Origin of the sequence: Amycolatopsis sp. cmx-4-54 (assembly GCF_046548895.1) — a bacterium.
In the GTDB taxonomy this organism is placed as follows: domain Bacteria; phylum Actinomycetota; class Actinomycetes; order Mycobacteriales; family Pseudonocardiaceae; genus Amycolatopsis.
The window spans coordinates 56,991-112,561 of record NZ_JAEBEJ010000017.1; the positions used below are offsets into that span (position 1 = coordinate 56,991).

Annotated in this window: 59 protein-coding genes and 1 pseudogene (2 of these 60 cut by a window edge); 41 read left to right on the plus strand and 19 right to left on the minus strand. The window is 68.9% G+C overall.

The genetic code is table 11. From position 1 onward, the window contains the following. The 19 genes from ACLJQ7_RS38290 to ACLJQ7_RS38380 all read left to right on the plus strand — a co-directional run. On the plus strand, nt 1–45 hold the end of the coding sequence (locus ACLJQ7_RS38290) for a Ku protein (RefSeq protein ID WP_410653081.1). Its footprint begins 804 nt before the window's first position; 45 of the gene's 849 nt are visible here — the last part of the coding sequence; its start codon lies beyond the left edge, outside the window; it ends in the stop codon at nt 43–45. A 262-nt stretch (nt 46–307) separates the two neighbouring features. Further along, complete coding sequence (locus ACLJQ7_RS38295; RefSeq protein WP_410653082.1) at nt 308–1,873, plus strand: pentapeptide repeat-containing protein; 1,566 nt, start codon at nt 308–310, stop codon at nt 1,871–1,873. Between the two features lie 78 nt (nt 1,874–1,951). Next, nucleotides 1,952–3,490, plus strand: coding sequence for a signal recognition particle protein (gene ffh, locus ACLJQ7_RS38300; RefSeq protein WP_410653083.1), 1,539 nt, complete (start codon nt 1,952–1,954; stop codon nt 3,488–3,490). Between the two features lie 3 nt (nt 3,491–3,493). Next, nucleotides 3,494–4,567: an amidohydrolase family protein gene (locus ACLJQ7_RS38305; RefSeq protein ID WP_410653084.1), complete on the plus strand. Its 1,074-nt coding sequence runs from the start codon at nt 3,494–3,496 to the stop codon at nt 4,565–4,567. 45 nt (nt 4,568–4,612) lie between these two features. After that, nucleotides 4,613–5,362, plus strand: coding sequence for a CPBP family intramembrane glutamic endopeptidase (locus ACLJQ7_RS38310; RefSeq protein ID WP_410653208.1), 750 nt, complete (start codon nt 4,613–4,615; stop codon nt 5,360–5,362). Between the two features lie 57 nt (nt 5,363–5,419). Beyond that, complete coding sequence (locus ACLJQ7_RS38315) at nt 5,420–6,226, plus strand: CPBP family intramembrane glutamic endopeptidase (RefSeq protein ID WP_410653085.1); 807 nt, start codon at nt 5,420–5,422, stop codon at nt 6,224–6,226. 157 nt (nt 6,227–6,383) lie between these two features. Further along, nucleotides 6,384–6,830 carry a 30S ribosomal protein S16 gene (rpsP, locus tag ACLJQ7_RS38320; protein WP_410653086.1) on the plus strand — a complete coding sequence of 149 codons (447 nt, stop codon included), beginning with the start codon at nt 6,384–6,386 and terminating at the stop codon, nt 6,828–6,830. Continuing rightward, a complete protein-coding gene (locus ACLJQ7_RS38325; RefSeq protein ID WP_003103110.1) occupies nt 6,827–7,066 on the plus strand; it encodes an RNA-binding protein in 240 nt (79 codons plus the stop codon). The genes rpsP and ACLJQ7_RS38325 overlap by 4 nt, the downstream gene beginning before the upstream one ends. A 16-nt stretch (nt 7,067–7,082) precedes the next feature. After that, complete coding sequence (rimM, locus tag ACLJQ7_RS38330; protein ID WP_410653087.1) at nt 7,083–7,595, plus strand: ribosome maturation factor RimM; 513 nt, start codon at nt 7,083–7,085, stop codon at nt 7,593–7,595. Then, on the plus strand, nt 7,595–8,359 hold the full coding sequence (gene trmD, locus ACLJQ7_RS38335; RefSeq protein ID WP_410653088.1) for a tRNA (guanosine(37)-N1)-methyltransferase TrmD: 765 nt from the start codon (nt 7,595–7,597) through the stop codon (nt 8,357–8,359). The genes rimM and trmD overlap by 1 nt, the downstream gene beginning before the upstream one ends. A 160-nt stretch (nt 8,360–8,519) precedes the next feature. Next, nucleotides 8,520–8,888, plus strand: a complete 369-nt coding sequence (gene rplS, locus ACLJQ7_RS38340; RefSeq protein ID WP_005154717.1) for a 50S ribosomal protein L19 — start codon at nt 8,520–8,522, stop codon at nt 8,886–8,888. A 31-nt stretch (nt 8,889–8,919) separates the two neighbouring features. Beyond that, entirely contained in the window at nt 8,920–9,870 is a 951-nt protein-coding gene (lepB, locus tag ACLJQ7_RS38345; protein WP_410653089.1) for a signal peptidase I, read from the plus strand. A 58-nt stretch (nt 9,871–9,928) separates the two neighbouring features. Next, the gene (locus ACLJQ7_RS38350) at nt 9,929–10,708 is read left to right on the plus strand and encodes a ribonuclease HII (protein ID WP_410653209.1); all 780 of its coding nucleotides are present in this window, start codon (nt 9,929–9,931) and stop codon (nt 10,706–10,708) included. Continuing rightward, a complete protein-coding gene (locus ACLJQ7_RS38355) occupies nt 10,705–11,028 on the plus strand; it encodes a DUF2469 domain-containing protein (protein WP_003096226.1) in 324 nt (107 codons plus the stop codon). Before ACLJQ7_RS38350 ends, ACLJQ7_RS38355 begins: the two co-directional genes overlap by 4 nt. A 231-nt stretch (nt 11,029–11,259) precedes the next feature. Beyond that, the gene (locus tag ACLJQ7_RS38360) at nt 11,260–11,646 is read left to right on the plus strand and encodes a YraN family protein (RefSeq protein WP_410653090.1); all 387 of its coding nucleotides are present in this window, start codon (nt 11,260–11,262) and stop codon (nt 11,644–11,646) included. Beyond that, nucleotides 11,647–13,158: a YifB family Mg chelatase-like AAA ATPase gene (locus tag ACLJQ7_RS38365; RefSeq protein WP_410653091.1), complete on the plus strand. Its 1,512-nt coding sequence runs from the start codon at nt 11,647–11,649 to the stop codon at nt 13,156–13,158. Next, nucleotides 13,155–14,294, plus strand: coding sequence for a DNA-processing protein DprA (dprA, locus tag ACLJQ7_RS38370; protein WP_410653092.1), 1,140 nt, complete (start codon nt 13,155–13,157; stop codon nt 14,292–14,294). The genes ACLJQ7_RS38365 and dprA overlap by 4 nt, the downstream gene beginning before the upstream one ends. A 105-nt stretch (nt 14,295–14,399) precedes the next feature. Continuing rightward, nucleotides 14,400–15,395, plus strand: a complete 996-nt coding sequence (locus ACLJQ7_RS38375; RefSeq protein WP_410653093.1) for a tyrosine recombinase XerC — start codon at nt 14,400–14,402, stop codon at nt 15,393–15,395. Between the two features lie 20 nt (nt 15,396–15,415). After that, nucleotides 15,416–16,351 carry a FliA/WhiG family RNA polymerase sigma factor gene (locus tag ACLJQ7_RS38380; RefSeq protein ID WP_410653094.1) on the plus strand — a complete coding sequence of 312 codons (936 nt, stop codon included), beginning with the start codon at nt 15,416–15,418 and terminating at the stop codon, nt 16,349–16,351. A gap of 471 nt (nt 16,352–16,822) precedes the next feature. Here ACLJQ7_RS38380 and ACLJQ7_RS38385 read toward each other — a convergent pair whose 3' ends face one another. Beyond that, nucleotides 16,823–17,428, minus strand: a complete 606-nt coding sequence (locus ACLJQ7_RS38385; RefSeq protein WP_410653095.1) for a murein hydrolase activator EnvC family protein — start codon at nt 17,426–17,428, stop codon at nt 16,823–16,825. A gap of 381 nt (nt 17,429–17,809) precedes the next feature. Between ACLJQ7_RS38385 and rpsB the strand changes: the two genes are divergently transcribed. The 6 genes from rpsB to ACLJQ7_RS38415 all read left to right on the plus strand — a co-directional run bounded on the left by rpsB (nt 17,810) and on the right by ACLJQ7_RS38415 (nt 23,551). Continuing rightward, complete coding sequence (gene rpsB / locus ACLJQ7_RS38390) at nt 17,810–18,682, plus strand: 30S ribosomal protein S2 (RefSeq protein ID WP_410653096.1); 873 nt, start codon at nt 17,810–17,812, stop codon at nt 18,680–18,682. 91 nt (nt 18,683–18,773) lie between these two features. Beyond that, nucleotides 18,774–19,598 (plus strand): translation elongation factor Ts, encoded by an 825-nt coding sequence (gene tsf, locus ACLJQ7_RS38395; RefSeq protein ID WP_410653097.1) that lies wholly within the window; start codon nt 18,774–18,776, stop codon nt 19,596–19,598. Between the two features lie 92 nt (nt 19,599–19,690). After that, nucleotides 19,691–20,434 carry a UMP kinase gene (gene pyrH / locus ACLJQ7_RS38400; protein WP_005154669.1) on the plus strand — a complete coding sequence of 248 codons (744 nt, stop codon included), beginning with the start codon at nt 19,691–19,693 and terminating at the stop codon, nt 20,432–20,434. A gap of 51 nt (nt 20,435–20,485) precedes the next feature. Further along, on the plus strand, nt 20,486–21,043 hold the full coding sequence (gene frr / locus ACLJQ7_RS38405; protein ID WP_410653098.1) for a ribosome recycling factor: 558 nt from the start codon (nt 20,486–20,488) through the stop codon (nt 21,041–21,043). Further along, entirely contained in the window at nt 21,043–21,957 is a 915-nt protein-coding gene (locus tag ACLJQ7_RS38410; RefSeq protein ID WP_410653099.1) for a phosphatidate cytidylyltransferase, read from the plus strand. Before frr ends, ACLJQ7_RS38410 begins: the two co-directional genes overlap by 1 nt. 82 nt (nt 21,958–22,039) lie before the next feature. After that, complete coding sequence (locus ACLJQ7_RS38415) at nt 22,040–23,551, plus strand: carboxylesterase/lipase family protein (protein ID WP_410653210.1); 1,512 nt, start codon at nt 22,040–22,042, stop codon at nt 23,549–23,551. Between the two features lie 40 nt (nt 23,552–23,591). On the opposite strand, the gene ACLJQ7_RS38420 is transcribed toward ACLJQ7_RS38415, so the two are convergent. Then, nucleotides 23,592–24,437, minus strand: a complete 846-nt coding sequence (locus ACLJQ7_RS38420; protein WP_410653100.1) for a VOC family protein — start codon at nt 24,435–24,437, stop codon at nt 23,592–23,594. Nucleotides 24,438–24,552: 115 nt separating this feature from the next. Between ACLJQ7_RS38420 and ACLJQ7_RS38425 the strand changes: the two genes are divergently transcribed. Continuing rightward, a complete protein-coding gene (locus tag ACLJQ7_RS38425) occupies nt 24,553–25,392 on the plus strand; it encodes a class I SAM-dependent methyltransferase (RefSeq protein ID WP_410653101.1) in 840 nt (279 codons plus the stop codon). On the opposite strand, the gene ACLJQ7_RS38430 is transcribed toward ACLJQ7_RS38425, so the two are convergent. The 5 genes from ACLJQ7_RS38430 to ACLJQ7_RS38450 form a co-directional block, all read right to left on the minus strand. Further along, nucleotides 25,338–25,958, minus strand: a complete 621-nt coding sequence (locus ACLJQ7_RS38430; RefSeq protein WP_410653102.1) for a PadR family transcriptional regulator — start codon at nt 25,956–25,958, stop codon at nt 25,338–25,340. The two genes, ACLJQ7_RS38425 and ACLJQ7_RS38430, sit on opposite strands and share 55 nt — an antisense overlap. An 88-nt stretch (nt 25,959–26,046) precedes the next feature. Continuing rightward, on the minus strand, nt 26,047–26,514 hold the full coding sequence (locus ACLJQ7_RS38435; protein ID WP_410653103.1) for a GNAT family N-acetyltransferase: 468 nt from the start codon (nt 26,512–26,514) through the stop codon (nt 26,047–26,049). Further along, nucleotides 26,504–27,712, minus strand: a complete 1,209-nt coding sequence (locus tag ACLJQ7_RS38440) for an MDR family MFS transporter (protein ID WP_410653104.1) — start codon at nt 27,710–27,712, stop codon at nt 26,504–26,506. The genes ACLJQ7_RS38435 and ACLJQ7_RS38440 overlap by 11 nt, the downstream gene beginning before the upstream one ends. Further along, nucleotides 27,712–29,877 (minus strand): YcaO-like family protein, encoded by a 2,166-nt coding sequence (locus tag ACLJQ7_RS38445; RefSeq protein ID WP_410653105.1) that lies wholly within the window; start codon nt 29,875–29,877, stop codon nt 27,712–27,714. The genes ACLJQ7_RS38440 and ACLJQ7_RS38445 overlap by 1 nt, the downstream gene beginning before the upstream one ends. Before the next feature lie 88 nt (nt 29,878–29,965). Beyond that, the gene (locus ACLJQ7_RS38450) at nt 29,966–30,100 is read right to left on the minus strand and encodes a hypothetical protein (RefSeq protein ID WP_257485210.1); all 135 of its coding nucleotides are present in this window, start codon (nt 30,098–30,100) and stop codon (nt 29,966–29,968) included. 219 nt (nt 30,101–30,319) lie between these two features. On the opposite strand from ACLJQ7_RS38450, the gene rlmN reads away from it, so the two are divergent. The 3 genes from rlmN (at nt 30,320) to ACLJQ7_RS38465 (ending at nt 32,870) form a co-directional block, all read left to right on the plus strand. Next, entirely contained in the window at nt 30,320–31,426 is a 1,107-nt protein-coding gene (rlmN, locus tag ACLJQ7_RS38455) for a 23S rRNA (adenine(2503)-C(2))-methyltransferase RlmN (protein ID WP_125673176.1), read from the plus strand. A gap of 33 nt (nt 31,427–31,459) precedes the next feature. Further along, a complete protein-coding gene (locus tag ACLJQ7_RS38460; protein ID WP_410653106.1) occupies nt 31,460–31,765 on the plus strand; it encodes a hypothetical protein in 306 nt (101 codons plus the stop codon). 289 nt (nt 31,766–32,054) lie between these two features. Continuing rightward, nucleotides 32,055–32,870: a DUF1206 domain-containing protein gene (locus ACLJQ7_RS38465; protein ID WP_410653211.1), complete on the plus strand. Its 816-nt coding sequence runs from the start codon at nt 32,055–32,057 to the stop codon at nt 32,868–32,870. 68 nt (nt 32,871–32,938) lie between these two features. On the opposite strand, the gene ACLJQ7_RS38470 is transcribed toward ACLJQ7_RS38465, so the two are convergent. Continuing rightward, entirely contained in the window at nt 32,939–33,712 is a 774-nt protein-coding gene (locus tag ACLJQ7_RS38470) for an AraC family transcriptional regulator (RefSeq protein WP_410653107.1), read from the minus strand. 91 nt (nt 33,713–33,803) lie between these two features. On the opposite strand from ACLJQ7_RS38470, the gene ACLJQ7_RS38475 reads away from it, so the two are divergent. Next, nucleotides 33,804–34,598 (plus strand): sulfite exporter TauE/SafE family protein, encoded by a 795-nt coding sequence (locus ACLJQ7_RS38475; RefSeq protein ID WP_410653108.1) that lies wholly within the window; start codon nt 33,804–33,806, stop codon nt 34,596–34,598. A 52-nt stretch (nt 34,599–34,650) separates the two neighbouring features. Here the strand turns inward: ACLJQ7_RS38475 and ACLJQ7_RS38480 are convergent, their stop codons facing one another. Next, complete coding sequence (locus tag ACLJQ7_RS38480) at nt 34,651–34,956, minus strand: DUF6355 family natural product biosynthesis protein (RefSeq protein WP_410653109.1); 306 nt, start codon at nt 34,954–34,956, stop codon at nt 34,651–34,653. Nucleotides 34,957–35,455: 499 nt separating this feature from the next. Between ACLJQ7_RS38480 and ACLJQ7_RS38485 the strand changes: the two genes are divergently transcribed. From ACLJQ7_RS38485 to ACLJQ7_RS38500, 4 genes are all read left to right on the plus strand, one after another. Then, a complete protein-coding gene (locus tag ACLJQ7_RS38485; protein ID WP_410653111.1) occupies nt 35,456–37,441 on the plus strand; it encodes a peptidase S8/S53 subtilisin kexin sedolisin in 1,986 nt (661 codons plus the stop codon). Nucleotides 37,442–37,521: 80 nt separating this feature from the next. After that, nucleotides 37,522–38,703: a cysteine desulfurase-like protein gene (locus ACLJQ7_RS38490; RefSeq protein ID WP_410653112.1), complete on the plus strand. Its 1,182-nt coding sequence runs from the start codon at nt 37,522–37,524 to the stop codon at nt 38,701–38,703. A 144-nt stretch (nt 38,704–38,847) separates the two neighbouring features. Further along, nucleotides 38,848–39,747 carry a chlorophyllase/cutinase-like alpha/beta fold protein gene (locus ACLJQ7_RS38495; protein WP_410653113.1) on the plus strand — a complete coding sequence of 300 codons (900 nt, stop codon included), beginning with the start codon at nt 38,848–38,850 and terminating at the stop codon, nt 39,745–39,747. Nucleotides 39,748–39,814: 67 nt separating this feature from the next. After that, a complete protein-coding gene (locus tag ACLJQ7_RS38500) occupies nt 39,815–40,369 on the plus strand; it encodes a cysteine hydrolase family protein (protein WP_410653114.1) in 555 nt (184 codons plus the stop codon). A gap of 7 nt (nt 40,370–40,376) precedes the next feature. Here ACLJQ7_RS38500 and ACLJQ7_RS38505 read toward each other — a convergent pair whose 3' ends face one another. Continuing rightward, nucleotides 40,377–41,804 (minus strand): PP2C family protein-serine/threonine phosphatase, encoded by a 1,428-nt coding sequence (locus ACLJQ7_RS38505; RefSeq protein WP_410653115.1) that lies wholly within the window; start codon nt 41,802–41,804, stop codon nt 40,377–40,379. Nucleotides 41,805–42,157: 353 nt separating this feature from the next. Here ACLJQ7_RS38505 and ACLJQ7_RS38510 point away from each other — a divergent pair, with 353 nt between their 5' ends. Both ACLJQ7_RS38510 and ACLJQ7_RS38515 read left to right on the plus strand, forming a co-directional pair. After that, nucleotides 42,158–42,982 carry a GAF and ANTAR domain-containing protein gene (locus tag ACLJQ7_RS38510; RefSeq protein ID WP_410653117.1) on the plus strand — a complete coding sequence of 275 codons (825 nt, stop codon included), beginning with the start codon at nt 42,158–42,160 and terminating at the stop codon, nt 42,980–42,982. A gap of 30 nt (nt 42,983–43,012) precedes the next feature. Further along, nucleotides 43,013–43,876: an alpha/beta fold hydrolase gene (locus ACLJQ7_RS38515; protein WP_410653119.1), complete on the plus strand. Its 864-nt coding sequence runs from the start codon at nt 43,013–43,015 to the stop codon at nt 43,874–43,876. A 37-nt stretch (nt 43,877–43,913) separates the two neighbouring features. Here ACLJQ7_RS38515 and ACLJQ7_RS38520 read toward each other — a convergent pair whose 3' ends face one another. From ACLJQ7_RS38520 to ACLJQ7_RS38540, 5 genes are all read right to left on the minus strand, one after another. Next, entirely contained in the window at nt 43,914–44,255 is a 342-nt protein-coding gene (locus tag ACLJQ7_RS38520; protein ID WP_410653123.1) for a hypothetical protein, read from the minus strand. 164 nt (nt 44,256–44,419) lie between these two features. Continuing rightward, the gene (locus tag ACLJQ7_RS38525; protein ID WP_410653124.1) at nt 44,420–45,955 is read right to left on the minus strand and encodes an alkaline phosphatase D family protein; all 1,536 of its coding nucleotides are present in this window, start codon (nt 45,953–45,955) and stop codon (nt 44,420–44,422) included. An 84-nt stretch (nt 45,956–46,039) separates the two neighbouring features. Further along, a complete protein-coding gene (locus tag ACLJQ7_RS38530) occupies nt 46,040–47,002 on the minus strand; it encodes an NAD(P)-dependent alcohol dehydrogenase (RefSeq protein WP_410653125.1) in 963 nt (320 codons plus the stop codon). A 7-nt stretch (nt 47,003–47,009) separates the two neighbouring features. After that, complete coding sequence (locus tag ACLJQ7_RS38535; RefSeq protein WP_410653126.1) at nt 47,010–47,231, minus strand: helix-turn-helix transcriptional regulator; 222 nt, start codon at nt 47,229–47,231, stop codon at nt 47,010–47,012. After that, on the minus strand, nt 47,225–47,653 hold the full coding sequence (locus ACLJQ7_RS38540; RefSeq protein WP_410653127.1) for a hypothetical protein: 429 nt from the start codon (nt 47,651–47,653) through the stop codon (nt 47,225–47,227). Before ACLJQ7_RS38540 ends, ACLJQ7_RS38535 begins: the two co-directional genes overlap by 7 nt. A 68-nt stretch (nt 47,654–47,721) precedes the next feature. On the opposite strand from ACLJQ7_RS38540, the pseudogene ACLJQ7_RS38545 reads away from it, so the two are divergent. From ACLJQ7_RS38545 to ACLJQ7_RS38555, 3 genes and pseudogenes are all read left to right on the plus strand, one after another. Beyond that, nucleotides 47,722–48,314 (plus strand): annotated as a pseudogene (locus ACLJQ7_RS38545) (LLM class flavin-dependent oxidoreductase). Beyond that, nucleotides 48,266–48,388 carry a hypothetical protein gene (locus tag ACLJQ7_RS38550; protein WP_410653213.1) on the plus strand — a complete coding sequence of 41 codons (123 nt, stop codon included), beginning with the start codon at nt 48,266–48,268 and terminating at the stop codon, nt 48,386–48,388. The pseudogene ACLJQ7_RS38545 and the gene ACLJQ7_RS38550 overlap by 49 nt, the downstream one beginning before the upstream one ends. Before the next feature lie 11 nt (nt 48,389–48,399). Continuing rightward, nucleotides 48,400–48,606: a hypothetical protein gene (locus ACLJQ7_RS38555; RefSeq protein ID WP_410653128.1), complete on the plus strand. Its 207-nt coding sequence runs from the start codon at nt 48,400–48,402 to the stop codon at nt 48,604–48,606. Nucleotides 48,607–48,769: 163 nt separating this feature from the next. On the opposite strand, the gene ACLJQ7_RS38560 is transcribed toward ACLJQ7_RS38555, so the two are convergent. Further along, nucleotides 48,770–49,156: a MarR family winged helix-turn-helix transcriptional regulator gene (locus tag ACLJQ7_RS38560; RefSeq protein WP_410653129.1), complete on the minus strand. Its 387-nt coding sequence runs from the start codon at nt 49,154–49,156 to the stop codon at nt 48,770–48,772. Between the two features lie 86 nt (nt 49,157–49,242). Here ACLJQ7_RS38560 and ACLJQ7_RS38565 point away from each other — a divergent pair, with 86 nt between their 5' ends. Further along, nucleotides 49,243–50,700 (plus strand): MFS transporter, encoded by a 1,458-nt coding sequence (locus ACLJQ7_RS38565; RefSeq protein ID WP_410653130.1) that lies wholly within the window; start codon nt 49,243–49,245, stop codon nt 50,698–50,700. A gap of 52 nt (nt 50,701–50,752) precedes the next feature. On the opposite strand, the gene ACLJQ7_RS38570 is transcribed toward ACLJQ7_RS38565, so the two are convergent. Continuing rightward, nucleotides 50,753–52,003: a cytochrome P450 gene (locus ACLJQ7_RS38570; RefSeq protein ID WP_410653131.1), complete on the minus strand. Its 1,251-nt coding sequence runs from the start codon at nt 52,001–52,003 to the stop codon at nt 50,753–50,755. A gap of 48 nt (nt 52,004–52,051) precedes the next feature. Between ACLJQ7_RS38570 and ACLJQ7_RS38575 the strand changes: the two genes are divergently transcribed. Continuing rightward, nucleotides 52,052–52,780: an alpha/beta fold hydrolase gene (locus tag ACLJQ7_RS38575; protein ID WP_410653132.1), complete on the plus strand. Its 729-nt coding sequence runs from the start codon at nt 52,052–52,054 to the stop codon at nt 52,778–52,780. Nucleotides 52,781–52,828: 48 nt separating this feature from the next. Here ACLJQ7_RS38575 and ACLJQ7_RS38580 read toward each other — a convergent pair whose 3' ends face one another. Beyond that, nucleotides 52,829–54,265 carry a PLP-dependent aminotransferase family protein gene (locus ACLJQ7_RS38580; protein ID WP_410653133.1) on the minus strand — a complete coding sequence of 479 codons (1,437 nt, stop codon included), beginning with the start codon at nt 54,263–54,265 and terminating at the stop codon, nt 52,829–52,831. A 12-nt stretch (nt 54,266–54,277) separates the two neighbouring features. Next, nucleotides 54,278–55,571: the 3' end of a methionine synthase gene (gene metH / locus ACLJQ7_RS38585; RefSeq protein ID WP_410653134.1), read on the minus strand. The gene runs 2,315 nt beyond the window's last position; only the last 1,294 of its 3,609 coding nucleotides appear in the window; its start codon lies beyond the right edge, outside the window; it ends in the stop codon at nt 54,278–54,280.

Here is a 55,571-nt window from a genome sequence, read left to right on the forward strand (position 1 = left end):
GCGAAGCGGGCTGCGTCGTCGGCGTCGTCGGCCAAAACCAGTTGAGTAGATCTACTCAGGGGGAGTTGGGGGTCTTCACGCTGCCGTGACCCCAGGGTGACCAGGCATGGTTATGTCATCGCGCGGCGAGAAAGCGCGGGCAGCGAATCGCCTGGTACTGGGGGTCCGGCGATACCGAGTCCCGCGAAGCTCGCCAAGTGTGCTTACGGTCGGCTCGCGGGGAGGCGAGCCTTCCGTAGGGGCTCCGGTACCGGTCTGCGAGGGGCGATCGGTCCCGGAGCGCTGTTTTTGCGTTAGAACTGTGGACATGGACAAGCCGTGGCCCACGTGTGTCGTCAAATCGTGCATCGGCATCCGGCTCAACGAGCATGACCGCTGCCTGGTCCATAGCGAGCCCGCGGTCCAGGACAGATATTTCGACGGCATCGCGCCGAATTCGGAGGTGGACCTCCGGGGGACGGAACTTTCCGCATCGCTGATCGATCGGCTGCTGGACGCGGCGCGGAGCGACGGGCAGCGCGCGGTGCTCGGCGACGCGGATTTCGCGGAGGCCACGATGGAGACCGTCAGCTTTCGCCGGGTCGAATTCACCGGCCACGCGATGTTCGATTTCGCGAATTTGAACGACGCCTTGTTCGAAGATGTTCGTTTCGCCGGTGACGCAGCATTCAATCAGGCTGATTTCGCACGGGACTCGATGCTGGTGAACGTCGAGTTCGGTGGGATCGCCACGTTCCAGGAAGCTCTGTTCAGGAACGGCGTGACCTTCGATGAAGGAACCACTTTCATGGGCAAGGCCTGGTTCGAGAAGGCTGGCTTCCATGGATATTCGTATTTCGGAGGAGCGACTTTCCGTGGCACGGCGCAGTTCGCCGGTGCCAAGTTCGCCGACCTAGTGTCTTTTCGTGGAGCGAACTTCGGTGGAGCCGCTCGCTTCCATGGTGCTCGCTTCGGTGGGGTCGTCGAGTTCGGCGGGGTTTCTTCGGCGGGTGAGGTCGACTTCCAAGGGGCGGAATTCGAACGAGTCGACCTGCTCGGGCCGATATCGGCGAGAAAGCTGATTCTGGAGTCCGCAGTCTTCCGGCGAAATCTCATCGTGGAGACGGACGCGGTGGAAGTGGACTGTACGAGAGCGGTCTTCGAAGAAGGGGTGTCACTTCGGGTTTCGCGGGCGAGAGTCAAGTTCGATCAGGTGATCCCGAGGAAAACATCGGCGATCGTATCGGGCGCCACCGCGGCGGTGATTTCTCTGCGGGAAACCGACGTCGTGGACCTCATGCTTACCGACATCTCCCTGTCGGACTGTCGTTTCGCTGGCGCGCATCACCTCGACAAGCTCCGATTGGAGGGAATCTGCACGTTCGGCTCGTACCGCAGACGCCAGGTCCTCGCCGAGGAACTGGCGTGGCGTGCCGACCGGAACGTGCCCGTCGGGCCCCGCCGCGTCGCCGACCTGTACCGCCAGCTGCGCAAGGCACAGGAAGACAGCAAGAACGAGCCCGGTGCCGCCGACTTCTACTACGGCGAGATGGAGATGCGCCGCCACAGCCGGGCCACCCCGTGGTCCGAGCGCGTCATCCTCCATCTCTACTGGCTCGTTTCCGGCTATGGCCTCAGGGCCCTCGCGACCCTGGCGGTCCTCATAGCCGTCGTGAGCACGAGCATGTGGCTGGGCGGCTTCAAGACCACACCCGCCTTCGGTGACACCTTGATCTACGTCGCCCAAAGCACCGTTTCGCTGGAAACGAAATTGGCGTCACTGCCGAAGGACCTGACGCCGCTCGGAGAGGTCCTGCGGCTGGTCACGCGCGTCCTCGGGCCGCTGCTGCTCGGCCTGACCCTGCTGGCCGTGCGCAACCGCGTCAAACGCTGACCTCGAACACCGACTACCCTGGAAAGCCGCCGGTCCGTACCGGCACGCCACAACGACCCAGCTGGAGCGTGCACACCCGTGTTCGACACCCTCTCCGATCGGCTCACGTCCGCCCTGCAGACGCTGTCTCGCAAGGGCAGGCTCTCCGACGCCGACATCGACGCCACCGCGCGCGAGATCCGTATCGCGCTGCTCGAGGCGGATGTCGCGCTGTCCGTGGTCAAGGACTTCATCGCCCGGATCAAGGAGCGCGCCAAGGGCGCCGAGGTGCACGGCGCGCTCAACCCGGCGCAGCAGGTCATCAAGATCGTCAACGAGGAACTCGTCACCATCCTCGGCGGCGAGACCAGGCGGCTCACGTTCGCGAAGAACCCGCCGACGGTCGTCATGCTCGCGGGTCTGCAGGGTGCCGGTAAGACGACGCTCGCGGGCAAGCTCGCGATGTGGCTGAAGAAGCAGGGCCACGCGCCGATGCTGGTCGCGTGTGACCTCCAGCGCCCCAACGCGGTCACGCAGCTGCAGATCGTCGGCGAGCGGGCCGGGGTCGCGGTCTTCGCCCCCGAGCCGGGGAACGGCGTCGGCGACCCGGTCGACGTCGCCCGCCGCGCCATCGACGAGGCCAAGCGCGCCCAGCACGACATCGTCCTGGTCGACACCGCCGGCCGTCTCGGCGTCGACGAAGAGCTGATGAAGCAGGCGGCGGACATCCGCGACGCCGTTTCGCCGGACGAGACGCTGTTCGTCGTCGACGCGATGATCGGTCAGGACGCGGTCACCACGGCCGAGGCGTTCCGCGACGGCGTCGGCTTCACCGGTGTCGTGCTCACCAAGCTCGACGGTGACGCCCGCGGTGGTGCCGCGCTGTCGGTCCGCCAGGTCACCGGCCAGCCGATCCTGTTCGCTTCCAACGGTGAGAAGCTCGAGGACTTCGACCTCTTCCACCCGGACCGGATGGCCAGCCGGATCCTCGGCATGGGCGACGTGCTCAGCCTCATCGAGCAGGCCGAGGAGCACTTCGACCAGGAGAAGGCCGAGCAGACCGCCGCCAAGCTCGGCAGCGGCCAGCTCACCCTCGAAGACTTCCTCGAGCAGATGCTCGCGGTCCGCAAGATGGGCCCGATCGGCAACCTGCTCGGCATGCTGCCCGGCGCCGGGCAGATGAAGGACCAGCTCGCCCAGGTCGACGACAAGCAGCTCGACAAGCTGCAGGCGATCATCCGCGGCATGACCCCCGCCGAGCGGGCCGACCCGAAGATCATCAACGCCTCGCGCCGCATCCGGATCTCGAAGGGTTCCGGTGTCGCCGTCCGCGACGTCAACGACCTGGTCAACCGGTTCTTCGAAGCGCGCAAGATGATGGCGCAGATGGCGGGCCGGTTCGGCTTCGGCGGCGGGGGCGGCAGCAAGAACCGCAAGGGCAAGAAGGGGAAGAAGGGCAAGGGACGCGGCCCGACGCAGCCCAAGGTCCGCGGTGGCTTCCCCGGCGGCATGCCGATGCTGCCCCCGGGCGGGATGCCCGGCGCCGGCGGCGGGATGCCCGACCTCTCGCAGCTCGGCGGCATGAACGACGTACCCGGGTTCGACCCGAAGAAGTTCAAGCTGCCGAAGGACAAGTAGCCCGTGGAGGCGCTGCACCTGGCCGGCGTGGTCCTGCCGGACGGCGAGCACCGCGAGCTGTGGGTCACCGGCGGCCGTATCACCACCGAACCGGTCGCCGGAGCGGAAACCGTGGTCCGGGAAGGCTTTCTCGTTCCCGGTCTGGTCGACGCGCACTGTCACCCCGGCATCGGCGTCGGCGGCGCGACCACGCTGGAAGAGGCCACCGAACAGGCGATCACCGATCGCGACGCCGGCACGCTGCTGATCCGCGACTGCGGGCTGCCGATCGACGTCCGGCCGTTGCAGGAGCGGGCCGATCTGCCGCGGATCATCCGCGCCGGACGGCATCTCGCCCTGCGCAAGCGCTACATCCCCGGCCTCGGCATCGAGCTCGAAGACCCTGCCGAGCTGCCGAAGGCGGTCGCCGAGCAAGCGCGTGACGGCGACGGCTGGGTCAAACTCGTCGGCGACTGGATCGACCGCGGTGCCGGTGATCTCGCGCCGCTCTGGCCCGACGACGTCCTCGCCGAGGCGATCGCCGTCGCGCACGCCGAGGGCGCCAAGGTGACGGCACACGTATTCGGCCAGGCCGCGTTGCCCGGCCTGATCGACGCGGGGATCGACTGCCTCGAACACGGCACAGAACTCCTCCCGGACCAGCTGGACGTCCTCGCCGAACGCGGGATCGCGCTCGTGCCGACCCTGATCAACATCGAGAACTTCCCGGGTATCGCGGACAAGGCGGGCAAATACCCGGTGTACGCCGACCACATGCGGGCGCTGCACGCCGGTGTGGGGGAGATGGTCTCGACGGCGATCGAGGCGGGCGTCGCGGTGTATGCCGGAAGCGACGCGGGCGGCATGGTCGAACACGGCAGGCTCGTCGATGAGGTCGAGGCGCTGCACAAGGCGGGCATGTCCGCGGAGCAGGCGCTGGCTTCGGCTTCGTGGGCGGCCCGCGAATGGCTTGGCGTACCGGGAATCGTCGATGGCGCTTCGGCCGATCTGCTCGTCTACCCGACCGACCCGCGCGAGGATCTCGCGGTGCTGCGGCATCCGAGCCATATCGTCCTGCGTGGCAAGATCTACGCCTGACCCGACTCCACCGGTGACCGGAGCGGCACTTAGCGTGGAGGCGTGGTGGACGACGGGCAGGCTCGCGAGCGTCTGGTGCTCGGAGCGCACTGGGGCTTCGTAGCGTTCTTCGCGGGTATAGCCGGATACCACCTCGTCACGCTCGTCATGAGCTTCCTGATGTCGGGCCGCTTCGGCGGCTACGACCCGCTGGAACTGCGTGACGTCGGCCCGCTGCTGATCCTGGCGTTCCTGCCGACCCTCGTCCTCGGTCTCGGCCCCGCGGTCGGTTCACGCGTGTGGGGGCAGGGGCTCCGCACGGACTTCGGCCTCAAGCCCACCTGGCGCGACGTCCGGATCGGGCTCGCCTGCGGGGCCGCAGCGCTCGCCGCCGGCTACCTCCTCAACCTGCTCCTGCTCGCCGTCTACGGGACCGACAGCGACGACCGGACCTTCTCCGACGTCTCGCCCGGCCCGATCACCGAGCTGTCGGGCACCACCGGCGGCGACACGATCTGGCTGGTGCTGGCCGCGGTCATCGTCGTCCTCGCCGCTCCGGTCACCGAAGAACTGCTCTTCCGCGGCACGCTGTGGAACGCCATGGGCTTCCACCGTCTGCCCTCATGGGTGATCTTGCTGGTCACCGCGCTGGTGTTCGCCCAGTTGCACGGCGAGGCCGCGCGCACGATCGCGCTGTTCGGCCAGGGCATCGCCATCGGTCTCGCCCGATATCTCTCCGGCCGGGTGAGCGCGGCCGTCATCGCGCACGCGGCCAACAACCTCCCACCGGCTGTATTGCTCTTCGCGGCGAGGTGATCGCCGGTCCAGGCGGTTAGAGTCTTTGAGTAACCGAACGATCACCGGAGGATCGGCGTGACCGTATCTCAGCCAAGGGAGCCGATTCCCGAGGCCGCGCCGCCGGACGAACTCACGGCCGGAGGTGAGGTGGCCGCGTCCGACACGCCACCGCCGCATCGCTGGGGATTCGGGGCCTTCCTCCTGGTGGAAGCCGTCCTGCTGGCGTCGGCGGCGTTCATCAGCGTCCTGCTCGGCGACGTCCAGCCCGGTCAGCCCCTGCCGATGCGCATGGTGCTGCTGGGCACCATGGTGCCGACGATGTTCGCCGCCGGGGTCGCGCTGCTGATCACCCGCCTGCGCGGCAACGGCCCGTTCACCGATCTGCGGATTGGCTGGAGCTGGGCCGACGTCAAGGTCGGGCTCAAACTCGGCGTGCTCGGGCTCGGGCTCACCTCGCTCGCCGCCTACGTCTGGACGCAGGTCGTCGGCAACGAGAACGCGACCTCGGCGATCAGCGCGCTCGTGGAGGACCGGCGGATGTCGGTCTCGGCGGCCGTGGTCATGTTCATCTACCTGTGGCTGGTCGGGCCGATCTGCGAGGAGATCATCTACCGAGGCCTCCTGTGGGGCGCGGTGGAGCGGTTGACCTGGCGCACCGAACGCTGGGGGAGGATCGCGGCGTTCCTGGTCTCCACGGCCGTCTTCGCGGCGAGCCACCTCGAACCGCTGCGCACCACGTTGCTGCTGGTGATCGCGATCCCGATCGGGCTGGCCAGGGTGTTCACCGGACGGCTGCTCGGCAGCGTGGTCGCCCATCAGGTGAACAACTTCCTCCCTGCCGTGACCATCCTGCTCGCCTCGCTCGGGATAGCCGCGTTCTGACGGTCGGTCGGCGTCTGGCAGAATGTACGCTTGCCTGCTTTGGCCGGACCCTCTCACCGCGCCCGAGCTCACCCTTCGGGTGTGCGCAGCCGTATCCCCACTCGGCTGGCGTGCGCCTTCCACATGCATCAGAGAGAACTGAGGAGTACCCACACCCGTGGCCGTCAAGATCAAGCTGCAGCGTCTCGGCAAGATCCGTGCGCCGTACTACCGCATCATCGTCGCCGACGCGCGCACCCGCCGTGATGGCAAGGCCATCGAGACGATCGGCAAGTACCACCCCAAGGAAGAGCCGAGCTTCATCGAGGTCGACACCGAGCGGGCCCAGCACTGGCTGTCCGTCGGTGCCCAGCCGACCGAGCCGGTCCAGCGCATCCTCGAGATCACCGGTGACTGGCAGAAGTTCAAGGGCCTGCCCGGCGCCGAGGGCACCCTGAAGGTCGCCGAGCCGAAGCCGTCGAAGCAGGACCTGTTCAACGCCGCGCTCGCCGCCGCCGGTGACTCGTCCTCCGCCGAGGCCACCACGCCGAAGAAGAAGTCCGCCCCGAAGAAGGCCGAAGCCGACAAGGCCGAGGCCGCCGAGGGTGACAAGGCCGAGGCGTGAGCTTCCTCGCTGACTCCCTCGAGCACCTGGTGCGCGGGATCGTCGACAACCCGGACGAGGTCCGGGTCGAGCTGCTGACCACACGCCGTGGCCGCACGCTCGAGGTGCACGTGCACCCCGACGATCTCGGCAAGGTGATCGGCCGGGGCGGTCGTACCGCGACCGCCCTGCGCACCGTCATGGGCGGCATCGGTGGCCGCGGCGTCCGGGTGGACGTCGTCGACACCGATCGCTGACCAGGGACTGAACGGGATGGACGTCGTAGTCGGCCGGATCGCCAAGGCGCACGGAATCCGCGGGGAACTCGCGGTGGACGTGCGCACGGACTCGCCGGAACAGCGGTTCGCGGTCGGTTCGGCCGTCACGACGAAGCTGCGTGACGGCAGCAGCAGAGATCTCACCATCGCAGCCGCCCGCGAACACAGCGGGCGGCTGCTGGTGCGTTTCGAAGAGGTGTTGACCAGGGACGTCGCGGAAACCCTCCGCGGCGCGTTGCTGATCGCCGACACCTCGACGCTGCCGCCGACCGAAGACCCCGACGAGTTCTACGACCACGAACTCGAAGGCCTGCGGGCCGAACTCGCCGACGGCACGCTCGTCGGCAAGGTGCTCGAAATCGTGCACTCGCCCGCCGGTGAGCTGCTGTCGATCGAACACGACGGACGCGAGGTGCTGGTGCCGTTCGTGAAGGCGATCGTCCCGGCGGTCGACGTCCCGGGCGGCCGCGTCGTCCTCGACCCGCCGGAAGGCCTGCTGGACGCCTGATGCGCCTCGACGTGGTCACGATCTTCCCCGAATACCTCGACCCGCTCCGCGCCGCGCTGCTCGGGCGCGCGATCGACCGCGGCCTCATCGAGGTCGGCGTGCACGACCTGCGGGATTGGACGCACGACGTCCACCGCGCCGTCGACGACGCGCCGTACGGCGGCGGGCCCGGCATGGTGATGAAACCGCAGATCTGGGGCCCCGCCCTGGACGACGTCTGCGGCGAGAACACCCGGCTCGTGGTCCCGACCCCCGCCGGGCGGCCGTTCACCCAGGCCATGGCCCACCAGTACGCCGCCGAGGAGCACCTGGTGTTCGCGTGCGGCCGCTACGAGGGCATCGACCAGCGGGTGATCGACGACGCCGCGAGGCGGATGCCCGTCGACGAGGTCTCCATCGGCGACTATGTGCTGGTCGGCGGCGAGGCCGCGGTACTGGTGATGGTCGAGGCCGTCGTCCGGCTGCTGCCCGGAGTCCTCGGGAACGCGCGCTCCGCCGAAGAGGACTCGTTCTCCGACGGGCTCCTCGAAGGCCCCAGCTACACCCGGCCGGAAGTCTGGCGCGACCTGGCCGTACCGGACGTCCTGCGTTCGGGAAACCACGCGCTGATCGACCGCTGGCGCCGCGACCAGGCACTGGAGCGCACCGTGCGGCGCAGACCCGAACTGATCGGGCAGCTGCCGGAAGGTAGTCTCGACAAGCACGATCTCGGCGTCCTCGGGCGGTTGCACGAGGACACCGGCCAGGCCGGGTCAAACGCCTGAGGCCTGGTCTGCAATACTTGACAGGTTGGCGTGAGTGGACGCGCGGCTTCGCAGCCGGCGCCGTACACCGGAACGCCATCAGCCCCCGGGTAGGTCGCAGTGCCCGACACTGCGCGCCCAAGCTGCACGTAAGCCATACGAAGACGAGGACGGACCACCGATGAACACCCTGGACGCGCTGGACGCGCAGTCACTGCGTTCCGACATCCCGGACTTCCGACCGGGCGACACGCTCAAGGTTCACGTCCGCGTCATCGAGGGCAACCGCGAGCGCAACCAGATCTTCCAGGGCGTCGTGCTGCGTCGCCAGGGCGGCGGCATCCGCGAGACCTTCACGGTCCGCAAGGTGTCGTTCGGCATCGGCGTGGAGCGCACCTTCCCGGTGCACTCGCCGAACATCGCCGAGGTCGAGGTCTTCAAGCGCGGCGACGTCCGCCGGGCGAAGCTCTACTACCTCCGCGAGCTGCGCGGCAAGGCCGCCAAGATCAAGGAACGCCGCGAAAACCGCGAGACGACCTCCGCCAAGTAGGTAGCCACACGGTTACCGGTAGCCTGGCGTCGTGGTCGAACCCGTGTCCCAGAACACCTCCGAAGACGAGCCCGATCGCCCCGAAGAGGAGCGCCCCACCAGGGCCTCCCGCCGGGGCCGGTCCGGCGCCAAGAAATTCGGCAAGGTCAACAAGAAGCGGTCGTTCTGGAAGGAACTGCCGATCCTGATCGTCGTGGCACTCGTGCTGACGATCTTGATCCAGCAGTTCCTCGCCAAGGTCTACATGATCCCCTCGGGGTCGATGGAGACCACGTTGCACGGCTGCCCGGGTTGCACGGGCGACCGGATCCTGGTAGATCGGATCACGTACGACTTCACCGATCCCGGCCCGGGTGACGTGGTGGTCTTCAAGGGCCCGCCCGCCTGGGTCGGCGAGATCGACACGCCGGAGTCCAGCAACATCTTCGTCACCGGATTCCGCACGCTGGGTTCCCTGATCGGGTTCGCGCCGCCGGACGAGCGTGACTTCGTCAAGCGGATCATCGCGACCGCCGGGCAGACGGTGCAGTGCTGCGATCCGCAGAACCGGGTGATCGTGGACGGCAAGGCGCTCGACGAGCCGTACATCCACTGGGAACCGGGTTCCAACGTGGACGAGAGCGGCAAGCCCGTCCAGGACACGTTCGCTCCGGTCAAGGTGCCTGCCGGTTACGCCTGGGTGATGGGCGACAACCGCAACAACTCGAGCGACTCACGGCGTCAGGGCGGCGGCGGGGTCAACGGCGCGATCCCGGTCGAGAACATCATCGGGAAGGCGCGGATCATCGTGCTCCCGCCGGGTCGCTGGGGTGGCGTTTCGGACCACAACCCGCAGGCGAACGCCCAGCCGCTGGCGCTCGGTGCGCCCGCCTGGCAGCAGGGGCTTCCCCTCGGCGTCGGTATCGCCGCGGCGTGGCCCGTGCTCTTCCTCGGCAGGCGAATGACGGCCGGAGTGCGCAAGGCGGTCGACCGAAAGCGGTAAGGCCTTGAGAGTTCCTGTACCGCTCACACCGGCCGAACTGCTTCGGCCACCGCGGGCAGTGGTGCGTGGCGACCTCTTCTGGGGGTTGCAGGGTGCGCTGGACCGGCGGGGCCTCGGGCCCGTCGCCGGAGTCGACGAGGCAGGGCGCGGTGCTTGCGCCGGCCCCCTCGTCGTGGCCGCCTGTGTCCTGCGTCCGGGTGACGCCGCCCGCCTGCCCGAGCTCACCGACTCGAAGGTGCTCACGGCCAAGGCTCGCGACCGGGTGTACGACCGGGTCGTCCAGCGTGCCGTCGACTACTCGGTCATCGTCATCCCGGCGCCCGAGATCGACCTGTTCGGCATCCACGTGATGAACCTCGAAGGCATGCGGCGCGCCGTCTCGGCGCTGCGCACCGCGCCTGGCTACGTCCTGACCGACGGATTCCGCGTGTCCGGGCTTCCCGCCCCGAGCCTCCCGGTGCTGAAAGGCGACAAGGCCGTCGCCTGCGTGGCGGCGGCCTCCGTGCTGGCCAAGGTCACCCGGGACCGGATCATGGGCGACCTGCACGACGTCCACCCGCATTACGGTTTCGACGTGCACAAGGGCTACAGCACCACCGACCACAGCGTGGCGTTGAACACTCACGGACCGAGCCCGGTCCATCGCTGGTCGTACACGAACGTGGCCACCGCGGCCGCCGCGCACCGCGTGCCGCCGCCTCACCCGGTAGTGCTGACCGTAGCGGCGCTGGAAAACCCGAGCGTGCCGATACGTGCCCTCGGCCCGTACGTGGGTAACAATGAACGCTCCGCCGCTGGAACAGCAGCAAAATCGCGAGGAGGGGCGCGGATTTCATGAGCGCAGAGGATCTCGAGAAGTACGAGACCGAGATGGAGCTCTCGCTTTACCGCGAGTATCGCGACATAGTCGGCCAATTCTCGTACGTGGTGGAGACCGAGCGGCGGTTCTATCTGGCCAACGCCGTCGACGTGCAGGTGCGCGACGGCGGCGGTGAGGTGTACTTCGAGGTCCGCATGTCCGACGCGTGGGTCTGGGACATGTACCGGCCCGCGCGGTTCGTCAAGCACGTCCGGGTCATCACGTTCAAGGACGTCAACGTCGAAGAACTCGACAAACCGGACCTCCGGCTGCCGGAAGACGGGCCGTTCTCCGGCTGAACTTCGAAAAGTACGCGAAGGCCCCCTTCAGCACGTGGAGGGGGCCTTCGCGTATCTCCGGCGCGCTTAGCACAGCCCACCGACAATTCCGGCCGTCGAGCGTCCGCGACGGCCGAACCATCCACAACACCCCGGTTGTCCACAGGCGCCGAAATCAGGTCTGTCCACCGCCCCCTCACCCTGGCAGCGTTGATCGCACACACACCGTGACGATCGCTGAGGGGGATCGAGATGACCAGCACGGCCGAACAGCCGCCCGCCGGGGCACCACATATCGAACTGGGCAAATGGGGCGAGGAGCTCGCGGTCCGGCATCTGGAAAAGACGGGCTATGTCGTCCTGAGCCGCAATTGGCGTTGCCGTGACGGCGAACTGGACCTCATCGCGACCGACACCAAACGCCTCGTCTTCTGCGAGGTGAAGACGAGGAGCGGGGTGGGTTTCGGCACGCCCGCCGAGGCGGTGACCCCGGACAAGGCGGACCGCATCCGCCGTCTCGCGTACCAATGGCAGCGTCAGTTCATGCTCCGCTGGTGCCCCGTCCGCTACGACATCATCGCGATCGTCGCCCGGCCCGACGCCAAGCCCAAGGTGCGGCATATCAAGGCGGCGTTCTGAATGGCGCTGGCGAGGGCCTGGTCCGTCGCGTTGCTCGGGGTCGAAGGCAGGATGATCGAGATCGAGGCCGACATCGGCGGCGGCTCGCCGAAGGTGACGATGGTCGGACTGCCCGACACGGGGCTGAAAGAGGCCAAGGACAGGGTCCGCTCCGCCGTCCGCAATTCGGGGCGGACCTGGCCGGACGAGCGGGTGATCCTCGGCCTGTCGCCGGCGAATCTGCCGAAGGTGGGATCCGGTTACGACCTGGGGATCGCGGCGGCGGTCATGGCCGCGACCGGATCGGTTCCCGCCACGAAGCTGCTGAACACCGTGCTGCTCGGTGAGCTCGCCTTGGACGGCCGGGTGCGGGCGGTCCGCGGGGTCCTGCCGGGATTGCTGGCGGCGCGCAACGCCGGATACCGGAGGGCCGTCGTCCCCGCCGAGTCGATGTTCGAAGCCGCCCTCGTGGACGGCATGGAGGTCGGCGGGGTAGCTCGGCTGAGCGAGTTCGTGGACTGGCTCAAGGGCGAAGGGGAACTCACCCGTCCCGAGCCGTCCGTCGTCCAGGATCCGCCGCAGGTACCCGACCTCGCCGACGTCATGGGTCAGCCGGAAGCGCGGTGGGCGCTGGAGGTGGCCGCGGCGGGCGGGCATCACCTGCTGATGACCGGACCTCCCGGGGTCGGCAAGACGATGCTCGCCAAACGTCTGCCCGGCCTCCTTCCGCGGCTGACCGCCGAAGAGTCGTTGCAGGTGACAGCGGTTCATTCGATCGACGGTTCGCTTTCGCGGTCCGCACCGCTCGTCACCGTGCCGCCGTTCGTCGCGCCGCATCACTCGATCAGCGTCCCCGCGCTGATCGGCGGGGGAAGCGGCCTTGCCGTGCCCGGGGCGATCAGCCGGGCGCATCGGGGAATCCTGTTCCTCGACGAGGTGTGCGAATTCGGCCCGGAGCGGCTGGAGTCGCTGCGCACGGTGCTCGAAGAGGGCGAAGTGCGGATCGCGAGGGTCAAGGGCGCGGTGCGGTATCCGGCACGATTCCAACTGGTGCTGGCGACGAACCCCTGCCCTTGCGCGCCGGCGAAGGACGCCGACTGCACGTGCTCCGCGACCGTGCGGAGGCGCTATTTGAGCCGCCTGTCCGGGCCGCTACTCGATCGGGTGGATTTGCGGGTTCGGCTGCGCCCGCTTTCCGCTCTCAGCGCGCACTTGAGCGAGCCGCCCGAAGCGTCGGCGGCCGTCCGGGAGCGAGTGCTGGAGGCGAGAGAGCGAGCCGGAAAACGCTGGGCGGAGCAAGGCTGGCTCACGAACGCGGAGGTGCCCGGCCCGGCGCTGCGCCGTGAGTTCGCGCTGCCGTCGCAGGTCACGGCGTTGCTGGACCGCGCTTTGGAACGAGGCGCGATCACCGCGCGCGGCGCCGACCGCTGCCTTCGTATCGCTTGGACGCTCGCCGATCTGAAGAGCGCCGACAAGCCGGAGGCGGATGAGGTCGCGGCTGCCCTGAACTTCCGAGAGAGGTCATCCGGATGAGTGAACTCGATGCCGAACGCGTCGCGCGGTCGTACCTCCTCCGCGTGGCGGAGCCTCCGGCGCCCGCCTTGGCCGATTTCGTCGGCGAACTCGGCCCCGTCGCCGCAGCGGAACGAGTGCGAAACGCCGAGTGCCCGCCGAAGGTGCGCGACGAGACCGCCGCGCGGCGAGCGCACGACTACGCCGAGCGAGATCTGGAGCGGGCCGATTCAGGTGGCGCCCGCCTCGTCATCCCGGAAGACGACGAATGGCCGGCCTGGCCGTTGCTTTCGCTGGCCGTGGCCCAGGGCAGGGGCGTTTCCGGGGTGGCGCCTCCGCTGGCGCTGTGGGTACGCGGCCCCGCGCGGCTCGACGAGGCCGTGGACCAGGCGATCGCGATCGTCGGCGCCCGGGCGGCGACCGGGTACGGCGAGCACAACGCGGCCGAGGTGGGCTACCACCTCGCGAGCCGGGGAATCCCGGTGTTCTCGGGGGCGGCGTACGGCATCGACGGCGCGGCCCACCGGGGCGCGCTGAGCGCGGACGGTACGACGGTCGCCCTGCTCGGCTGCGGTGTCGACGTCGGTTATCCGGCTCAGCACGCGACCTTGTTGCGCTCCATCGGGAAGACCGGCGCGGTGGTCAGCGAGTACCCGCCGGGCACCACACCCGCGAGGCATCGCTTCCTCGTCCGGAACAGGCTCATCGCTGCGCTCACGGAAGGGACCGTCGTGGTCGAGGCGGGCAGGCGCAGCGGCGCGCGGAACACCGCGGCGACGGCCGGAGCGCTCGGCAAGGTCGTGATGGCCATGCCGGGGCCGGTGTCTTCGGGGATGTCCGCCGGTTGTCACGCGCTGATCCGTGAGGGTGAGGCCACGCTGGTGACCTCGGTCGACGAGATCCTCGAGACGGCGGGACGGTTCGGGGCGCAGGGAGCGGATCCATCGAAACCGCGCCGCCCCACCGATCGGCTCGACCCGGAGGCGCTGCGAGTGCACGACGCGCTGTCCGGTCGATCGGCGCGTCCCGTGGAACGGATCGCCGCCGAGTCCGGCATCCCGGTCGAACGTGTCCGTTCGCTGCTTCCGGCACTCGAACTCGACGGTTTCGCGGAACGGGGTGACACAGGGTGGCGAAGACGGGCCGCCAAGACCTGACTGGCCTACACCTGAGACGCCATCCCGGCACGATCCGACCACGGACACCGCAACAGGGTGCGGCGATACTTGACCATCCGCCGTACATCGCGCAGCGTGATCGGCATGCCGTCGACCGAAGGTCCCCACGGCACGGGGAGACGCGCCCGCAGACCCGATCTGCGTGCCGCCCGTGCCGCGCTGCCGGAGCCTGTCCGGAAGCTGATCGACGACTACGAGCGGCACCTTTCCCTCGAACGGGGGCTGTCCGCGCATACGGTGCGTGCCTACCTCGGCGACGTGGTGTCGCTGATGGGGTTCGTGGACGGGAACGGTGGCCGGTTCTCCGATCTCGACATCGGGACGCTGCGTGGCTGGCTGGCCCGGCAACGCGAGGAAGGGGCAAGCCGGACGACGTTGGCGAGGCGAGCGGCGGCGGCCCGCACCTTCACCGCGTGGGCCCACCGAGGCGGAGCACTGGCGGCTGATCCGGGCGGGCGGCTAGTGGCGCCGCGCGCGCACCGCAAGCTTCCCGGGGTCCTCCGCGCGGATCAGGCCAGTGATGTCATGCGCTTCTCAGCCGCCGGTGCCGAACAGCGCGACCCGGTGGCTTTGCGGGACAGTGCCATCGTGGAACTGCTCTACGCGACCGGTGTGCGGGTCTCGGAACTGTGCGGGCTGGACGTGGGTGACGTCGACTTCTCCCGCCGGGTCGTGCTCGTGCTGGGCAAGGGCGGCAAGGAACGTGTCGTGCCGTTCGGCGTCCCCGCCGAAGCGGCCTTGCGGGTGTGGCTGGACGAGGGCAGGGGAAAGCTCGCCGTCGAAACGAAGGGCCCGGGGGAAGCGGCGCTCTTCTTGGGGGCGCGAGGAGGCAGGCTCGATCCGCGGACGGCCCGCCGGGTCGTCCACGACGCCGTCGGTTCGGTGCCGGGCGCGAACGACATGGGGCCGCACGGTCTGAGGCATTCCGCGGCCACTCATCTGCTCGAAGGCGGCGCTGATCTTCGGAGCGTTCAGGAACTGCTTGGTCACGCTACGCTGGCCACAACGCAGCTCTACACTCATGTGACCGTCGATCGGCTGAAGGCGATCCACGACCGCGCACACCCCCGGGCCCGATGATGCCGGGGAGGACTCGGCAGGTGACCCGGCGGCCCGAACCGGCGGCGCACGCGCATCCGCACGAGCACGGAGACCACGCTGAGTCGCATGCTGAGAACGGCGGCCCGATGACCGCCGACCCACATGTCACCGAAGCCGCCGGGAAACACCGCCCCGGCGGGGTCGGTCCTGCCGTCGCGCCCGAAGCGCGGACCGGCTACGAAGTGGACGCCGGGATCCAGGCGCTGTGGCGTGAGTTCACCGAGTCTCCGGACCAGGTCGTGCGCGACCGGCTGGTGCTGCACTACGCCCCGCTCGTCAAATACGTCGCCGGCCGGGTCGGCACCGGGCTGCCGACCCACGTCGACGTCGGCGACCTGATCCAGTCCGGGATCTTCGGCCTGGTCGACGCGATCGAGAAGTTCGAACCCGCCAGGGGTCTGCGGTTCGAGACCTACGCCATGCAGCGCATCCGGGGCGCGATCCTCGACGACCTCCGCTCCCAGGACTGGGTCCCCCGAGCGGTGCGCAGCAAGGCCCGCGAAGCCGAACGCGCCCTGGAACGCCTCGGCGCCCGGCTGAACCGCACCCCGACCGACTCCGAACTCGCGGCCGAGCTGGAAATCAGCGTCGACGACCTGCGCGAGTTCTACGGCCAGATGCAGCTGACCAGCGTCATCGCCCTGGAAGACCTGGTCGCCGCGGGCAAGGACAGTGGCTCGCTGGTCGACACCCTGCCCGACGACGGCGCCGTCGACCCGGTGGCCGTCCTGGTCGACCAGGACAACCGCCGTCAGCTCGCGCAGGCGATCGCCCAGCTCACCGAACGCGACCGGATCGTGGTCGGGCTCTACTACTTCGAAAGCCTGACGCTCGCCGAGATCGGCAAGGTTCTCGGCGTCACCGAATCGCGGGTCAGCCAGCTGCACACCCGCGCCGTCATGCGGTTGCGCGCCAAACTGGTCGAGCAGGCCTGAGCCGTACCCCGGGCCCTTGGCCGGAGTGTCGTCCGTTCAAACACGCGTGTCGTCCGTCTGATCACGCGTGACCGCCGTTGGCGACCGGCGTGATTCGACAGCTCCGCGGCGTCATCCAGCAGGCTCGCTCACACAGGGAATCGGGTGGCCGGCGCGCGTGCTCGGATGGACGGCGTGTGCTCGGGTGGACGGCACGTGTGCTCGGGTGGACGCGCGTGATCGGGTGGACGGCGCGCGTGATTGGGCGGACGACGCGCGTGATCAGGCGGACGACGCACGTGATTGGGCGGACGGCGCACGTGATTGGGCGGACGACACGTGTGATGGGGCGGACGGCGCGCGTGATCGGGCGGACGACGCGCGTGATTGGGCGGACGGCGCGTGTGATCGGATGGACGGCGCACGTGATTGGGCGGACGGCGCGCGTGATGGGGCGGACGGCACGACCATCGGAACCTCGCAAGGCACGGCTCAGTCTCCCTCCCAGGGTTTGAGGCGGGTCTCGGACGGTTCACCGATCAACGTGAGCGGGTCGACGTACTCCTCGCCCCGCCGGACGCCGAAATGCAGGCACGCCGGCTCCGGGCAGCTCGGGTGGCCCGTCGCGAGTGTGCCGAGCACCTGGCCCCGGTAGACCTGATCACCCGCGGTGACCGTGGGGGCGAGCGGTTGGTAGGTGGTGCGCAGCCCTCCGTCGTGATCGATCGACACCACGCCGCGGCCCGCCACCTGCCCGGCGAACATCACCACTCCTTCGGCGGCCGCGAGCACGTTCGCACCCGGTGGCGCGGCGAGGTCGACGCCCCGATGGCCGGGGCCGTACGGCGTCGAGGGCGGTTCGAAATACCTGGTGACGCTCGGTGTCGGTGGGAGCGGCCAGGAGAGGCGTCCCAGCGGGGAGGGCGCCCCTCTCGCCGTCCCGGGCATCGTCGCGGAGGTGAGGATCGCGAGCACGGCCGCGAAGATCGCGAGGCGGGGAAGGCGCCGGGCGTGCCCTGGGCGGCGGTGCCTGCCGCCGGTGCGGTCGATCGCGAAGGAATGCCTGGTGACAGGGCGGGAAGCGGTTGTGGGTGTCATGGGTTCCAGGTTGGGGTACCGGCGTGGCGGGCGGGGCGCGCCGGTGGAATCTGTGGATAACCGAGGCGGTTGTGGACAACCCCTCTCATCAGGGGCTGCCGGTGCGGTACCCGGTGGCGACAGGGAGTAGACTCTTTTGCGCGGTCCGCGGCAGCGGACTGACTTCGCGTGCATGTGCGCGCTCCCGATGGCCGATCTCCTCACGGAGGGTCAGGACAGCCGGGGGCACACGGCCCGGCGGTCCCTGGGGTACTTCGCTCCCGGGTCCGGGCCCGAGCATCGGCACCAGGGCGATCGGCCACCCGGCCGAGAGCGACGAACCGAGCAAGCGCGTTCCGGCGGAGCCGGGCGCGCACGACACAGAAGAGGTTGATTCCGGCAATGGCCGTCGTCACCATGAAGCAGCTGCTCGACAGCGGCGTGCACTTCGGGCACCAGACCCGTCGGTGGAACCCGAAGATGAAGCGCTACATCTTCACCGAGCGCAACGGCATCTACATCATCGACCTGCAGCAGACGCTGACCTACATCGACCGTGCGTACGAGTTCATCAAGGAAACCGTCGCGCACGGCGGCACCATCATGTTCGTCGGTACGAAGAAGCAGGCTCAGGAAGCGATCGCCGCCGAGGCCTCGCGCGTGGGCATGCCCTACGTGAACCAGCGCTGGCTCGGTGGCATGCTGACCAACTTCCAGACGGTGCACAAGCGTCTTCTCCGCCTGAAGGAGCTCGAGTCGCAGGAGCAGACCGGCGGCTTCGCCGGCCTGACCAAGCGCGAAATCCTCACGCTCACCCGTGAGAAGGACAAGCTCGAGAAGACCCTCGGCGGTATCCGCGACATGGCCAAGGTGCCGAGCATCGTGTGGATCGTCGACACGAAGAAGGAGCACATCGCCGTCGGCGAGGCTCGCAAGCTGAACATCCCGGTCGTCGCGATCCTGGACACCAACTGCGACCCGGACGAGGTCGACTACCCGATCCCGGGTAACGACGACGCCATCCGTTCGGCCGCGCTGCTGACCAAGGTCGTGGCCGAGGCCGCCGCCGCCGGTCTGATGGCCCGCTCCAGCCGCAACGGTTCCTCCGCCGACGCCAAGCCCGAGGCGGGCGTCGCCACGGACGAGCCGCTGGCCGAGTGGGAGAAGGAGCTGCTCGCCGGCTCCGAGACCGCCGCCGCGGACGCCAAGGAAGCCGTCGCCGCGACCGAGGCCGCCACCGAGGCTCCGGCCGAGCAGGCCACCGCCTCCTCCTGATCGACCCGCCCGTGGGGCCGCCTCCCGGCGGCCCTACGGGTGACTTCCCCAAAAGACTTCTCGTACCTGAAAAAGGACGGACACACCCACGATGGCGAACTACACCGCCGCAGACGTGAAGCGTCTCCGGGAGCTCACCGGCTCCGGCATGATGAACTGCAAGAAGGCGCTGGAGGAGAACGACGGCGACTTCGACAAGGCCGTCGAGTTCCTGCGCATCAAGGGCGCCAAGGACGTCGGCAAGCGCGCCGAGCGCGCCACCGCCGAGGGCCTCGTCGCCGGTGACGGCGGCGTGCTGATCGAGCTCGACTCCGAGACCGACTTCGTCGCGAAGAACGAGGACTTCCAGGCCCTCGCCGCGAAGATCGTCGAGGTCGCGAAGGCCGAGAAGACCAGCGACGTCGAGAAGCTGAAGGCCGCCTCGCTCGACGGCAAGACCGTCGACGAGCAGGTCCAGGCGCTGGCCGCCCGTATCGGTGAGAAGCTCGAGCTGCGCCGTGTCGCCGCCTACGAGGGCACCACCACCACGTATCTGCACCGTCGCGGTGCGGACCTCCCGCCCGCCGTCGGCGTGCTCATCGAGTACACCGGTGAGGGCGAGGCCGCCGCGGAGGCCGCTCGTGGCGCCGCCATGCAGGTCGCCGCGCTCAAGGCCAAGTACCTCACCCGCGAAGAGGTCCCGGCCGAGATCGTCGAGAACGAGCGCCGCGTCGCCGAGGCGACCGCCCGCGAAGAGGGCAAGCCGGAGCAGGCCATGCCCAAGATCATCGAGGGCAAGGTCAACGCGTACTACAAGGACAACGTCCTGCTCGAGCAGCCGTCGGTCAAGGACAACAAGAAGACCGTCAAGGCCCTGCTCGACGAGGCCGGCGTGGCCGTGAGCCGGTTCGCCCGGTTCGAGGTCGGCCAGGCCTGATCCAGGCGCGGAACACAAGAATCACCACTGTGCCCCGTCTCCGTCCATCGGGGACGGGGCACAGTCGGGTTCGGAGCATTAGGGAGGGCGACATGGGTGTCCGGGTCGAAGGCGGATACCGGCGGGTGCTGCTGAAGCTGGGCGGCGAGATGTTCGGTGGCGGTTCCATCGGGGTTGATCCGGATGTGGTGCACTCGGTCGCCCAGCAGATCGCCGACGTCGCGCGGACGGGCGTGCAGATCGCCGTCGTGATCGGTGGTGGCAACTACTTCCGCGGCGCGGAACTGTCGCAGCGCGGCATGGACCGCGACCGCGCGGACTACATGGCGATGCTCGGCACCGTCATGAACTGCCTGGCGTTGCAGGACTTCCTGGAGAAGGAGGGCCTGCCGACCCGCGTGCAGACCGCCATCACCATGGGGCAGGTCGCCGAGCCGTACATCCCGCGCCGCGCCGAGCGTCACCTGGAGAAGGGCCGCGTCGTCATCTTCGGCGCCGGGGTCGGCATGCCGTACTTCTCGACCGACACCGCCGCCGCGCAGCGCGCGCTCGAACTCGGTTGTGAGGCCGTCTTGATGGCGAAGGCCGTCGACGGCGTCTACACCGCGGATCCGAAGAGCGACCCGACGGCCGAGATGTTCCACGAGATCAGCCACCGCGAGGTGCTGGAACGGGACCTCAAGGTCGCCGACGCCACCGCGTTCAGCCTGTGCATGGACAACAACATGCCGATCATCGTGTTCAATCTGCTCACCGAGGGGAACATCGCCCGCGCGGTCAGTGGTGAGAGGATCGGCACCCTGGTCGACACCCCCGCCGACGGGGTGCCCGCGTAGTCCTGCTCTGACCTTCGCAATCGGTACGAATACACAACTACGGGAGTTGCCGTGATCGACGAGACCCTCCTCGACGCCGAGGAGAAGATGGAAAAAGCGGTGTCCGTCGCCAAGGAGGACCTGTCGTCGGTACGCACCGGCCGGGCCCACCCTGGGATGTTCTCGCGCGTTGTCGTCGACTACTACGGCGCGCCGACCCCGCTGAACCAGCTGGCGGGCGTCAACATCCCCGAAGCCCGGATGGCGTTGATCAAGCCTTACGACCAGACCTCGCTCAACGCCATCGAGAAGGCGATCCGCGAGTCGGACCTCGGCGTCAACCCGAGCAACGACGGCAACGTGATCCGCATCGTCATCCCGCAGCTCACCGAAGAGCGCCGCAAGGAGATGGTGAAGGTCGCCAAGGCCAAGGGTGAGGACGCCCGCGTCTCGATCCGCAGCGTCCGCCGCAAGGCCAAGGAAGAACTCGACCGGATCAAGAAGGACGGCGAGGCCGGCGAGGACGAGGTCGTCCACGCCGAGAAGGAACTCCAGAACCTCACCGACACCTACAGTCACAAGGTCGACGAGCTGGTGAAACACAAGGAAGCAGAGCTACTCGAGGTCTGATGAGCCAGGTGAGCGAGGAACGCGAGGACCGGGTGGAGAACCCGGAACCGGTTCCGGCCACAGCGCCGGATTTTGAAACCGTGCCGGAACCGGCGAAGAAGGCTTCCCGCGCCGGCCGCAACCTGCCCGCCGCGATCGGGGTCGGGCTGCTGCTGGGCGCGGCGATCGTCACGTCCCTGCTCACCGTGCGCTATCTGTTCATCGGCATCATCGCGATCGCCATCGCGGTCGGCACGATCGAGCTGGCCGGGGCACTGAAGCGCGCGGCGGGTATCCGGATCGCGCTGGTCCCGGTGCTCGTCGGCGGTCAGGCGATGATCTGGCTGGCGTGGCCGTACGGCCGTGAAGGCGCGCTGACGGCGTTCGTGCTGACGGTGCTCGTCTGCCTGCTGTGGCGGTTGCCCGGCGGCGCGGACGGCTACCTGCGCGACATCAGCGCGTCGGTCTTCGCCGTCGCGTACATCCCGCTTTTCGGTGCCTTCGCCGCCATGCTGGTCCCGCCGGCGGACGGCGTCGGCCGGGTGCTGGCGTTCATGATCGGTGTGGTCGCTTCGGACACCGGCGGCTACATCGCCGGTGTACTGGGCGGCAAGCATCCGATGGCGCCCAGCATCAGCCCGAAGAAGACCTGGGAAGGCTTCGCCGGTTCGCTCGTGGCCGGGGTGGTCGCCGGCGCGCTGACCCTGAGCCTTCTCCTCGACGGTCACGCCTGGCAGGGCGTGCTGTTCGGCGCGGCGATCGTCTGCACGGCGACGCTGGGCGACCTCGTCGAGTCGCTGATCAAGCGCGACCTCGGCGTCAAGGACATGGGGAACATGCTGCCGGGGCACGGCGGGCTGATGGACCGGCTCGACTCGTTGCTCCCTTCGGCCGTCGTCTCCTGGTTGCTGCTCTCGGCGTTCATCCCCGTTTAGGCGAAACCTGTGTGACAAGCCCGGCGAGCTGGGCCAAGGTCGGAGTATGCGAACTCAACAGGTGAGTAAGCGACTTCTGGCCATGGCGCTGAGCGTGCTGACGTTCGGCGCACTGACGACGACCGTCGCGGAGGCGGGCGAAAGCCCGATCGTCCGCACGGACTCCGGTCCCGTTCGCGGTGTGAGCACCGGCGAATACCGGAGTTTCCAAGGTATCCCGTTCGCCGCGCCCCCGGTCGGCGACCTGCGCTGGGCCCCGCCACAGAGACCCGCGCCGTGGACCGCCGTGCGGGACGCGAGCGCACCGGGGCCTCGATGCGCGCAGGGGCCGGGGCTCGACGCGGCTCCGAGCGACGACGAGGATTGCCTGTATCTCAACGTGATCAGCCCGGCGAAGCCGGCGCACAAGCCGCGTCCGGTGATGGTCTGGGTGCACGGCGGCAGCTTCACTTCCGGTGCGGGCAGCGACTACGACTTCAAACGGATGGCCCTCGGCGGGGACGTCGTGGTGGTGACCGTGAACTACCGGCTGGGCGTGTTCGGCTTCTTCGGGCATCCGGAACTCGGACGCGACTCCGGCAGCTTCGGCTTTCATGACCAGCAGGCCGCGCTTCGCTGGGTGCAGCGCAACGCGCGCGCCTTCGGGGGAGATCCCCGGAACGTCACGCTCTTCGGCGAATCCGCCGGTGCGATGAGCACTTGCGTCCAGCTGACCTCCCCCTCGGCCGCGGGGTTGGTCCACCGCGCGATCATCCAGAGCGGTCCGTGCACGCTGACCTGGCCCGACGGCGGGTTCTTCCCCGGCGTGCCCGCCGGTTCGCCGTATCTCTCCCGTGCGGACGTCGAAGCGATGGGCGCCGAAGGTGCCAAGAAACTCGGCTGCGCCGACGTCGCCTGCATGCGGCGGCTTCCGGTCAAGGATCTGGTGGGCCAACCGATCGCGGCACCCGCGTTCGGCACCGGTCTGCTGCCCGAGCATCCGGCCGAGGCGCTGAAAGCGGGCCTCTTCGCCCGCGTCCCGGTGCTGACCGGGGTCACCAGGGACGAGGCGAGACTGTTCATCGCCCTCTTCCCGGGACATCCGTTCACCGAGGAGCGTTACCAAGAGCTGTTGCGGACGGCGTTCGGGGAGAAGGCGCCGCTCGTCGCCGCCCGGTACCCGTCGGCGAGGCACGGCGGCCCGGCGATGGCGTTCGCGGACGCGATGACCGACCGGATCTGGGGCTGCCCGCAGGTGGGGACCGAGCGGTTGCTGCGCGAGCACACCCGGACCTTCGGCTACGAGTTCGCCGATCGGGACGCTCCGCCGCTCGTGCCCGCTCCGCCGGGAATGCGTCTCGGCGCGGCCCATGGCGGAGAATTGGCTTATTTGTCTGATTTAACGGGGTTTCCCGGGAAATTGACGCCACCGCAGCAGGAACTCGCGGCGCGAATGATTCAGTACTGGACCGCGTTCGCGCGCACCGGTGATCCGAACGGCGAAGAACTGCCGAAGTGGCGTCCCTCGCCGCGGACGCAGTCGCTGGCGCCGGGCGAGATCCGCCCGGTCGACCTCGCGGCCGTGCACGACTGCGGATTCTGGGCGGGCCTCTGACGAAAGTGCCGGGGTGACGCGGTCACCCCGGCACTTCGGTTCAGTCGTCGTACGGATCGTCGACTTCGGCGGTGCCCCAGCCCTCGGCGGCCCGGGAGTGGTCGATCACGGCGAACACCGAACCGTCCGGGTCGGCGAGGATCGCCATCCGGCCGTACGGGGTGTCGTAGGGCTGGACCACGACGGCGCCGCCGAGCATCAAGGCCTGTCCCGCCGCGGCGTCCGCGCCGCGGGCCGGATCGAGTTCGAAGTAGACCATCCAGTGCGGGGGAGTGTCCGGCCGGTACTCCGAACCCATCACGTACCGGTACAGCACGGGTTCGTGCTCGATGAGCCATTCGGCGTAGTCGAGCGAGGCGCCGTCGCCGATCTGGTGGCTGGTGTAGTTGAAGAGGCGGCAGTAGAAGTGATCCGCCGCCGCGCCGTCGTGGGTGTTGAGATCCGCGCCACTGAAGGTGTTCGGCACTCCTGTCGCGAACTCCCAGGTGGCGGGCGGCTCCCAGAAGACGACGTGCGCGCCGCACGCGTCGACGGCGTGGATGATGTTGCCGCGATGGGGAATCGCCACCGGTCCGAGCGTGACCCGGCCACCGAGACTGTCCACCCATTCGGCGGCGGCGGCCGCCTGGGGTACCGAGATGTGGACGCTCCAGCCTGCCGGACCGCCCGTGCCCGCGCGGTACAGACCACCGGCCGGGACGTCGTTCAGCGTCGCGATCGAGTAGCGGCCGGTCGGCGTCGCCGGATCACGCTGGACGACGAATTCCCAGTCGAAAAGCCCGCTGTAGAAGGTCTGCGCGGCCGTTTCGTCTCTGCACGCGAGCTCGATCCAGCACGGGATTCCCGAAGGTATGACGGAAGTGTGGGCGGCCGAGCCGAGCGACATGCGGTTCTCCCTTACCGGTGGGAGTAAAGTCTAGTCGCTGACCGCATTGTTTCCGTCAAGGATTTCGATCCGGATGACCCGGAACCCCGCCCGGTGTCCCTTCGTTGGAGCTTCCGTGCGCTGGTTTCCCCGAGCCCTCTCCTCCTTCCGCCGCGGCGGTGAGGAGGTGCTGCCGAGCCCGAACATCTGGTACTACCAAGAGGCCTACGAGGTCGAGAACCGCGCGCAGGACGTCGACGACGAGATCTGGCGCGTGCTCGCCGGGTTCCGCGATTGGTCGGGCGCGGACGTACTCGACATCGGCTGCGGTGACGGTTTCCACCTGCCGCGGTTCGCCGCGACGGCGCGGTCGGTGGTCGGGATCGAACCCCATGAGCCGCTCGTGCACGACGCGCGGAAACGGGCGGGGCGACTGGAGAACGTCGAGGTGCGGCACGGGCGTGCGCAGCGGCTTCCTTTGCCGGACGCGGCTTTCGACGTCGTCCACGCGCGCACCGCGTATTTCTTCGGCCCCGGTTGTGAACCAGGGCTTCGCGAAGCGGAGCGGGTGCTGCGGCCGGGCGGGCTGATGATGATCGTGGATCTCGATGTGGCGAGTGAGCCCTACGGACGCTGGATGCGGCTGGATCTGCCGCACTACGACCCGCCCGGGGTGGAGAAGTTCTTCGCCCGTCAGGGATTCGGCTGCCGCAAGGTGATGACGCGGTGGCTGTTCGAGGACGCCGCCGCGATGGAAGCGGTGCTGAAGATCGAGTTCAGCGCTCCGGTCGCGGCGAAGGCGATCGCGGAGGTCCGGCGCCTGAACGAGTTTTCGTCAGGTTCCGGGGAGAAGCGGCTGACGCTGCCGGTGGGCTATCGCGTGCATACGCGCGCCAAGCCCACCGGCCTCGTCGTGCCAGGTCACTCCGCGTCCTCGTCCGGAGTGGTGTCCTCCGCCTCGCCGAGGATGCCGTAGATCGTCCGGCGTGCCTCGTTGAGCACGTCGACGGTGCGGGCCTGCTGGCTTTCGGTGCCGGCGTGCATCACCTGCGCGACCGCCGCGGCCAGGGTCGCGCCAGCTTTGCGCAGGTTGACCTCGGCCGGGTCGACGTCGTGGGCGATCTGCTCCCACGGTGGGACGGTGTCCTGCTGTTCGGCCGCGGCGCGGCCGGATTCGGTGAGCTCGAACAGCTTCTTGCCGTTCTCGTCCTTGCTGATCACCAGGCCTTCGTCGGCCAGCAACTGCAGGGTCGGGTAGACCGAGCCGGGGCTCGGCTTCCAGAAGCCGCCGCTGCGTTCGCCGATCTCGCGGATGATCTCGTAGCCGTGCCTCGGCTGCTCGGAAAGCAGCGCCAGGATCGCGGCGCGGACGTCACCGCGTTTGCCGCGCCGTCCGGGGCCACCACGGCGGCCGTGCCGGTGCCGATGGCCCGGTCCGCCGGGACCCGGCGGGAAGTCGCCGAAGCCGCCGAAGCCGCCGCCGCGGGCCCAAGGTCCGAAGGCCGGTCGGCCGTGTTCTGGAGGGAAAGGTCGTCGTCGCATGATGTGAATCCTCTCTACGTACTGTTCCGACATGTTCACGATATATCGGAAACAGTCGTACGACAACCCGTTTCAGGTGATCTGGGTCTCAGGAGAGGTCGAGCGCGAGCAGATCGATGCCGCCAAAGTCGAACTCGCCGACCTTCCGCCAGCCCCAACGGCGGTACAGCCGCCGGGCAGGCGCCTCGACGCGGGATGCCAGTACGCCGAACCGCTCGGGCCGCTCTTTCAGCAGGTCATCGAGCAGAGCGCGGCCGAATCCGCGACCGCGGAGCTCGGGGAGGAGTGCCAGCTCGTACACATAGAACAGCTCTTCGCCGTCGAGCCATGAAGGCGCCGGAGCCGTCGCGCGTTCGGGCCACCAGCCGGCTTCTTTCCGGACCCCGTAGGCGAAGCCGCCGAGTGCCCCGGCCTCGCGCACCGTCGTCATGGCGAACCCCGGGAGTTCGGCGTGCTCGGCGAACAGCACGCCGAACCGGGCGACGTCGTCCTCGCCTTCGAGGTACGGCGGTTCGCGGTAGACGCGGCGATAGACGTCGTCCAGTTCAGAGCGCACGGTTCAGTCTGCCCAGTACCAGGAGCGCCACGCCACAACAGCCGATCAGCACCAGCCACGGCAACGCCGCGCCGTGTGACAGCAGCCAGGTGAACGTCGCCGGGGCGATCACCCGCGCCGCGCTCCACACGAGTTCTTCGAGGCCGAGATAGCGGCCGCGCAGCCGCGCCGGGGCGATCGCGACGGTCAGCGCGCTGCTGGTCGGCGCCTGGAGCAGTTCGGCACCGGTGAAGACGATCATCGCGAGGGTGAGCACGAGGAACGCCATCGTGGGCCGCCCGGTGGGCACCAGTGCGAACAGGACGAACGACACCGCCCACACCGCGGCCGAGACCTGGAGCGTGCGCGGCATGCGACGCCGTTCGACCCGGCGCGAGACCACGGTCTGCGCGAGCACGACCAGCACCGTGTTGATCGCGAACAGGACTCCCGGCTGCCAAGCCGGCAGCTTCAGGCCGTCGAGGACGTACGCGCTCAGCAAGACGGTCAGCGCCAGGTCGCACAACGCGAAGACGAAGACGGTCACGAGTACGCCGCGAAAGATCCGGTCGGCGAGCACCTTCCGGTAGCCGCCTGGGTGAGCGGCCTCGGATGCGGTCTCGCGAGGCGTGCTCGCCGGGGCTCGCCACGACGCGACGAGAACCGCGGCGACGAGGAAACTCGCCGCGTTGACCAGCACGATCACCGTGTAGCCGCCGGTGCCGCCCCAGGCGACCATCGCGGCGCCGAGGAGCCCGCCGAGCCCGATGCCGACGTTGCGCAGCGCGCGTTCCATCGCGTACCAGCGGGCGCGCTGGCCGTCGTCGGCCACCTGCGCCACCAGCGCGCCGGTCGACGGCCAGAACATCCCCTCGCCCCAGAACGTCACCGCGGCCAGGACGACCAGATGCCATGTCTCGCCGGCGAAGAGGTAGCCGGTGAAGGTCACCGCGCGGATCAGGTTGGCGGTGATCACCATCCGGCCCGGCCCGAACCGGTCGATCAGCCGTCCCGCGAGCGGTCCCGACGGCAGCGCGATCATCGCCGCGATCGACAGCGCCACCCCGACGGCCGTCAGCGATAGTCCCTTCGCCGCGTGGAAGTACACGACGGCGAACGGCAGGAACAAGCCGGTTCCCAGCGCGTCGACGCTTTGCGCCGCGATGAGCGGGAACCGGCCGCGAGTGCTCGGGAGACCGAGCAGGTCGGCGGCGGCCATCACGCGTGGGGGAGCGGGAAGACGTTGAGTTCGTGCTCGGCGAGCGGTTCGTCCCGCCAGCCGAGTCCCACCGCCGCGTCGGCGATCCTCCCGTTGCCCCAGAACGGCGATCCGGCGGGGAAGTTCGAAACGAGCCCCGGGACCAGCGTATGCGCGGCGTGGAACCCGGCGGCCGCGACGTCGCAGGTCGTCAGGTCGACGCTGATCACCTCGAATCCCCGGGCTTCGACACGGGCTCGGTAGGCCTTGAGCCGCCGTTCCCCGAGGGCGGGAAGGTCGTCCCAACCGCGGCTCGGCAGGTCCATGACCCAGGGCGCCACGTGGTCCACGGCGCGGGGATCGAGGTAGATCTGTTGCTGGCAAAGGAGATCCGCGACATCGGCGAAGTCCTCACGGTATGAGTCCAGGTAGCGCCGATCGGCCCGGTACGGCTTGAGGTTGCCCAGATGCGGCAGGTCCCGTCGCATGCCGGACAGCTCACGTTCGTCATCGAGGGCGCGGCAGGTGTGCTGGAGCGTGAAGCCTTCGGCGAGCGCCTTCTTCGCGGCTTCCATCGCGTCCGGCCGCGTCGCGAAGCCGATCGACAGCCAGCGTTTCACGCGGTCGAGTACCACCGCGGCGACCACCGGGACATCGAACTCGTTGTCCAGATGGATGAGCGTGACCTCGTAGTCGTCGGTGGCGTCGGCGATGAGCGACCGGATCTCGTCCGGGATCGTGAGCCTGCCGAGGCGTGGCGTGTTCGCCCACCAGAGCATGGTCGTGTCGCGCTCGAGGACCTCTTCGAGGCCGGAGGTGACGGCGTGCTCCTCGGTGGTCCCGCTCGCGAGGCCGGCGATCAGTGGATCGGCGAAAGACGCTTCCCCCGGCTGGCGTTCGTTCGAGAGCAGGAACGCCGGAACCCAGACGGGTTCGTCGGTGGTGTGGGAGAAGCCTTCCACCCACGAGCATTCCGTGTCCTGGGTCAGTGGCGCGAAGGGGAACCCCGGGGACCGGTACTGCGTGGCCGAGTAGAGGTTCAGCCGCCGCGGGTCGAGTGCGGGGATCCCGTAGCGAGTGAATTGCTTGTAGTTGCCGAAGCACACTTCGCGCTCTGGAGCGAGCCAGCTTCCGCAGTAGCGTTCCACCGCTTCGCCGATGGCCGATTGACGCGCGAGGTCGAAGTCGTGCCACGACGTGCCGAAGGCCTGGCGGTCGTTGGGCCAGTTCGTCACCCGGCGCATGTCCGCGACATCGACCGCGCAGACCCGCAGCCGGGCGGGCATGCCCGGGGCGGGCGGGATTTCGCCGACACCGGTCACGATCCCGGTCTGGTCGTCCACCAGCAGTTCGGGGTCGGTCGTGGCGGGAACGGGCCGGGCCCGGTCGGGTACGGGGAGGATCGGGCGGCGGATCTCGGTGAGGTCCGCCGGGTTCAGTTCGATCTCGCCGGTGGTCATGCCGGATCGTCCGCCGGAGAGCCACCGTTCGAGGTGGACGGCGAGCGTCGTCAGCACCCAGCGGGCATCGCCTGGCCGAAGCGGGGTGGAGTCCGAGGGGGCCGAGAGGAACGCCTCGACGACACGCGGGTCCTGCGCGGCGGAGCGGCGCCGCGCGACGACGTCGGCGAAATCGATGCCGCCGGGCGCGATCGCGGGTCCGGCGATCACCCGGCCGCGTTCCCTGCGCAACGGCAGCCAGCGCACTCCGTTGCCGGCGCACAACGCGTCCAGCGCGATCAATTCGGTGTAGGCGGGGTGATCGAAGGCCGCGACCACGACCGCGTCCTCCGTGTCCCGTTCGGACAGATCGTGGAAGTAGGGGACCGTTTCGACGCTCGCGTACCCGCTGCCGCCGAGGATTTCCGCCAAGGGCTCGATGAGCGCGGGCGAGCCGGTGAGAAGGATCGAGGTGGCGGCGTGGTCCGGCCCGGTGTCCCGGCTGGGGCGGAGGCAGCCGTCCGCTTCGAGGATCTCCATCATTTCCTCGTAGTCCGGATCCATGCCGGCCAGCAGCTCGGCGCGGGTCCGGGTGCCGTCGCAGCGGCTCGCCCAAGCGCGGAACTCCTTGGCAGGCGCGGCGACGTAGAACTGTCCCCCGTTGGGCGTGACGAGAAAGCAGAGCTCCGGTTCGAGATCGGTGATCTCGATTCCGTCGAGCCGCGGTCTGATCTCTTCGGACCCCATGGCAAACCCCATCGTCTCCAGGACTCCCGCCTCGCCGCCGCGGTCCCGGGGCGGGACCGCGGCGGCGCGGGCGGCTTTTGTCGGCCGGTTACTTGGCGGCGGAACGGTTGTGGACCACCGCGCGGTTGTGCACGACGGCCCGGTTGTGGACGACCGCGCGGTTGTGGACCACGGCACGGTTGTGGACGACGACGGCGGCGGGGCGCTCGAAGGTCGAGATCATGGTTCCTCCTGTAGTTCACTCGGGGTCGTCACGCTCCGTGGCGCGACATGACCAAGTCTCGGGCCGGACGTGACCTTCCGACGTCTCCTGAAATGCGATCCGCACGACTCGGCGGGAAGAACACACGGTCCGGCCGGGTACGGGTTCACGTGACCTGGGAAACAGCGATCCGGGGCGGCCCAGGCGCGTCAGAGGTGGACATGGGACACTGAGTGAGCTATGACTGCCCTCCCTCTCGTCTTCGACGCGCCCAAGCGCGGCCTCCCGCCGCGCCACCTCGCCGACCTTTCCGCCGCCGAGCGGGCCGCTGCCGTCGCCGAGCTGGGGGAGAAGCCGTTCCGCGCGAAGCAGCTTTCGAACCATTACTTCTCGCGGCTCACGGTGAACCCCGAGGAGATGACCGACATCCCGGCGGCGTCGCGGGAGAAGCTCGTCGGCGATCTGATGCCGACGCTGCTCACCGAGATCAAGGCGCTCGCGTGCGACGACGGCACCACGCGCAAGACGTTGTGGCGCGCGCACGACGGGACGCTGCTGGAGAGCGTGCTGATGCGCTACCCGGACCGCGCGACGCTGTGCATCTCGAGCCAGGCCGGCTGCGGCATGGCCTGCCCGTTCTGCGCGACCGGTCAGGGCGGTCTCGACCGGAATCTGTCGACCGCGGAGATCGTCGACCAGGTCCGCGCCGCCGCCGCGGTGATGCGCGACGGATCGATGCCCGGCGGCCCCGGCCGCCTGTCGAACATCGTCTTCATGGGCATGGGCGAGCCGCTGGCGAACTACAAGCGAGTGGTGGCGGCGGTCCGGCGCATCACGGATCCCTCGCCGGACGGGCTCGGCATCGGCCAGCGATCGGTGACCGTGTCGACGGTGGGTCTCGCGCCGGCGATCCGCAAGCTGGCGGACGAGAAGATGCAGGTGCGGCTGGCGGTTTCGCTGCACACGCCGGACGACGAGCTGCGCGACACGCTGGTGCCGGTGAACGAGCGCTGGTCGGTGGACGAGGTCCTGTCCGCGGCCCGGTACTACGCGGACACCTCCGGCCGCCGGGTCTCGATCGAGTACGCGCTGATCCGGGACGTCAACGACCAGCCTTGGCGTGCCGAGCTGCTGGCGAAGCGGCTTCGGCAGCACCTCGGCCAGCTGGTGCACGTGAACGTGATCCCGCTGAACCCGACACCGGGCAGCAAATGGGACGCCTCGCCGAAGCCGGTGGAGCGGGAGTTCGTCCGGCTGGTGAACGCGGGTGGAGTGGCGTGCACGGTTCGTGACACGCGTGGTCAGGAGATCGCGGCGGCGTGCGGTCAGCTCGCCGCCGAGAACTGAGTTCTTCCTTTCAGTGATGGAGATTTTGTCGTGATGTATGCCCCCAGCCTGCTGGACCCGGCTGCGGACGAGCTGAAGCTCACGGACGTGATCGGCCACGGCGCGACCGGTGTCGCGCGCGAGGCCAGGTCGTTGCTCGGTGACCGGTTCAGCTCGGTGACCTTCATGTACGTCCTGATGCGGGCGTTCGAGGTGGAGTACATGGCGGCGCGCGACGCTTCGCGGTGGCACGAGTTCCACGGCGGGCCGTACGCGTTGTCGGACGCCGACCTCGAAGCCCTGCTCGCGCCCTGGCTCGGTGCTCACCGCCGTCCGGCGGCCGCGTCGAGCGCCGTCTAGACGGGTCGACGTGACCGTCCTTTGTGGATGGTCAGCTCGTTTCGTGCCGGATTGAGCCGCGTGACGACGTCGGCCGCGTCTCGTCCGGTCAGTCGAGCGGCTCCCGCAGCGTGGTCGACACGACCGTCGTCGGCAGGTCTCCGCGTCTCCATGTTCGCGCCGAAGACATCCGCTGCTCCTCGGAGTACAGGGCGAGGCGGTGCCGCCGCTGGGCCGGACGGACCAGTCACACGGCGGTCATGGCCGTCGGCGGTGACACTCGATGAAGACTCACGAGGAGGTGGACCGGATGTCCGCGACCAAGGCGAGACAGGTGCGGCACAACACGGCCGTCCAGGTGCTCGGACGGATCGGGATGGGGTGCTACGGCCTGGTGTATCTGCTCATCGGGTATCTGGCGGTGCGCGTCGCCGTCGGCAGTGGCGGCCAGGAGGCCGACGGCCGTGGCGCGATCACGGAGGTCGGCTCGACCGCGATCGGCGGTGTGCTGTTGTGGGTGCTGGCGGCGGGGCTGGTGGCCTACGGCCTGTGGCAGGGGTTGCTGGCGGCGGTCGGCTACACCTGGATCGACAAGCAGAGGAAACGCGCCGTCAAGCGGGTGACGTCTGGAGTGCGCTGCGTGGTGGGGATCTCCTTGGGGGTCTACGCGGCCAGGGTCGCCATGGGCTCGGGGGAGCAGGGCAGCGGCGACCAGAAACAGCAGGAGTTCACCGCGCGGCTGCTCGGGTTGCCCGCCGGGCCGTTCCTGGTGACCTTGGTGGCCGTCATCGTGTTCGGGGTCGCGGTGGGTTCGGTGGTGAAGGGCGTACGCCGGACCTTCGAGGAGGATCTCGACCTTTCGCGGCTCCCGTCGGGGACCCGGCGGTGGGTGGAGCGGCTCGGCAGGATCGGTTACGTGGCAAGGGGTGTCGTGTTCGGGATGGTCGCGGTACTCGTCGGCTACGCGGCCCTGACGCACGACGCGGCCCGCTCCGGCGGGCTCGACGCGGCCCTGCGGACCTTGGCCGCTCAGCCGTTCGGCGCGGTGCTGCTCATCGTGGTGGCCGCCGGCGTCGCGGCCTTCGGCGTGTACTGCGTCGGGGCGGCGCGGGCCCAGCGTGGCTGACGAAGCGGCCACGCCTTGGCGACCGCACCGTGGGAGGAGCGTCGTGTCTCACTTCGAGACACCGTCGGTCAGAGCGACGACGCGGCGCGATACTCCTTCGGCGAGCTGCCGAGAAGCCGGGTGAACATCGTGGAGAAAGCGGCAGGGCTCTCGTAGCCGAGTGAGGCGGCGATCCCGGCGACGGGAAGGCCGTCCGACAGCAGTGACAGGGAATGCAGGACGCAGGCCCGCTGCCGCCAGCGCGCGAAACTCAGTCCGGTTTCGGTGGTGAAGAGCCGGTTCAGCGTCCGCTCGCTCACGTGCAGCCGGGCGGCCCAGCCACCGACCGGATCGTGGATGTCCGGAGCGTCCAAAAAGGACTCGCAGAGGGCGCGCAGCCGGTCGTGTTTCGGCAGCGGTAGATCGAGCCGGACCGGGGCGGAGCGGCGGATTTCGTGCAGGGTCAGGCCGATGACCGCGGCGTCCCGCCCGCGCGGGGGGTACAGATCGGGCACGCCGACGGCCTCGTTCAGGAGTTCCCGGAGCAGCGCCGATACTTCGACGACCTGGCAGCGGTGCGGGAACCACGGCACCGCCTTCGGCTCGATGTACAGGCTCCGGGTGCTCACGGTCGTGGTGAAAACCTGATGAAGTGTCCCCGGCGGCACGAGCACCGCCCGCCGCGTCGGGATGGTCCACGTACCGTCGGCCGTTTCGACCCGCATCGATCCCGTCGCGCTGTAGAGGAACTGCGCCCGCCGGTGCCGATGCGGGAGGATCCGGTGCCCCGGCGGGTAATCGGTGCGGATGGCCACCACCGCGCGGTCGAGATGGTCGACCTCGTCGATGGGGATGTCACGCACCTCACCGACCCTACGCCGGGTGTCCGATCCGCGAAAGAAACTGACGTTCTTTCGAATGCCCGCCGCCCTGTGGACGCCTACCGTCGAAGGAGTGCTGATCGAGATTTCGGTGCTCCTCGGGTTCGGTTGCCTGAGCGGGGTCACCACCGTCCTTTTCGGATTCGGCGGCGGCTTCATCACCGTTCCCGTCGTCTACGCCTTCGCGCTCGCGGACCAGGACCACGCGATGCACGTGGCGGTGGCCACGTCGACCGCGGTGATGGTGGTCAACGCCGGGAGCGCGACGTTGGCGCAACTGAAGACAGGACGACTTCGCCGGGACTACCTGTGGCCGCTCATCGCGTTCATCGGCCTGGGTGCCGTGCTCGGGTCCTTCGCGGCCACCTTGGCCGACGAGAGTGTCCTGCGCTGGCTCTTCGTCGCCTATCTCGCGCTGACCATCGCCGACAGCTTGGCCCGGAAGGGTTTCGTGAGCAGGCGGGACGACGGCCTGCCGCGTGCGCTCGGCGGGGTCACCACCACCGCGGGCGGGACCGGGATCGGTGCCGTGGCGAGCTTCCTCGGGGTCGGGGGCAGTGTTCTCACCGTCCCGCTCATGCGGCGCAAGGGCCTGCCGATGGCCGACGCGGCCGCGCTGGCGAACCCGCTGAGCCTGCCGGTGGCGGTGATCGGAACGGGGGTCTACGCCTTCGCGGCGACAGGCACGGCTCCGGGCTCCGCCCACCTCGGCTACATCGATCTGGTGGCCGCGGGCGCGTTGCTGTGCGGATCGCTGCCGACCATCGCCGTGACCCGCCGGGTGGCCGGCCGGATCCCGGACCGGGCGCACGCCATCGCGTACCTCGTCCTGCTCGTCGCCGCGCTCATCGCGATCGTCGTCCGTTAGCGCGCATCGAGGCCGGAGTGGCCCGGCGCACGGCCGGGCCACTCCGGTTCACTCAGCAGACGTGGGAGTACCACGCGTTGTTGACGTCCCGCGCCCCGCCGATGTCGACGGTGCCCCGCTGGAGGATCTGCTTGTACTGGTTGGGGCCCGACTCGTAGTCGACGACGATCCAGATGCAACTGTCCGCGCAGTGTGCGTAGTAGGCGGTGACGTGGTTCTCGTAGAACCCGCACACCTCCATGGCGGCGGGTTCGGCCGAAGGCGCCGATTCCGCCGGTGCCGCGATCGCCGACGTCCCGGCGAGAATCAGTCCCGCCGCCGCCGAAGCGACTACCGCGGATGCTTTCAAAAAGCGCATGTCTACCCCTTTTTCGACAATGGCTGATTGATGAACGGCGCATTCTTGCTCGCCGTGAAAAAAGGCGGAGTCTGCCGCCGGAGCAGGCTGCCCTGATCCGGTATATGCGTTGGCATGCATGGAAAGTGAGCGAACCTCAGCTGAACGCGAAACAAAAATTCGAATTCAATGAAACCCCTCGAGTGACCCCGCCCCAGTGTGTCGCCCCACTTTGTTCTCGGCGACAGTTCACAGCTTTCCGGCAGACGTGGTTGTTGAATATCCCCCAAGGGGGTGATCTCCTTTGTTCTGCTTTTAACGAGCATTTCTCATGCTCGATTCGACGCGGAGGGCGAGCTGTCAGTGGTCAGTGATCCGATGAGTTGAGCTCGGGGTCGAACGCCATCGGGTCTTGACAAGCAGGTATGCGAGGTGGCAGGCAAGGTATGCACCGGGTTGGTGGGTAAAGATCCGACCAATCCTCTATCCCTTTGCCGGATCTTGCGCCAAGATCTCGTGTATGAAACTGAGATCGATCACCAAACGCATGTTCGTTCTCGGGCTGCTGACGGTTCTCGGGACCACCGGGGCGACGTCGGTGGCCACCGCCGAACCCCAGCTGCCGCCCACCGAGGTCAACGCGACCGGGCTGCCGCACGGCGGCTGGGACCCGGTCGGCCCGAACAGCGTCGGCGGGCTGCTGGCGGTTTCACCCGCCGGGCTCGCGATGATGGTGCCCAGTCCGCCCGCCCTGTGGCTCTCCGGCGATCGCGGCGCCTCGTGGACCGCGCGCCGCGGACTGCCGGAAGACACCGCCATCCAGGGCTTCTTCGCCGATCCGGTGAACCCGGACCGGATGCTCGCGGTGGGCAACTCGCCCGGCCGGATGCCCGGCGAGTGGCACGGGATGCTGCTGCGGACCACCGACCGTGGGCAGAGCTGGGAGACCCTGCGCGAGTGGTACCCCGACGGCGCGTTCGGGATGGCCACGGACCCGGCAGGCCGGGTCGTCGTGGTGCAGAACCTCGACTCGCTGAGCGTCAGCATCGACGGCGGCGAGCACTGGAACGACGTGCCGCGGACCTGGCCGCGCGAGGGGATCGCCGCGCCGGTCGGCGCGCTCAAGCTCACGATGGTCGGCGACGACGCCTACTTCACGACGGTCTACCCCGAATACGCGCTCTGGGTGGTCCGCGGGGTCAGCGGCAAGGAACGGCGGGCGGAACTCGTCCACCGGACCAACGGCGAGGTCAATCAGGTCGCCGCGGAGGGCGAGCGGCTCGTGGTCACGGTCGGGCCCGAACTGCACGGTTCCGCCGACGGCGGCAAGACCTGGACGGTCCTGCGCCGCGAGCCCGCTGGGCAGACCCTGCGCGAACCGCATTTCGTCGGCGGGCGTCTGTACGTCGCGACGTATAACGACATAGACGTCAGCTCGGATTTCGGCCGCACCTGGACCCGCAAACCGGTGCCCGCCCCGGGCGAAAGCGTCGGCGACATGATCGACCTCCCCGCCGCGCCGGGCAAACCCGCCACCACGCTCATCTCCTCGTTCTACCGCGGCGTGTACGCGGACGGCGGCAAGAGCGGGTACCAGCAGATCGGTGTGCCCGCCGAATCCATCCGCGACCTCGTGACCACCGGGAACCTCCTGCGCGAGAGCGTCGTCGCGGCGGGTGTGCAGGAGATCTACAACACCCCGCTCCCGCGCGGCAAGGTCTCCGCGGCGGACCGGGTCTGGCAGTCGCATCCCACCGACCGGCTGCACGAGGACGCGCGCCTGTCCGTGTCGCCGGGCAGGCCGGACGTCGTCTGGCAGGTGACCCGGAACGGGTTCGCGCTCGACGTGCTCCGCAGTGGTGACGGCGGGCGGACCTGGCAGTTCGCGGCGAAGGCGAAGGAAGGGCTCCCCAGGGCGATCTTCGCTCACCCGGCCGACCCGGATCGGCTGCTCGTGTCGGCCTTCGCGCCCAGCGGCTACGTGCTTTACCGCAGTAACGATGCCGGGAAGACCTGGGAAAAGCTCGCGACCGACAGCGGTTTCATCGCGTTCGCCGGTGATCCGTGGAACCCGAACCGAGTCTGGGGTGGGGACTCCGGCGGCCTTTCCCGGTCGGACGACGGCGGCAAGACCTGGACTCACGTCACGAGCGAACCGGTCAGTTCGATCTCGGTCAGCCGGTGGGGTGGCGGCCGCGTGCTCGTCGGCGGCGCGGGCATCCACCTGAGCGAGGACGGCGGCCGGACGTTCCGCCGGGTTCGTGACGGCGAAGACCCCCGTGAGATCAGCCGGATCCTGCCGCATCCGTTCGACTTCCGGGTGTGGTTCGCGGGCAACGCGACCGGGGGAGGTGTGCTGCGCAGCACGGACTTCGGCCGCACCTGGGCGCCCGTGCCCGGCGCGCTGCCCGATCCCCGGGTGCTCTCCCTGGCGATCAGCGCGGATGGCCGGTATCTGTTCGCCGGCACCGCGCAGTCCGGCGCGTACCGGTTGAAGCTGTACTGAGTCCGAGCGCTTCGTGGCCGGAGAAAGTTCCGGCCACGAAGCGTTTACTCGGTCCCTCGTCGAATGTCAGAGTCGAGTGCATGGCCATCGACGTCGCCGCACTCCGGCTCCACTTCCCTGCCCTCGCCGACGGAACCGCCTTCTTCGACGGGCCGGCGGGTACCCAGACGCCCCGGCCCGTCGCCGACGCCATCGCCCGGACACTCACCGGGCCACTGTCGAACCGGGGCACGGTCAGCCCGTCCGAACTCAACGCGGAGAACGCCGTCGCGGCCTTCCGCGCCGCCTACGCCGACTTCCTCGGCGTGCCCGCCGAAGGTGTCGTCCACGGGCGCAGCGCCACCCAGCTGACGTACGATTTTTCCCGGCACCTGGCCAAAAGCTGGCGTGAGGGTGACGAGATCGTCGTCAGCCGCCTCGATCACGACGCCAACGTCCGGCCGTGGGTCCAGGCCGCGGAGCGAGCCGGGATGACCGTCCGCCGGCTCGACATCGACCCTCGGACCACCGAACTCGACCTCGATTCCCTGGTTCTCACCGAAAGGACGAAACTGGTCGCGGTCACGGCGGCTTCGAACGTCCTCGGCACGAAGCCGCCGATCCGCCGGATCGCCGAACTCGCCCACGACGCCGGGGCGCTGGTGTTCGTGGACGGAGTCCACTACGCCGCTCACGACCTGGTGGACATTCCCGCGCTGGGAGCGGATTTCTTCGTCTGCTCGCCGTACAAGTTCCTCGGCCCGCACTGCGGGGTGCTCGGCGCGTCGCCGGCGCTCCTGGAAACCGTCGAGCCGGACAAGCTCACGCCGTCACCCGACACCGTGCCCGAACGGTTCGAATTCGGGACGCTGCCCTACGAAATCCTCGCGGGCGCGACGGCGGCCGTGGACTTCCTCGCCGCACTCGACCCGGGATCGGCCGGAGCACGGCGGGATCGGCTGGCGAACTCGATGAACTCGTTGCACGAGCACGAAAGCCTGCTGCGCACCAGGCTGGAGAAGGGACTCGGCGACGCCGTCACCGTCCACGGCAAGGCCGTCGACCGGACACCGACCGTCCTGATGAGCCTCGGCGGCCGCGAGCGCGAGGCGCAGAAGTATCTCGCCGAAAGGAATGTCGTCGCACCGGCAGGATCCTTCTACGCCTACGAAGTCTTCGCGGCCCTGAAGCTGGAGGACCCCGCGCTGCGCGTCGGACTGGCGCCGTACACCAGCACGGACGACGTCGACAGGCTGCTGGACGGGCTTTCGGCGTTCGGGTGAAGACCACAGTGGACAGTGCTGCAGCCGCCCTTCACGGACCGCGGCCAGAAGTTCCGACGCGCCCCAGCTCATCGGCCGACCCGCCTTTGGGGCCGATCACAAGACTCGTTCGCCTGATCTTGTGATCGGTCCCATGGACGTACGGTGACCCTGCCGACACGCTGGGAGGAGCGTCGCGGGCAACGGGGCCCGGACGGGAACGGGACGGTGGCCACGATGGGGAGACTTCGCGCACGGATACTGATCGCCGGGATGGTCGCGCTCGCGACCGTGGGCATAACGCCCGCCGCGACGGCAGAGTCGGGCATCGACAGCCGTTGGAGTGAACCGGGGCCCTACGCGGTGACCGTCGAAGCCCTCGACAGTGCCCACACCGTGTACCGGCCTTCGAGGCTGGAGAAGCATCCGGTGATCCTGTGGGGCAACGGGACCGGTGCGAACCCGAAGATCTACGACGGCCTGTTGCGGCATCTGGCTTCCCACGGTTTCGTGGTCGCGGCGGCCGACACGCCGAACGCGGGTTCCGGTCAGGAGATGCTGGCCGGGGCCACGACCTTGATCGCCAAGAACTCCCGGCCCGGCAGTCCGTACCAAGGGAAGATCGACACGGCGCACATCGGCGCCACCGGCCACTCCCAGGGCGGCGGCGGGGCGATCGCCGCCGGCGCGGACTCCCGCGTCACCACCACGATCCCGATCGAACCGGGACCGCAGGGCTCGGCCGCGGCGCTGAAGGGGCCTTCCTTCTTCCTGGGCGGGCAACTCGACACCATCGTCGTGCCCGGGCTGCTGGTCATCCCGCGCTACCGCCTCGCGGACCAGGTCCCCGCGATCTACGGCGAACTTCGCGGAGCGACCCATTTCACACCCGTCGGCGACGGAGGCGGGTTCCGCGGCGCGATCACGGCGTGGTTCCGGTTCTGGCTTTCCGGTGACGAGCGGGCACGCGCGGAATTCTTCGGCCCTTCCTGCGGGTTGTGCGATGACGGGGCGTGGTCCGACGTCCGGCGCAACGCGAAGGCGCTGGCCGTTCCGGGAGCTTGATCACCGGATCTTGTCGGTGCCCGGGGTTAAGGTCTGCCACAGCAGCCTGACCTGGAGGGACACCGCAATGACCACACTCGTCAACCGGCCGAACACCGCGCTCCTCGTCGTCGACGTCCAGAACGGCGTCGTCGACGAGGCCCACGAGCGTGACGCCGTGGTCGCGAACATCGGCGCTCTCGTCGGCAAGGCGCGAAGGGAAGGCGTGCCGGTCGTGTGGGTGCAGCATTCCGACGACGGGCTCGTGCGAGGCAGCGAAGAATGGCGCATCGTCGGCGAACTGACCCGCGAAGACTCCGAGCCTCTCGTCGAAAAGTCCTACGGGGACTCGTTCGAGGACACCGATCTGGAGAAGGTGCTGGCCGAGCGCGGTGTCGGGCGGCTGGTGGTCGCCGGGGCGGAGACCGACGCCTGCATCCGTTCGACACTGCACGGCGCGATGGTCCGGGGGTACGACGCGACGCTGGTCGGTGACGCGCATACGACCTTCGACAAGTCGGAGTGGGGTGCGCCCACGCCGGAGCAGGTCATCGCGCACACCAATCTGTACTGGCGCCACCAGGCCGCGCCGGGCCGGAAGGGAGGGACGGTCACGACCGAAGACGTCGATTTCCGCGGCTGAACCCGCTTCACCGCGTGCCCGGCCAGCGGGCGATCAGCAGACCGGCGTCACCCGTGAAACCGCTGCGGCAGTGGGACTTCGCCGCAGCCAGCACGCGGCGGACGATTTCCGGCGGCGCGTGCCCGGTGGCGGCGTCCAGAAAGCGGGGGAGCGCGAATCGTGCGCCGTCGGCGGAGCGTGCTCCCGCGACGCCTTCGGTGTGCAGGACAAGGAGATCTCCGGTGTCGAGGCGGGCGGTCTCAATGTGCCCGGTGCCTCCGTCGCCGAACGGTGGTCGCCGTGCACTGTCCACTGTGGCCGGCCAGCGCCCCGTGCCGAGCACGAGCGGTGGTTCCCCGCCTGCTTCGAGATGGCGCAGCGTGCCATGGTCGAGATCCACCTCGGCCAGCGTGCCGCGGACCGTGGTGCCGTCACCGAACTGTGCCGAAAGCGCTTTGTCGACAGCGCTCTCCTGGCCACGCAGATCCTGGCCCTCGCGACGGGCGGATCGGTAGGCCGCGAGCGCCGCCGAGACCACCAGTCCCGAGGACACGGTGTCCCGGCCCGCGTCGAAGATCGCCAGCCACGCCGTCGTTTCGGAAAGGGCGTAGTCGAAGGTCACTCCGCGAATGTCGTAGGCCGGTTCGACGCCGCCCGCCACCACGAAGTCGCCCGTCGCCGCGGTCAACGGGGGCAGGTTCCGCCAGAGCAGCTCGGCGGTGGGTCCGCGCCCTTTTCGGCGCCGGGTCATGTCGAGGCCGTCGCCGTAACGCATCGCGGCGGCGATGAGGTGGCCGGAGAGCGACGCGAGCCACTGGCATTGGGTGTGCAGGGTGAGGTCATTGAGGTCGGCGTCCGCGGCGGCTTCGATCTCGAGCACGCCCATCCGCTCGTCACCGTCCAGCAGGACGGCCCACAACCGCGGCCCGCTCGGCTCCTCGGTCAGCACGGTGCCGGCGTTCCGGTAGGCCCGGCCGGCCGTACTGGTTTCGATGGGCAGCGCCACGCGGCCGGGCGCGGACTCGCCGGGTAAGGGGAAGAGCTGCCGCTGTTCGTAGTCGGCGAGATAGACCGTCAGCTCCAGGTCCAGCGCCCGGCCCGCGGCGGCGACGATCGCGGGCAGGCGCTCGGGTGAGACCCGCTGGGCGCCGTCGAGGAGCCCCACCAGTGCGGCCAGGAGACCGCGCGGGCGGCTGTCGTCTCCCGCGTCACTGCTGTACGGTGCCCGTCGCGCGCCCGAGAGCTCGTCGAGCCGTTCGTTGACGGCGTGGGCCACCATGTCCCGCTGGATCCTTGGCAGGGGGAACGCTCCCCGCAGATAGGCCTCCAAGTCGACTTCGCTGACGTCACCGCCCAGCGCGAAGTACCTCAGCCACAGTTGTTCCACGGTGAGCCCTGTGCGCGCGAAGCAGTCGGCGATAATCCGTCGCTGCTCCGCGGCCTGGAGCGAGGACACGGTGATCACCCCCGGGGTCTCGGTGACAACGTCTGGGGTACCACCGCGACGCGAGACGAAACATGAGCCGGGAGCCGACGGGTCGATGCGGAGTTACGCCAGGTGGACGAACCGTTCATCGCCGGTACGGCCGGTGGGGGTGATTCGTGACGGCCGAACGTGGGTCGCGGTAGGCCGGGTGATCGCATTCGGCTAAGGTCGGCTTCCGAAAGCGGTTCTGAGCGTTGAGAAGTTAGCGCCGATCCGCCGGTAACCGGGTTGGTTGCGGCGGTTGATGGTGCGCGCTCGGCGCCGGTTCGCCGGTGACTCCCGTGGTGCATCACGCCGATGTGCAGAAGTGGGAGAGGCGGGCTTTGGCCGATGAATTCGTCTGGCAGCAGGAGAAGAACCGATTCGTCGAGGATGTCGGCGACGGCGACCTGCCGGTGACCTCCGAAAGCGGCGCCCGGCCCATCGCCGGGCCACTTGTCAACCAGTTCGTCGCCCTGACCAGGGCGTTGCTGGATTCCGGTTCGATCGCGGCGGTGCTCGAACGGGTGGTCTTCGCGACTCGTGATCTGGTACCGGGCGCGGATCTGGTCAGCGTCACCCTCCTCGATCCCGACGGAGGGTTCCACACGCCGGTGCGGACCGACGAGATCGCCGGTGATCTGGATCAGTTGCAGTATCAGTACGGCGAGGGTGCTTGCGTCGAGGCGGCGCGGGTTTCGGGGCCGGCGGCGGCGTTCAGCGACAATCTCGCGGAAGACGCCCGATGGCCGCGTTTCGGTCCCGCCGCCGCGGCGCTCGGGTTCCACTCGCTGGTCTCGACCGCCCTCCTGCCGGAAGCGTCGAGTTCTCAGCTTTCCGGCGCGCTGAACGTCTACTCGCGAAGCCCGCACGGCATCGCGAGGGCGGACCGTGACGTGTTGCTGCTTCTGGCGACGCACGCGTCACTGGCCTTGGCGACGACACACGCGGTCACGCGCGGTCAGCTCCAGGAGGAGCAGCTTCAGCAGGCACTGGACAGCCGTGACGCGATCGGGCAGGCGAAGGGCATCCTGATGGCGCGGCGCGGGATCGACGCCGCGGAGGCGTTCGAAGTGCTGCGGCACACGTCGCAGAACATGAACGTCAAACTCCGTGAGCTGGCGGAGATGCTGTCCAAACGGCATACGGAGCTGCAACTGCCGGACTGAGCGGGGGTGGCCGCCACTACGATCGCGATCATGGGTTTCGGCGAGCTGGAGTTGTCGCGGACGTTCGAGTGGCGTGGCCGTTCGGTGGCGTGGGAACGCCTCGGCGAAGGCGCCCCGGTGGTGCTGTGCCATGGGACACCGTGGTCGGCGCAACTGTGGGCGCCTTTCGCGCGAGCGCTCAGCGCGGAGTTCGCCGTCCACGTCTGGGACATGCCGGGGTACGGCCGTTCGTCGAAGGACCCCGGCCACGCCGTCGATCTCGGGACGCAGGGTGAGCTGTTCGCCGACCTGCTCGAGTACTGGGGCCTGACTGCCCCGCACGTGATCGCCCACGACTACGGCGGCGCCGTTTCTCTCCGCGCGAAGCTGCTGCACGGCGCCGAGTACGCGTCACTCGCCCTGGTGGACGTCGTCGCGCTGCGGCCATGGGGTTCGGAGTTCTTCCGGCTCGTCGCGGAGAACGCCGGGGTCTTCCAGGCGCAGCCCCCGGTCGTGCACCGAGGTGCGCTGGAGTCCTACATCGGGACGGCCTCCCATCGTGGGCTCACCGGCGCGCAGCTGGCCACGCTGACCGGGCCCTGGCTGGACGCGGACGGACAACGCGCCTTCTACCGGCAGATCGCCGAGGCGGACGTCCGGTACACCGACGAGATCCAGGACCGCTTTCCGGAGCTGGCGTTGCCGGTGAAGGTGATCTGGGGCGCGGACGACACATGGATCCCGGTGGACCGGGCGAAGCGGCTCGCCGACGCGATTCCCGGTGCCCTCCTGGACGTCATTCCCGAGGCCGGGCATCTGATCCAGTACGACGCGCCGGTCGAACTCGCCTTTTCCCTGCATCGGTGGCTCACCGCGGAAGTGGGCCGGTGGGGACCTGCCGGGAGCGGACGCTGAACCGCGCCGTCAAGATCGATATCGTGTCACTCGGATATCAGAAGTCGTCTACTTGATATCCGGCCACATTGGCGCTCGAAAGCAGTGCGCCGTGACATTCCGCCCTCGACGGACCGAAACCGACCGGAACCCACTGGCCGACGGTGTACCAATAGGAGGATCCGGACGCGCAGTGGGCGACCACCCGGTAGGTCTCCGAGTGTCCGCGCAGGGCGAAACAGGCCAGGGAAATACCTTCGCCGAAGAGGATTCCATAGCGATCGGCGTCGCATCCGTAAGGTGGGAACTCGCCTTCGGCCGCCGCGGAGGCCGGTGAAGCGGCCAGGATTCCGGCCGCCGAAAAGGCGGCCAAGACCAGAGCGGCGTTTTTCTTCCTCACTGCTTTCTCCTGCGGCTCGTTCCCAGTGGGAAGCCCAGATTAGCCGCACGGAAGAATTGTCGTGAATTCATCGGGCAGGTGAAACGAGAACGCGGGCAGTGAACCCGCGCTGCTCCGAAAGGGCGTCGTCGCCCCTCTTCTGAGCTCCCGGCTCCCCTTTTGGCCTAGTGCCGCCGGTACTGCGCCGGAGACGTGCTGGTGGACCGGTCCTCGTACGATCCTGGCCTGCCGCGGTCGACGTGGAACGTCGTCAGGGTGCTCACCGGGGAACGCGGGTCGCGCCGGTCGCCGATCACCCGCATATGCGTGCTCCAGCGGCGCGGGGTGACCTCGTAGACGTCGTAGCCGTACCGGTTGCCCTCGAAGTACTTGAGGTGCGGGTTCGCCGCGCCCATCTTCGGTCCGTTCGTGGCGTTCCACTCGGGGGAGTAGGCGCCGGAGGAGACCGAATGCGCGGTGAACTCCGTGCCGATCACCGGGGTGGCCGGATCCGCGAAGTCCGGGCGGATGTCATCGACGAACGCGGAATGCCAGTCGCCGGTGATCACCACGAAGTCTTCCAGGCCGCTCTGGGCCACATGGGTCAGCACTTCCTTGCGTTCGGCGAGGAAGCCGTCCCACTGGTCCGTGAACATGTAGCCGCCGCCGGGCTTCGCGAGCTGGCTCAGCATGATCGAGTTCACCCAGCAGTGCCACGCCTCGCCCGCGCCGGTCACCTGGTCCTTGAGCCATGCCTTCTGGTCCGCGCCGAGGATCGTGCCGTCGGGCAGGTTCTGCGCCGACCGGTACTGCCTGAGGTCCAAAATGGACAGATCGAGGAGGTCGCCCCAGCGGCGCTGCCGGTGGATCCTCGGCGTCGAGGGGTGGTCGGGGCGCACCGGCATGTGCTCGAACCAGGCCTGGTACGCCGCCGAGCGCCGCGCCCGCAAGGACGGGGTCGTGCCGCTGTAGTCGTTGACGACCTCGTGATCGTCCCAGGTGATGAACCAGGGGTGGGCGGCGTGGGCGTCCCGCAGGGAGGAGTCGGATTTGTAGAGCGCGTGCCGCCGCCGGTACGCCGGCAGGGTGAGTACCTCGGGTCCCTCGTGATCACGCAGCGGATTCCCGCCGACCTGACCGTGCTCGTAGACGTAGTCACCGAGGTGGACGACGAAATCCAGGTACTCCCGCGCGATCCCGGCGTGCGCCGCGTAGAACCCGTCGTGAAACGCCTGGCAGTTCGCCGAGGCGAACCGGATCCGCCGGACCGGCCCGACCGGCGCGGTACGGGTGCGGCCGACCCGGCTGACCTTGCCGAGCGCGTGGAACCGGTAGTAGTACTGCGAGCCCGGCTCCAGCCCGGACACCGGGACGTGGACGCTGTGCCCCAGCCCGGCGGTGGCGGCCGTCGTCCCGCGCGCCACGCGGCGGCGGAACCCGCGGTCGGTGGCGACCTCCCAGGCGACCTCGACGGTGTCGTCCAGCGGCTGCTCGAACTCCATCGGTTTCGGAGCGAGCCTGGTCCAGAGCGCGACGCCGTACGGGACCGGGTCGCCGGACGCGACGCCGAGGGTGAACGGAGCTTCGTCCCAGGTCGCGCCCAGCGCCGCCGCGGCCTCCTCGGCCTGCGCGACCGTCATCCGCGAACTCAACGGCCAGGCCAGCCCCAGCGCGCCGGCGGTGGCGGCGCCTCGCAACAGATCCCGGCGGTTGACGGACATCGGTGTTCTCCCTCGGCCTTCGGCGGATCGCTCCCCGAGAGCGAACACTCCCAAGATGGCCGGAGGCCGACGTGAGGGAGAACATCAGATGGTGATGACGACCTTGCCGCGAGCGTGCCCTTCGCGCACGTGACGGATGGCTTCGGGCACCTCGGCCAGCGAATAGGTCCGGTCGATGACCGGCGTCAGTTTCCCGGCTTCGATGAGCGCCCGCAGCGTCTGGAGATCGTCCTGGTCCTCCGTGGAGAACAGACCGCGGAGCTTCTGCTTCACGAACGGCCCGAGGAGCAACGCCCGCACATTACGCCCGACCGCGCCGATCCATTTCCCCTCGCTCTCTCCGCCGACGAGGACGAGAGTGCCTTGCGGGGTAAGGGCCTTCCGCAGCGAGGACAGTGGCCGGTTGCCCGCGGTGTCGAGGATGAGGTCGTAGCCGCCGCCGAAGTCGTCACGGGTGTAGTCGAAAACGCGGTCCGCGCCGAGTGAGCGGACGAGGTCGACCTTGCCCGTGCCGCACACGCCGTCCACCTCGGCGCCGAACGCCTTGGCGATCTGCACCGCGAAGGTGCCCACGCCACCGCCGGCGCCGATGACCAGGACCTTCTGCCGGGGCGCGACCCGGCCTTTGTCCCGAAGCGCTTGGAGCGCGGTGAAAGCGGAGATGGGAACGGCCGCCGCTTCGTCGAAGCCGAGCCGTTCGGGTTTCCGGGCGATCTTGTCCACTGTGGTCAGTGCGTACTCGGCGAAGGAACCCTGGCAGGTGCCGAAAACCTCGTCGCCCGGCCGGAATCGCGTCACGCCGTCGCCGACGGCGTGCACCACGCCGGCGAAGTCCAGCCCGCGGACCCGGGCCTTCGGTCTCCGTATCCCGAACCCCATGAGCCGCACCAGATACGGCGTGCCCTCCATGAGGTGCCAGACTCCGGGATCGACCGCCGCCGCGCGGATCCGCACGACCACGCCGCCCGGTCCGGCTTCGGGTTCGGGAAGATCGGTCAAGGTCAGGACGTCGGTGGTGCCGTACTCGTTCTGGGCGATCGCCTTCACGGCGGCCTCATTCCTGGTCTGGGTACTGGAAAACGTCGTCGAGCGCGACGCCGAACACCCTGGCGATCCGGAAGGCCGTCTCCAGGGACGGCGAGTAGCGACCCTGTTCGATGGCGATCACCGTCTGGCGGGTGGCGCCGATCCGGTCCGCGAGTTCCGCTTGGGTCATCTCACCCTTCGCGAACCGCAGGGCGCGGATGGAGTTCGTGACCTTGGTCGGTTTCACCATGCCTGGAATCCCCAGCGGTAGGCGGCGATCTTCGCGATCGAGCCGAGCAGGGAGGACAGGACGAAGGCGAGGTACACGGTGTTGGCGATCCAGAAGTGGTCCAGCTCCGCCATCGCCATGACGAGTGCCGCGACACCGCCGATCACGACGAACGACTGTCCGATGTGCTCACCGAACCGGCCGATCTCGCGGTCGCGCTGATCCTTGCGGCCCGCGTCACGCGGTGAGGCGACCGCCGCGGCGATGTTCAGCACGATCGAAGCCACGATGGCCGCACCGATCGTCCACAGCAACGCCGCCACGTAAGGGACATCGACGAGCGGGCCGGAGCCTGCCCGGCGGAGCACGACGATCAGGTACGCGGAGTAGCCGAAGACCGTGACCACCAGCATGATCCACGCACGTTTCTCTTCCATTGCCACGAGACCCAAGGTAAAGAGTTCTAGACATCATGTCAAATATTCTTTACTCAGTCACTTGAGGAGTGGTGATGACACTGTTCGGATTCGGGCTCGAAACCGGTGTCGGCGAGGTGGAAGACCTCCTGCGGCACGCCGAACAGGCCGACCGCGCGGGACTCGACCTGGTCAGCCTGTCCGATCACCCGTACTTCGCCGACCGGCTCGACGCCTACGCGGCGCTGGGCGTCATCCTCGGCCGCACGTCACGGGTCACGGCCGCGGTCAACGTCATCAACCTGCCGAGCCGTCCCGCGCCGATGCTGGCGAGGATGATCACTTCGCTCTCGGGTGGCCGAGTCGCGCTCGGCATCGGTGCGGGCGGGCTCTGGCGGGAGATCGCCAAACTCGGCGTCGAGCACCGCGCGCCCGCCGAAGCGGTCCGGGCGATGGGTGAGGCGATCACCCTGATCAAGGCGCTTCCCGGCAGTGGGACGCCGGTGACGTTCGAGGAGAGTTCTACTCCGTTGACAGATTGGTACCGGCGGCCGCGCCCGCGCCCCCGGTCTGGACGGGCGCTGTCGGGCCCAAATCCCTGGCGGTGACCGGAAAACTCGCCGACGGCTGGATCCCCGGGTGCGTCGCGGACTGGCTCAGCCCGCGGTTCGCCGAATCCGCCCGGTGATCGACCAGGCCGCCGCCGACACCGGCCGCGACCCTGGCGAGATCGCCACCATCTACAACTTCCGGGCCGCATAACGGAAAAGCCCATGCCGTCGCCGCGTGACGGCGAGGGACGATGGGTCGGTGGTTCGCCGGAGCAGTGGGTCGAGGAGCTGGTGCCGGCGGTGCGCGAACACGGCGCCGCGGGGTTCATCTACTTCCCGGTCGAAGACGGGACCACGACCGACAGCACGCTCGGCCGCTGGGGGAACGAGGTCGTCCCGGCGATCCGCGAAGAACTTGCCCGGGGCTGACCAGGTAAGGACTGTGGACGGCTTGGTCGCAGGTCCGTGAAGGCTTCCTTCATATACTGCGGTGGGAGTCTGGCTCGTGTCCGTGAAGGCCTCCTTGAGGGACCCAGAGTCCCTCAAGGAGGCCTTCACGGACACGGCAAACGAAGAAGTGCGCGTGAAGGGGTCAGGCGTCGATGGTGAGGGTCTCTTCGAGCGTCGCCCGGTGCGTCGGCTTCGCCGCTTCGTAGCGACGGCGGCCCTCGTCGGTCACGACGACGAAGATCCCGCGCCGGTCCGACTCGCAGAGCGCGCGCTGGACGAGCCCTTCGCGCTCGAGGCGGGCGACGAGTCGTGAGGTGGCGCTCTGGCTCAGGTGGACGACCTCGGTCAGATCGGCCGCGCGGCATTTGCCGACACCGCAGGTCACCAGCCGTTCGAGAGCTTCGAACTCGGTGACGCCGAGGCCGTGGCTTTCTTGGAGGCGGCATTCGAGCCGGCCGAAGACCGCCGCGTGCCGGGCGGACAGTTCGCGCCACTCCTGCAGCAGGTCTTGTTCGGCGACGTCGCTCACGCGGCCCAAGATAGCATGCACGTGAATTTTATGCAAAGTCATTAAATGCACTTGCATTAGATGCGTGTGCATGTACTGTACGGATCATGAGTTCTTCCGTGCAGCTGTCCACCAGCTCGACAAGGTGGGACGCGCGCCTCTGGGGTGTCCTGCTCACTGTGTCCGTCGTCGTGGGCCTCGACGCGCTCGACGTGTCGATGGTCGCCGTCGCCCTCCCGTCCATCCAGGCCGAACTCGGCCTCTCCACCGGTGCGCTGCAATGGATCATCAGCGCCTACGTGCTCGGCTACGGCGGCCTGCTGCTCCTCGGCGGCCGCACCGCCGACCTGCTCGGCAGGCGCCGGGTCTTCCTCATCGCCGTCGCGGTCTTCGCGCTCGCTTCCCTGCTCGGCGGCCTCGTCGACGACGGCGCGCTGCTGATCGCCACCCGCTTCATCAAGGGACTCGCCGCCGCGTTCACCGCGCCTGCCGCGTTGTCCATCATCACCACGACGTTCCACGAAGGCCCCGCCCGCAACCGGGCGATCAGCATCTTCGCCGTCTTCGGTGCCAGTGGTTACTCCGCGGGCCTCGTCTTCTCCGGTCTGCTCACCGAGGTGGGCTGGCGCTGGACGTTCCTGCTGCCGGTGCCGATCGCGCTCGCCGCGCTGGTCGCCGCGATCAAGCTGATCCCGTCCTACTCGCCGCAGGTCGGTGGCGGCTACGACTTCCCGGGCGCGATCACCGGTGCCGCCGGTTCGCTCCTGCTGGTCTTCGCCGTGGTCGAGGCGCCGGAGATCGGCTGGGCCGCGCCGCGGACGTTGATCTCGTTCACCCTCGCGCTCGCGCTGCTCGTCACCTTCGTGTTCATCGAGAAGCGCAGCAAACACCCGCTGCTCCGCCTCGGCATCCTGCGCTCCGGCCCGCTGGCCCGCGCCAACCTCGGTGGAGCGACGTTCTTCGGCGCCTACATCGGTTTCCAGTTCGTCGTCATGCTGTACCTGCAGAACGTGCTGGGCTGGTCCGCGTTGCAGACCGCGCTCGGGTTCCTGCCCGCCGCGCTGATCGTGGCCTTCGGTTCGCCCAGGATCGAGCCGCTGATCGACCGGCTCGGCACCCCGCGCACGATCCTCGCCGGTGTCGTCGCCCACGTCATCGGATACGCGCTGTTCCTGCGGATCGACGAGAGCTCCAGCTACGCCGGTTCGGTGCTGCCGAGCATGATCCTGCTGGGCATCGGCTTCATGCTGGCGTTCTCTTCGCTGAACATCCAGGCGACCAACGGCATCTCCGACGACGAGCAGGGGCTCGCCGGCGGGCTGCTGAACACCTCGATCCAGGTCGGCGGCGCGATCGGGCTCGCCATCGTGACCGCGGTCCTGACCGGGAACTCCGGCGGAGCCACCGGCTCGGCCGCGCTGCTGAACGGTCTGGCGCCCGCGCTCACCGTGGTCACCGGTATCGCCGTGATCAGTGTCCTGGTGGCGTTGTCCGGAATCGTCGGCCTGCGCAAGGCCGAAGCCCGCTCCGCCGTCGCCGAACCGGAGTACGCAACGGCCGAATGACCAGGGGGTGATGGGCCCCTTCCCGCGCTCGGGGGCGGGAAGGGGCTCGTCGCTACCAGCGGATCGGCAGCGATTTCAGCCCGTTCTGGAAATTCGACCGCAACCGCACCGGTTCCCCGGCGGGTTCCACCTCGCCGAGCAGATCCAGGACCGCTTCGAACATCGCGCGCAGCTGCACCCTGGCGAGCTGGGCGCCGAGGCAGAAATGCGGGCCGTGCCCGAAGGTCAGATGATCGTTGGGAGCGCGGCCGATGTCGAAGCGGTCCGGATCCTCGAAAACGGTCTCGTCGCGGTTCGCGGCGGAGAACCAGACGACCACCTTTTCCCCGGCGCGGATGTCCACATCGGACAGAACGACGTCCTCGGTCGCGGTCCGGCGGAAGTGCATGACCGGACACCACCAGCGCAACATCTCTTCCACCGCACCGGGAAGCAGGGAACGGTCGGCGAGCAGCCGCCGGTACTGATCCGGATGCGACAGCAGCGCCTGCATCCCGCCGGGGATGCCGTTGCGCAACGTTTCGTTGCCCGCCACGGAAAACAGCCAGAACAGGTTCTCGAACTCCGCGATGGACACCCGCCCGCCGTCTTCGACGTGACTCATCAGGTTGCTCATCACATCGTCGCCGGGGTTCCGGCGTTTGTACTCGCCGAGCGCGGTGGCGTACGCGTACAGATCCGGCATTCCGGCGCGGGTGCGCGGATCGGGCATCGACCCGTCCGGCCCCGGGACCGGCCGGACGGCCAGCGCCGTCCGCGCGAGATCGGTGACCTCGTCGGCCTCGACGGTCGCGCTCACCGCGTAGTCGGCGTCCTGATAGCCGATCACGCGATTGCTCCAGTCGTACATCAGCCGCCGGTCCTGTTCGGGGATCCCGAAGACCTCGGCGAGCGTCAGCAGCGGGAGATCGGCGGCGATCGCGGCGAAGTCACCCTCGCCGTCCGCGCGGACCCCGGCGATCAGATCCCGCGCCCAGCCCTGGATCCGCTCGGTCAGCTTGGCGACCGCACGCGGCGTGAACGCCTTGGTGAGCAGGCCTCGCAGCCGGGCGTGCTCGGGCGGGTCCATGTTGAGCATCATCCGGCGGACGTAACCGAGGTCCTGCTCGGTGGCCGGGTCCCGGATCTGCGTCCCGCCCAGCCGCGACGAAAAGAGCTTCGGGTTCTTCAGCACGTGCTTAACGTCCGAATGCCCCAGCACGGCCCAGAAATCGTCGACGCGTACGACCGGTGACCCCCGGCGCAGTGACGCGAGGTGCTCGTACGGCACGCCCCGGGTGTATACCTCCGGATCGGTGATCACGGCGTCGAGACTAGCCCGCGGAAGGGGGACTGCGGAAAGATCCGTCCGGTGGAAACGCTGAAGATGCGCACCGCCGGAACCGAAGGCCCCGCCGTGCTCCTGCTGCACGGCCTCGGCGCGACTGGAGCGGTCTGGGACGGCCTCATGGCGCAGCCGGGATATCGCTGGCTGGCGCCCGACCTGCCTGGTCACGGGGGATCGCCCCGATTGCCCCACTATTCGTTCGGCGGACTGGCCGCGGCGGTCGCCGACGCGCTCCCGGAACGCGGTCCGGTACTGGTGGTCGGCCATTCGCTGGGCGGTGTGGTCGGGCTCGCGCTGGCCTCCGGCTGGTTCGGGGTGAAGGTCGCCGGGTTGCTCGCGGTCGGCGTCAAGGTCGAATGGAGCGAGGCCGACCTCTCGCGGGCGGCCGCCATGGCGGCGAAACCGCCGCGAGTGTTCCCGGCCAGGGAAGACGCCGAACGCGGCTTTCTCAAGATCGCCGGTCTGGCGGGCCTCACCGGCGCGGATCCCGACGGAGTGGTCGAAACCGAAGGTGGCTGGCGGTTGGCGCTGGACCCCCGCGCGTTCGCCGTCGGCGCTCCCGACATGCGCGGACTGCTCGGCGCGGCGCGCTGCCCGGTCGTCCTCGCGGCAGGCGAGCACGATCCCATGAGCCGTCCCGAGCAGCTTCGCGCGCTCAGCCCGTTCGCCGTCGAGTTCCCCGGACTGGGCCACAACGCCCACGTCGAAGACCCGTCCGCGCTCCTGCCCTTCCCCCGGCAGTTCGTCCTCTGAATGCGGTAGTTCGCCATCGAACCACCGCATTCAGAGGACGAACTGCGCCTAGCGCCGGAGCCTGCCGAGGACGGCGATTCCCTCGGCGATGTCGCTCGCCGGGCTCGCCCCGTAACCGAGGACGAGCCCCGGGTTCATCGGCCGCTGGCAGTGCCACGACAGCGGCTGCACCTTCACGCCCTGCTCCAGCGCGGCGGCGGCGAAGTGGAGATCGGAGAACTCCGCGTCGAAGGTGATCGTCAGGTGCAGCCCGGCGGCGGCGCCGTGCACCACGGCGTCCGGGAGATGCGTCCGGAGCGCGTCGATCATCGCGTCCCGGCGGCGGCGATGCCGCTTGCGCACGAACCGCAGCTGCCGCTCCATCTCGCCGGACTCCATCAGATGCGCGAGCACCAGCTGCGGGAGGACGGCGTTGCCCAGGTCGGCGAACCGCTTGGCCGCCACCACCTCGTCCCGGTACCGCGTCGGCACCAGCATCCAGCCCACCCGGAGCGCGGGCGCGAGCCACTTCGACACACTGCCCGCGTAACAGACCTGTTCGGCGAGCATCGAGCGCAGCGCGGGGACCGGTGGGCGGTCGTAGCGATGCTCGGCGTCGTAGTCGTCCTCGATGATCAGCCCGCCGTCCGCGGCCCAGCGCATGAGCTCGCGACGGCGTTCCCCGCCGAGCACGACACCCGTCGGAAACTGGTGCGCGGGAGTGAGCAGTACGGCTGGCGCGCCACTGCGCACGAGCTCGTCGACGTCGACCCCGTCGTCGTCGACGCGGATCGGCGGCGTCGCCAGCCGCCGGTCATGCAGATGCTGCCGCGCGCCCAGCGAACTCGGATCCTCGACCGCGATCTCGGAGATCCCGTTGTCGCACAGCACCTGCGCCAGCAGGCCGAGGCCCTGCGCGACACCGGCGACGATCAGCACGTCGTCGGCGTCGGCGGTGATACCCCGGGTGCGGGCGATCCAGTGCGCGATCGCGAGCCGCAAGGCGGGCGCGCCCCGCGGGTCGCCGTAGCCGAAGTCCGCCGCCGAGAGGTTGTTGAGCACGGTGCGTTCGGCGCGCAGCCAGGCCGTTCGCGGGAACGCCGTCAGATCCGGCACGCCGGGGGACAGGTCGATCCTCGCCGGGGTCGACCGGAGCGAGTCGAAGACGCCGATCCCGGGCGCGGGCTGGAAGATCGTACCCGCGGACGGGGGACCGGGTGTCGTCTGCTCCTTCGTCCGGGCCGGTGCCGCGACGACCACCGTGCCCGCGCGGCCGCGTCCGGCGACATGACCGTCCTCGACCAGCCGCTGGTAGGCCTCGGTGACCACACCGCGGGAGACCCGCAGGTCCGCGGCCAGCGCCCTGGTCGCGGGCAGCCTGCTGCCGACCGGCAGGCGCCCGTCGGAGATGGCGTGCCGCAACCGCGACGCCAGCCAGTCCGACCGGCGCCCCGGCGGGGCGTCCCCGATGTCCAGCTGCAGGAAGTCCGAGCCTTCGGCAGTCACCTGATCATTGTGTCATTCGGGCTCGTAGGCGAGGTTCGGCCGCAGCCACTGCTCCATAGTGGACAGTTCGAGGCCGCGGCGGACGGCGTAGTCCTCGACCTGGTCCTTGCCAAGCCGTCCGACGGTGAAGTACCGCGAATCGGGGTGGGCGAAGATCAGCCCGCTGACGCTCGCCGCCGGCGTCATCGCGAACGACTCGGTCAGCCCCATCCCGAGCCGGTCGGAATCGAGCAGCTCGAACAGTTCCTGCTTCTCGCTGTGATCCGGGCTGGCCGGGTAGCCCAGCGCCGGGCGGATGCCGCGGAACCTTTCGGCGTGCAGGTCCTCCAGCTTCGGATCGGCGTCCGGCTCGAACCAGTCGCGCCGCGCCTTGAGGTGGAGGTACTCGGCGAACGCCTCGGCGAGCCGGTCCGCGAGCGCCTTCACCATGATGGCGCGGTAGTCGTCCTGGTTCGCCTCGAATTCGGCCGCGAAGTCCTCGGCGCCGAGGATGGTGACCGCGAAGCCGCCGAGGTGGTCGCCCGCGCCGGCCGGGGCGATGTAGTCCGCCAGGCAGCGGTTGGGCCGCGACAGCGGTTTCTTGGTCTGCTGGCGCAGCATCGGGAACTTGACGCCCGCCTCCAGGATGATGTCGTCACCCTCGGAGTGCGCCGGCCAGAACGCGTACGCGCCCTTCGCCTGGAACCGCTCTTCGGCGATGATCTGGTCCATCAGCGTGTTCGCGTCGTCGAACAGCTCCCTGGCCACCGGGTTGTTCAGGATCGCCGGGTACTTGCCCTTCAGCTCCCAGGCCAGGAACAGGAAGGTCCAGTCGATCATCTCGCGCAGCTCGGTGAGCGACGGCGAGACGTACCGGACGCCGGTGAACGCGGGCGTCGGGATGTCGTCGAAGGAGACCTTCTCCGGGTTGGCCCTCGCCTGCTCGACCGTCAGCAACGGCGTCCGCTGCTTGTTCGCGTGCTGGACGCGCAGCTCTTCCTGGTCCACGCGGTTCTTCTTGTCGAGGATCTCGGCGCGGTCGGCGTCGAGCAGGTCACCGACGACGCCGACGACGCGGGAGGCGTCGAGGACGTGCACGGTCGTGTGCTCGTACGCGGGCGCGATGCGGACCGCGGTGTGCTGGCGCGAAGTGGTCGCGCCGCCGATCAGCAGCGGGAGTTTCAGCCCGCGCCGCTCCATCTCGGCGGCGACGTTGACCATCTCGTCCAGTGACGGCGTGATCAGGCCCGAAAGCCCGATCGCGTCGGCGCCTTCGGAGACCGCGGTGTCCAGGATGACCGAAGCCGGGACCATCACGCCGAGGTCG

Bases quoted from the DNA above. Each gene is read 5' to 3' on its own strand.
- ACLJQ7_RS38490 (WP_410653112.1), top strand. From the start codon at position 37,522: ATGGCCATCGACGTCGCCGCACTCCGGCTCCACTTCCCTGCCCTCGCC.
- ACLJQ7_RS38385 (WP_410653095.1), bottom strand. From the start codon at position 17,428: ATGACACCCACAACCGCTTCCCGCCCTGTCACCAGGCATTCCTTCGCG.
- tsf (WP_410653097.1), top strand. From the start codon at position 18,774: ATGGCGAACTACACCGCCGCAGACGTGAAGCGTCTCCGGGAGCTCACC.
- ACLJQ7_RS38485 (WP_410653111.1), top strand. From the start codon at position 35,456: ATGAAACTGAGATCGATCACCAAACGCATGTTCGTTCTCGGGCTGCTG.
- rpsB (WP_410653096.1), top strand. From the start codon at position 17,810: ATGGCCGTCGTCACCATGAAGCAGCTGCTCGACAGCGGCGTGCACTTC.
- ACLJQ7_RS38430 (WP_410653102.1), bottom strand. From the start codon at position 25,958: ATGCGACGACGACCTTTCCCTCCAGAACACGGCCGACCGGCCTTCGGA.
- ACLJQ7_RS38440 (WP_410653104.1), bottom strand. From the start codon at position 27,712: ATGGCCGCCGCCGACCTGCTCGGTCTCCCGAGCACTCGCGGCCGGTTC.
- ACLJQ7_RS38450 (WP_257485210.1), bottom strand. From the start codon at position 30,100: ATGATCTCGACCTTCGAGCGCCCCGCCGCCGTCGTCGTCCACAACCGT.
- trmD (WP_410653088.1), top strand. From the start codon at position 7,595: ATGCGCCTCGACGTGGTCACGATCTTCCCCGAATACCTCGACCCGCTC.
- ACLJQ7_RS38555 (WP_410653128.1), top strand. From the start codon at position 48,400: ATGCCGTCGCCGCGTGACGGCGAGGGACGATGGGTCGGTGGTTCGCCG.
- ACLJQ7_RS38460 (WP_410653106.1), top strand. From the start codon at position 31,460: ATGTATGCCCCCAGCCTGCTGGACCCGGCTGCGGACGAGCTGAAGCTC.
- ACLJQ7_RS38535 (WP_410653126.1), bottom strand. From the start codon at position 47,231: ATGGTGAAACCGACCAAGGTCACGAACTCCATCCGCGCCCTGCGGTTC.
- ACLJQ7_RS38565 (WP_410653130.1), top strand. From the start codon at position 49,243: ATGAGTTCTTCCGTGCAGCTGTCCACCAGCTCGACAAGGTGGGACGCG.
- ACLJQ7_RS38420 (WP_410653100.1), bottom strand. From the start codon at position 24,437: ATGTCGCTCGGCTCGGCCGCCCACACTTCCGTCATACCTTCGGGAATC.
- dprA (WP_410653092.1), top strand. From the start codon at position 13,155: ATGAGTGAACTCGATGCCGAACGCGTCGCGCGGTCGTACCTCCTCCGC.
- ACLJQ7_RS38410 (WP_410653099.1), top strand. From the start codon at position 21,043: ATGAGCCAGGTGAGCGAGGAACGCGAGGACCGGGTGGAGAACCCGGAA.
- ACLJQ7_RS38500 (WP_410653114.1), top strand. From the start codon at position 39,815: ATGACCACACTCGTCAACCGGCCGAACACCGCGCTCCTCGTCGTCGAC.
- ACLJQ7_RS38465 (WP_410653211.1), top strand. From the start codon at position 32,055: ATGTCCGCGACCAAGGCGAGACAGGTGCGGCACAACACGGCCGTCCAG.
- ACLJQ7_RS38295 (WP_410653082.1), top strand. From the start codon at position 308: ATGGACAAGCCGTGGCCCACGTGTGTCGTCAAATCGTGCATCGGCATC.
- ACLJQ7_RS38375 (WP_410653093.1), top strand. From the start codon at position 14,400: ATGCCGTCGACCGAAGGTCCCCACGGCACGGGGAGACGCGCCCGCAGA.
- rplS (WP_005154717.1), top strand. From the start codon at position 8,520: ATGAACACCCTGGACGCGCTGGACGCGCAGTCACTGCGTTCCGACATC.
- pyrH (WP_005154669.1), top strand. From the start codon at position 19,691: ATGGGTGTCCGGGTCGAAGGCGGATACCGGCGGGTGCTGCTGAAGCTG.
- ACLJQ7_RS38360 (WP_410653090.1), top strand. From the start codon at position 11,260: ATGACCAGCACGGCCGAACAGCCGCCCGCCGGGGCACCACATATCGAA.
- ACLJQ7_RS38480 (WP_410653109.1), bottom strand. From the start codon at position 34,956: ATGCGCTTTTTGAAAGCATCCGCGGTAGTCGCTTCGGCGGCGGCGGGA.
- ACLJQ7_RS38515 (WP_410653119.1), top strand. From the start codon at position 43,013: ATGGGTTTCGGCGAGCTGGAGTTGTCGCGGACGTTCGAGTGGCGTGGC.
- ACLJQ7_RS38445 (WP_410653105.1), bottom strand. From the start codon at position 29,877: ATGGGGTCCGAAGAGATCAGACCGCGGCTCGACGGAATCGAGATCACC.
- rlmN (WP_125673176.1), top strand. From the start codon at position 30,320: ATGACTGCCCTCCCTCTCGTCTTCGACGCGCCCAAGCGCGGCCTCCCG.
- ACLJQ7_RS38355 (WP_003096226.1), top strand. From the start codon at position 10,705: ATGAGCGCAGAGGATCTCGAGAAGTACGAGACCGAGATGGAGCTCTCG.
- rimM (WP_410653087.1), top strand. From the start codon at position 7,083: ATGGACGTCGTAGTCGGCCGGATCGCCAAGGCGCACGGAATCCGCGGG.
- ACLJQ7_RS38415 (WP_410653210.1), top strand. From the start codon at position 22,040: ATGGCGCTGAGCGTGCTGACGTTCGGCGCACTGACGACGACCGTCGCG.
- ACLJQ7_RS38365 (WP_410653091.1), top strand. From the start codon at position 11,647: ATGGCGCTGGCGAGGGCCTGGTCCGTCGCGTTGCTCGGGGTCGAAGGC.
- ACLJQ7_RS38525 (WP_410653124.1), bottom strand. From the start codon at position 45,955: ATGTCCGTCAACCGCCGGGATCTGTTGCGAGGCGCCGCCACCGCCGGC.